The sequence below is a fragment of the Atribacterota bacterium genome, from assembly GCA_028703475.1.
GTDB lineage: Bacteria > Atribacterota > Phoenicimicrobiia > Phoenicimicrobiales > Stramentimicrobiaceae > JAQVMU01.
Window position 1 is genome coordinate 1 of the sequence record JAQVMU010000003.1, and the last position, 53,411, is coordinate 53,411.

A 53,411-nucleotide genomic window follows, 5' to 3' on the forward strand; every position below is an offset into this window, starting at 1 on the left:
AGATAGTGAATTACTATTAATTCAGTAATGAGTAAAATTGGTCTACCTGTCTGCCAGTCACCCGGTCTACCTGTCAAATACAAAAGAAAAAAATACGGAGAGTGGGTTGCAAGAAAAGAAATTAGTTTTCGGTGTACAGTTAATTCCGTATACCGTATACGGTATAACGTGAAAATGTGCAAGCAAGAGTTATAAAGTACAAGTTGCAAGATGAAAATTTCGTTTTCAGTTTACAGTTTGCGGTTTTTAGTCAAAATACAAGAATAAAAAAAGAAAGCTAAACTTGTACATAGTATAACGTATAACGTAAAGAAAATAAAAGCAAATTCACCACCCCCACCTTAATCCTCCCCCCTCAAGGGGGAGGAGACTGGGTTGGAAAATCCTTCCCTCAAGGGGGAGGAGACGAAGAGAGCTAAATCTTTTCCTCAAGGGGGAGGAGACGAAGAGAGCTAAATCCTACCCTCAGGGGGAGGAGACGAAGAGAGCTAAATCTTTCCTGAAGGGGGAGGTTTATATTTATTGGCTATATGTATAGGAAAAGATTTAAAAAATATGATTTAAAGAGTTGAGATTAGTGAATTATATGTTTATACTATAATTCAATTCATTATAATTACATTTTTAGTGTAGAATATATAGTAGTACTTATATTTTAAAATGAGGCAAAAAGAACATATGAAAATATTAATTGTTGGGGCTGGGCCGGTGGGCTGTTATGCTGCGCAGCTGTTAAAAGAAAGAGGATATAAGCCGATAGTATTAGAAGAGCATCCTAATGTAGGCAAGCCGGTGCAATGTGCCGGTATTGTTTCATCAAAACTTATTTCAACTATAACACCATATATATCTGAAGAAGCAATTCTCAGAAAAGTTGACGGATTCGTAATAAATACTCCCTGGACAGAGGAGTTTACTATTAATGTTCCACAAATTGCCTGTATTGTAAACAGGGAAAGATTTGACATAGATATTGGAAGAGGACTGGATATCCGTCTCGGGAGGCGGGTTACAAGAATAACCAGAGAAAATAAAGGTTATTGTGTTTACACAAATCAGAAGGAAGAGTTTGAAGCAGATGTATTGATTGGTGCAGATGGCCCTGATTCAATTGTACGCAAGTACCTGCTTAATATATATAATAGTAAAAGTAATAATAATGAATTTAGAATAATCTATTATTATGGTATGCAGTATCAGATAAAATTAAAGGAAACCTATTCAAAAATTACCAATGGTTTTATACAGGTCTATTTTGATAAGGATATTCCCTTTTTTCTCTGGGTGATACCTGAAAGTAGCAGGGTATTACGTGTAGGAGTTGTTGGTATAAAACCCGGGAATGCAAAAAAGTTATTAGATGATTATATTGATAATAAAAAGATAGAGGGAGAAATATCTGATGTAGTTGCCGGTAAGATAGCCATAGGGTATATACCTACCTATAGTGATAATATTGCCCTGGTGGGAGATGCAGCCTGTCAAATGAAACCATTAACAGGAGGAGGGCTTTCTTTTGGGATCAAATCTGCAAAAATTCTTGCTGATTGCATAGCGGAGCATAAGCTGGAAGAATATGACAGCATATGGAAAAGGAATGTAGGTAAAGAAATAAATTTTGGTTTAAAGGCAAGAGAAATATATGAACAACTGGATGAAGCACAGAAAAAGAAAGTTTTTTTGTTGTTTAAAAAAAATTCTGCTTTTATTGAGCAGGCAGCTGAATTTGACAACCATTCCAGGTTATTCAGCAAAGCCCTTAAAAACCCGCAGTTATTGTTGGATGCAGGTAAATTATTGGTATATTATCTGGAAAACATGCTAAAATGATATTAACAAGAAATAGGAGGGAAAAGTATGAAAGCAATAATATTATGTGCCGGAAAAGGAACAAGGTTAAGACCGCTTACCCATACCAGTGCTAAACATCTTATTCCTCTGGCGAATAAACCTGCCTTAGAGTACGGTATCGAAAAAATAATAGAGTGTGGAATAAATGAAATCGGTATTATTATTGGAGAAGAAACCGGGGATGATATCAGGAGAGAGATTGGTGATGGTGAAAATTGGGGAATTAATATCAGCTATATTTTACAGGAAGAGCCTTTAGGCTTAGCCCATGCGGTCAAGATAGCCCGTGATTTTCTGCAGGAAGAACCTTTTTTGATGTACCTGGGTGACAATTTACTAAAGGACGAAATATCTCAATATCGCAAAAAATTTGAAGAGGGCAAAAGGCAAGCTTTTGTACTTTTGACTCATGTGGAGAATCCTCAGTCTTTTGGTATTGTTGAATTGAAGGACAAAAAGATTGTGCGAATGGTGGAAAAACCGAAAAATCCTTCTTCAGATCTGGCGCTTATTGGAGTTTATTTCTTTGAAAAAACCATTCACGAGGCTATTGATAATATTAAGCCTTCTGCCAGGGGGGAACTGGAAATTACTGATGCTATCCAATGGCTTATTGATAATAATTATGATGTAGAGGCTGAAGTCATTGACGGCTGGTGGAAAGATACCGGCAAACCTGCTGATATTATTGAGGCAAACCGTCTCATATTGGAAGATATTCACCGGGATTTAGGAAATGCCAGCATTGATAGTAAATCAAAAGTATTAGGCAGGGTTAATTTAGGAAAAAATGTAGAAATTATTAATTCAACGATATTAGGCCCGGTGATGATTGGTGATAATGCACAGATAATAAATTCATATATTGGCCCTTTTACTTCATTGTCTAATGCTGTCAGGGTTGAAAATGGTGAAGTCGAATACAGTGTGATAATGGCAAATACTCATATTGAAAATGTAAATTGCCGTATGCAGAATTGCTTGATTGGAAAAGATGTACGTATTTATCGTTCACAAAAAATGCCTATTAATTATGAATTTATACTGGCAGATGACAGCCAGGTAAGGTTGATTTGATAAAACTATTATTTGTAGCAAAGAAAAATTGTACTCAATAATTAAAAAGAAATTCCTGTTTGAAAATAAAATCGAAATGCAGAATCGCCAGTAAGGGATTTTCCTGCTCCAATTGTCAGGGTAAGAGGTGTTCCCCGGGCTTGTTTAAATTTAAAATGCAACTCTGCACCGGCAGAAGCATGGATATTTTGATCAAATGGAATAAAATTTCCTTCCCATGAATTTCCGGCATCTAAAAATAGTGTGCCGGAGATTCTATCTAAAAAGACAGATGCCCAGTCAAATCCGATTTTTTTCTCGACTGACTTGATAGGGAAACGATATTCTGCACTAAAGGATAATAAGTTGTTCCCGCTAAATGCATTTGAGGGGAATCCCCGCAAGGGAAAGCTTCCTCTGTTAACTGAGCTGGGAGAAGTATTGTTAGCATTCCCGCCTAAATAGAAAAGCTCTTCTTTATTTAATTCTCCTGTTGCTGTACCGGCAACCAATCTTAATGCCAGTACCTGATTTTTACCTGAAAGGGGTAAATAATTTCTTCCATCAAATAATACTTTATGGAATGTATCATCACTCCCGATGAGATGATTTGCATGCTGATAACTTAAAGACAATGAATAGCCGGTTTCCGGGCTAATAGAGGACTGGTAAGTTTCTGTATCATTATAGTTATAGCTAAAGATGATAGAATTAATATTCTTGTAAACATTATTGTTATCATTATCGTCACCTGAATTTATACTGTATAAATCATTTTGAAATGCAAAAGAGATATTTTTATTGTAAAAGCGGCCATAATCCTGTTGTGAAGTATAGCCCTCCCGGTGAAAAGTTGTTTTTGCCTGAAATCTTGAAGTAGTTGATTCAGGGTCAAGGAAATTATTCAATCGATTATCTTCAAGCAAGGTTTCTCCCTGCCATGATAATGAATAAATGGGATTGTTATTGGCATAATCGATAAGACTGATATCATAGTAGACCGCTGGACTCATAAGACCTTTGGCTATGGTAAATGGCAAATTATAGAATTGCAGATAATCCTGGGCTATGCTTGAAAAACCCAGGTATAGGTCATTCCGGGTTAAGGTAAGATAGGGAGTCCAGTAGGTTGGCAGGATGCTGTCCCATGGGGAATAGGGTTTAGTTATATTTTGATACAGGGGACGGTTCTCTGTATCACGGTTTTCGCCCTGCAGTGTCTGATACAGAGAACCGTCCCCTGTATCAGTATGGTCAACCGGTTCCCAGAGCAGGTCTTCAGTTTTGGAAAGATGCAGTTCATAACCTGTGGGATGGTATTGTATGAAAGCCATATAATTATTGCAGGGAGATACTGCCGGCTCGAAAGCACCTGTTAGTACATTGGTCATTCTAAACAGTTCTTTATCTTCTATACTATAAGCATACAGGTTATATATTCCGGTCCTGTCTGAAGAAAAGTACAGGTGTTTTCCGTCTGCTGACCAGCTGGGGCTTATATCGGTATAATTATCAATGGCAATGGCATAGGAAGACTCTATCTGGTTATCTTTGTCTAATGCTAAAATATAAATATCCTGGTAACCGTTTTGCCATAAAGAAAGGGCAATATGGCTTCCGTCCGGTGACCAGACCGGATGCGATATCTGTGTGCCATCTTTAAAGTCGGTGAGGTAGATTAAATCAGAAAAAGATAATAAATCCCCCTCTTTATAATTATCAACAGGTATTGCAGTAGAACCAGTATTTAGATTTTTCATAAGGTCCTGGCTAACAGAGAAAAGAACAAGATTATTGGTTCCTGCATTATTGATAACCGCCACAACCTGGTTCCTGGATTTATCCGGATTCCAGCTTGGGTCTTTAATTCTCATTCCGTCTGATATTTTTAACTGCCTGCCTGTTTGCAGGCTGTATAGAAAAATATCGCTGTATTGATAATATTGTTCATATTGAGACAGTCTTGTATAAAGAAGAAATGAATTATCTGGAGACAGGCTATATGAAAACCCATGTCCGTTAACACGATTAATAATAATGTTTTCTTCTTTGCTATTTAGTGAATAACTGCGAATAGTTGGGTATAATTCTAAATTGTTTACTCTGTATAAAATAGAGGTAGAATTATTCCCAGTATTTGTTAGCCATATTGGATTATCAACCCAGTATTTGTGGTTTGTGATTTGGTCAGAAGCGGTAAGAGAACTATTTTGATATACTTCTTCAGCCTGTTTTTGATAATGGCTGAACTGTTCTTCCTGCCACTCCTGGTAAAGCTGTTCCTGGTCAATATTAAGGGTTTTTTTAATTGCCCAGTTCATACCCAGAAGAGGATATGCGCAAAAATATTCACTAATTTTAATTAAGTTTTCTTCACCAAACTTAGCAGCGATATAATGTACCAATGATTGACCGTAAACATAAGGTGCGGTACCTGCTGGCCAGGAAGTTAGGTAGGAACTTTGAAGCAGTTTAAGGTCAATAGGCTCACTTTTTAAAAAATCTGAACGGAGGTACATATCATACCTGGTATCCTGTAATCGGCCACCACTGCTGTTCTGGCTTTCATAATAAATTGCCATACCTTCGGTTGCCCACATGGGCTGCAAGGCATTTGGTGCAATAATTTGTCCTAAAAAAAAGCGAAGAAAGGAAGTTGTCTTAGCGGTCATTTCAAAATGTGCCAGATGAGTATATTCATGGGTTATTACTATCTTAAGCCAATTTTCAAATTTCGTATCAAAGCTTTTAAAATTGGGAGCAGTCAGGTTTATCCTTATTAACCGATGCGGTAAGACAGTAGCAAATCCATAGACAGAATCGCTAAAGTCTTCAAGTATAATTGCTATTTTCCGGTTTTTATGAAAAGGTTCACCAAAATTGGGAGTTATTTGCTCATAAGTCGCTTCGGCTATTTCCAGGACATTAGATGCTGTATTACTGTAGTCGAAATAATATTGGTTGAGTGGGCTTTCACCTGGGAAAATAACTAAAAAATGTGTACTTTCGGTAACCTGCCAATTCAGAGAAGGGTCATAAGTTTTTGATTGAACACAGGTGCTAAAAAGAAAAATTTGTATTAATATTAGTGTTATCAATATCAATGGATTGGATTTAATTAAAAAAATATTCTCTTTTAATTTAATCATTTCTTACTAATCAATTCTCCCTGAGTTATGTTATTATAATTATAACTATAACTTGTTTTGAAATTGCTTACAATAAAAACAAAGAAAAAAATATGATTGTCTTGGAAACTATAACAATATTAAGGTATAATAAAAAAATTCAGAATTGGTCCGGAGGTATACTTTGGCAATAAAAAAAGATAAAAATAAGAAAAATACAGCTGTGAAGAAAAAGAATAAATTATTTGATATTATGTTTTATAGTATAAGTGTTATAGTAATACTTGTTTTACTTTTTATTGGACTCAGACAAAGAGGCTGGTTGCCTTTATGGATTGATAAATTACCATCATCACAAGTTGCAGAGTTATCTGCAGAAACCAGGGAAAGAAGAGCCGGATTTGATATTATTAATGCCCATGAGCATGTCCAAAGTGAGGAGAATATCCCCATGTTAAAACAGGCAATGGAAGACTGCCAGGTTGAAAAAATGGTTATGCTGGGAACCTCTGACTTTACATTTTACCTTAATCCTGATTATGGGTTTACAGGCTATGACGAAAATAATGAAATTATCATAAAAATCAGTAATGAAAATCCTGATGAATTTGCAGCTCTGATAACCATGGATCCCAGGGATGATATGAAACTGGAAAAATTAAAAAGATATATTGATGCAGGGGCGGCAGGAGTAAAGTTATATAACGGACATGGCAGTTTTTATGATTTATTTTTTAAGATGCCATTAGATGAACCAGGAATGATGGAAGTATATGAATATTGTGAAAAAGAATCCATACCAATACTTCATCATATTAATAGCGGGAGATTTTTAGAAGAAATGGAACATGTTTGCCAGGAATATCCGGACCTGGTACAGATTGTTCCTCATTTTATGTTATCTTCCGGCAATTTAACAAGATTAACAAGATTGATGGATACTTATCCACAACTCTATACAGATATAAGCTTTGGCCACCCGGATTTTTTAGTAGCCGGATTTGGAAGGATATCCAATAACTATATTGCCTTTAGAGATTTTATAAAAAAATACCGGGAACGGATTACATATGGCACCGATTTGGTTGTTACGACCTATCAGGCAAAAACACGTGCTTACATAGATGATATACATCTCGCCTATATGGATTTGTTGGAAAAAGAAGAATTTTCATTACCAGGAAGTATTTACAAGATGATGTCTGCCGGTGAGAGGGAAAAGGTTGACCAGGAGAGAGTATTTAAGGGTTTGAATCTGGATGACGAAACGCTTCAGCTGATTTACCATGATAATGCACAAAAATTGTTTTTTCAATAGTATAATATGATACAGTTTTCGGTTTTCAGTAAAATACAAACAATAAAAAGATAAAGGATAATCAATAAATGCAGTCGGTTAGTCCTCCGGTCTGCCGGTCTACCAGTCATTACAAAAGATAAGAAAGAGCAAGATTAGGGGAATAAAAAGGCAGTATTCTTATTGCCGATATGGTATGTGTATTGTATATTAACCATATTTACTGATATTAAATAGCATAAAGCAGGCTTTGAAAAAGATGTGAATCGGTAATTTTTTTTGTATATAATCATATGAGTTTACTGGAATATTTTAGAAAGGGAACATATAAAGAGTGGATTATATATTAGTTGCAGGAATTGCATTTTTTGTGTCATATATTATAACACCCTATATTGCCCGGGTCGGGAAAAAACAAAACCTGGTTGATAACCCTGGCTATCGAAAGATCCATAGTGATTCAGTGCCGAACTTAGGTGGGATTGTTATCTTTTTTGGTTTCATTATAAGTGTATTGCTTGTTATTCCGATAGAGTTTAACACAAGAGGACTGTTAGCCGGTGGTGCTATTATTCTTTTGTTGGGAATAATTGATGATATTGTTGACTTAAGACCCCGTTATAAATTTATAATTCAGATGATACCTGCCTTATTAGTTATTATCTTTAATTATCAACTTTTCAATAATTTTATAATCCTGAAATTATCTGTTTTTGGCATTGCTGGTTATTTATTTTATCCCTTGATATTATTCTGGATTACAGGGGTTACTAACTCGATTAACCTGATTGACGGATTGGACGGATTAGCTTGCGGGGTGTCGGTTATATCCCTGGGAACCCTTTTTTTACTGGGTTTAAATATTAATGGTAATTTTGCGATATATAATCTTCTAACTGTTGCTTTATCAGGGAGCATGCTGGCTTTTTTATATTATAATTTTTTTCCGGCGAAGATGTTTTTAGGAGATTCAGGCAGCACTTTTGCCGGTTATATGATTGCATCAATAGGCTTATTATGGGTGGTCCTGTCAGGGGAAGCTTTGTTATTATTGGTGCCCCTGGTTATTTTGGTTCTTCCGATAGGGGACACACTATTTGCAATATTTAGAAGGTATAGAAATAAAAAACCTATTTTTCAGGCAGATCAGGGGCATTTACATCATCGATTGTTAAAAAAAGGAATTACTCATCGTAATGTAGTGCTGATATTATTAGGAGTTAATCTAATATGCTGCTTAATAGCTTTAGGTATTGCTTATTTTGTGATAAAATCCTGAGTAGTGAAAAATAATTATAATCAGACAACCATCTATAACATTTAATAAATATATAATTAATGAATGTTTACTCAACATTAAAAATATGTTAAAATTAACAAGTTAATAAGTAGCTGTATAATTGGAATTAGCTGCTTAAATTAATAATATAATAGTTAAAAATATGGAAAAGATAAACTACATTTAAATCAATTGTTTTCTTTACTGAAGGGAAATAGTTGATTTTTTATGATTTTTGTTTATAATCAGCATGATAAACATAATTTACAGATAGTAACTTCTGGAGGGATAATTGGCTGAATGGTTTGATGTTATAGTCAGAATATCAGGAATATGCCTTGCTGGAATATTAATGATATTCCTGGGCAAGTACGACCAAAAGAAAAAACTTTCTCCATGGCTAAAAGTTATCTTGCAGGGAATTATTTCCGTTATAGTTATCCTGGTGGGGGTAAGGATAGAATTTTTAAGGGATTCTTCCGGTAGTTACTTGTATCTTGCAAACTTATCCATTCCCTTAACTATAGCGTGGTTGCTGATTATTACAAATTCTGTAGGACAAACCAACGAATTAAGCAGCCTGACACCAATTATAGTTTTTATAGCTTCTGTAACCTTTTTGATTGTATCGGTCTTTCAGAGACAGGGTCTGATATTGGCAGAGATATTATCCGTACTGCTGGCAATATTTTCTTTGTTTGTTATTTATCTTAAGAAAAAACAACTTAATAATAGTATTGGTTTTTCAAAATATTATATGTTTTTTGGCTTTATGTTAGCCATTATTGCGATTGTGGGTGTGCTCAAAAGCACAGCTGCACTTACATTATTGACACCATTTTTAATTTTAGGGTTGCCGATAATTGACGCCTCTTATTCATTTTTTTCCGGGTATTTTAATGATAGTTATTTAGAGGCTATGAATGAAAGTAAAATAATACAGCAGCTTATAAGCCAGGGTTTCTCCCTGAGAGGATCTAAAGCCATAATAGTTTTTACAAGTGTTTATTTAAGTATAATCGCAATAGTTATATCAGTTTGGGAAAATGTTTATTTATTTACCGGAATGACTGCCCTCTGGTTTGTAGGATTTCATTGGCTAAAAACTCAAGTTGCAAATGGAAATAATATAATTACAGTTGATAATAAAAGGCAAAAAATAGAATTGTTTGATGTACCGATTGACCGCATAAATTGTAACCAGGCTATGGAAAGAATTGATAAATTTATTTCAGAAAAAAACCCTTCTTATGTAGTGACACCTGATACCCTGGCTGTTTTACGGGCACGGAAAGATAAAAAATATCTCAGCATTACAAAAAAAGCAAGCCTGGTAACTCCTGACGGGTCAGGATTATTATGGGCCACTGCAACGCTGGAAAATCCCCTGATAGAAAGGATTACCGGCATAGATTTAATAAATAGGATTTGTCAATCTTCTGTGGAGAAAGGATATCGGCTTTTTCTGTTAGGTGCAAAAGAGGATATAATAAATAAGGCTGTGGTTAATTTAGAGAAAAAATATCCCGGGATTAATATTGTCGGATTTCATCATGGATATTTTAAGCAAGAAGGATATACGGGCAACCAATATGAGAAAAATGAAAAAGATATAATAAGAGAGATAAAAGAGAAAAAACCTGACTTTTTGTTAGTGGGATTAGGAGTACCGAAACAGGAAATATGGATATCAAAATATAAAGATTTACTGAACGTTCCAGTGTGTATTGGCATCGGAGGAAGTTTTGATGTTTTATCTGGCAAAATACCCAGAGCTCCCTTATGGATGCAAAATCACGGTATGGAATGGATTTACAGATTAATAAAAGAACCGAAACGAATTAAAAGAGTGATTGCTTTACCCTATTTTATGTGGTTAATTATCTTAGGAAAAATTGAATTATATTTTAGAGTAAACGAGTAGATATATAGTTTCCATATTTTCTTATTCATTTAAAGACCTAATCTGCATTATTATTATAGAATAATAAATCATACCCGAAATTAGTTCAGTGACAATAATCCACCACTATATAGTCTGAAAAAAATAGAGCTTTACATAATTATCGGATTTTAATATTTAATTTGTGAGTAAATAATGTAATATAAAATATTTTAATATAAGGAATTGTAGATAATGATGTTATTGGTTAAGGCAGGCATAATACTTATAACTATGGCAATAGAACTGCTCTTTGCCAGTATTGTAGAAATAGATGTTATAAAACCGGATTTTATACTGATTGTAGTTATTTGCATATCGTTTATATCGGGAGCGGAAGAAGGCACTATCTTTGGTTTTGCAGGCGGTTTGCTGAAAGATATATTTTCAGTTCACTTGCTTGGTATTAATGCCCTGACTAAGACATTAATCGGATATGTTGCAGGTACTATAAGGGAAAAAATATTTTCACATCATATTATCTGGATAGCTGCAATATCTGCTTTTGTTTTTACAGTAATTAATAATGTAATGACATATTTTTTACTGAAATCCCTTTATTCCAACTATAATTTTGATGCCAATTTCAAAAATATTACAATAACTCAAGCTTTAATCAATGCCATTGTTTTGCCGTTATTTTTTATCGGGATAAATAAAATATTTTATTATTTTAGGCGAAAGAATAAGTAAACTATGTTTAAACAGGAAAATAATAAGGTAACAAAAGATCTTACTGTAAAAAGACTGGGAAGTCTTTTTACCTTTATAATATTTTGTTTTTCAATATTTTTTATAAACTTATGGTACTTACAAATTATAAAGGGGCAGGAATACCAGCAGAGGGCAATGAGTAATTGTATCCGTTCTCTGGTTGAAGAGGCACCCAGGGGCGAAATATATGACAAAGAAGGAGTACTATTGATAACAAATCGACCATCGGTTAATCTCTCTGTAATTCCGGCAGAAGTAGATGATTATCAACTATTATCAAGTGAGATAAGTACAATTATTCCTGTTGAAGAATCACTGATTGCTGAAAAATTTCAAAGGACAAAATATAATCCATTTCAATCCCAAACAATTAAAAGAGATCTCGACAAAGAGCAAATTGTTGCTATTGAAGAGCAAAAATATAAATTCAAAGGAACCATTCTGACAGTACAGCCTGAAAGAAAATATCTTTATGATAGTTTGGCATCTCATATATTGGGGTATGTTAACGAAATAAGTGTAGATGAGTTAAAGTCTACCGGGTATAGCCATCTTTCTGGAGGAGATATAGTTGGGAAAAGCGGAATCGAGAGATACTATGATTCTTACCTGAGAGGGGAAAAAGGTAACAAGGAAGTCGAAATAGATGCATTGGGAAGAGAAGTATTAACACTGGAAGAAATTGAGCCAATTGCCGGTAATGATATTTTTTTAACAATTGACAGTCATCTACAGGCATTTATTGAAAATATGATTATCGGAGAGAAGAGTGCAATTATAGTAAGTGAAGTACAAACCGGAAAAATATTAGCTATGGTCAGTCAGCCAGGTTATAATCCAAATATCTTTACTCAACAAATTTCTGTTGAACAATGGCAGGAAATATCCCAAAGTACCGAAAATATCTTATGTAATCGTAATATTCAAAGTATTTATCCTCCCGGGTCAATATTTAAATTAGTGACCGCAATTGCTGTTTTGGAAGAGGGGCTTGTTAATTTGAATGAAAAAATATATTGCCCAGGTTACTTTGAACTGGGAGACTCAAGATTTAAATGCTGGAGAGAAACAGGTCATGGAAACCAGACATTCCTGGAAGCGATCAGTAATTCCTGCAATGTCTTTTTTTATAATATGGGACAAAGACTTGGTATAGATAAATTAAGCCAATATGCGGCAATGCTGGGATTGGGAGAAAAAACAGGAATCGATTTACCCGGGGAATTAGAGGGCTTGCTGCCTTCTCAAGACTGGAAGAAAAGAACGCTAAACCAAATATGGTTTCCAGGGGATACGGTAAATCTTTCTATTGGCCAGGGTTATTTAGTGACCACTCCATTTCAAATACATACTATGCTTAGTATTATTGTGAATGACGGTATTAAATACAGACCTTATCATGTAGAAAAAATAATATCTCAATCAGGAGAATTAGTAGAACAATTTATGCCGGAAATAATGGGAAAAACTGATATATCTGCTGAAACTTTTCAAACAGTTAAAAAAGGTATGAAAATGGTTATTGAGAGTGGGACAGGTAAAAATGCTCAAGTTGAAAACATGGAAGTTGCAGGTAAAACAGGTACTGCCCAGAATTCTCATGGTGAAAATCATGCCTGGTTTGTTGGATATGCTCCTTATCAGGACCCGGAAATATGCATAACAGTATTTGTGGAGCACGGAGGAGATGGCAGCCAGGCCGCTGCTCCTCTTGCACGTGAGATTATTCAGGAATATTTTATAAACAAAAATGTTAAAACCCAGGATCAGGTAAATTAATTGTTAATAGTAAAGAGGTTTCAAGATAATAATGAATAAAACAGCTTCTTTCTCAGGATTTGGATGGGCTTCCTTAATGAGAGGCTTTCGCATAATTAAACATATTGATTATACTCTTCTCTTTATTGTCTTGCTTTTGTGTTCAATTGGTTTACTGGTTATATACAGCACAACTAATATTCAAATAACCGATATCGGTTCCCCGGTCTTTTTTCATAAACAGTTGTTGTACATTGCTGCAGGCCTGGTGATGTCAATTTTAATAGCAACCATTGATTACCACGAAGTGGAAAAAATATCTGCACCCTTATATATATTATCAATATTATTATTGATATATGTAATATTTTTTGGAAGGGTATCAGGTGGAGCTCAGCGCTGGATTGTAATTGCCGGTTTTGACTTTCAGCCAACAGAATTTGCAAAAATTACATTAATAATATTTTTAGCAGATTTTTTCAGCAGGCAGAAAGATAAATTGTCTTATCCCGTATATTTTATAGCACCTTTTATATTTACAGGTATCCCGATGCTTCTTATTTTTAAACAGCCTGATCTGGGTAGCTCAATGATATTTTTAGGTATATTATTATTTATGATATTTATAGCAGGAATCAGATGGAAGCATATTATTATAATGGCTTTGTTGTTTTTATCTTCATTTCCTATTATGTGGTCATTTTTAAAAGATTATCAAAAGAATAGAATAATTTTATTTATAAATCCCAACCTGGACCCATTGGGAGCCGGGTATAATGTGATACAATCAAAGGTGGCAATAGGGTCCGGTGGATTATTTGGACAGGGAATTTTTAGCGGGATTCAAAGCCAGTTAAAATTTTTACCTGCTCAACATACTGATTTTGTATTTTCTGTAGTTGGTGAAGAGATGGGGTTTGTTGGAGCGGTAATATTACTGGTATTATTTATATTTTTGATATGGAAGGGTATAAAGATTGCACAGGAGGCGGTTGATTTTTTGGGAACATTTTTAGCAGCTGGTGTGGTTGCATTCTTTTTTTTACACGTTTTAATAAATGTAGGTATGGCGATGGGTTTGATGCCTGCAACCGGGTTGCCGTTACCATTTATCAGCCATGGCGGAACCTTCATGATAAGTAATTTTATCGGGATAGGTATCTTGCTGAATGTTCATATAAGAAGTATTTATTCCTGATTAGAAATGTATTAAATTTATCTTAATTATTATAAAAGATAAGATATAGAAAGGATTATACGCTGAATAGGAAAAAAGAGAATATAGAGAATATACTTAAGAAAGAAATACTTGGAAATGTAGAAAAACCTGGTAGGTACATTGGTAAAGAGTATAATCAGATTGTTAAAAAAGATAATATTGGTACTGTAAAAGTAGCCCTGGCTTTTCCTGATTTATATGAGATAGGAATGAGCTATCTGGGTTTTAAAATTCTTTATGATATTATTAACAAACGTGAAGATGCCCTGGCAGAGAGGGTTTTTGCACCTGCTGAGGATATGGAAAAACAGATGTTAGAAAATAATATTCCATTATTTTCACAGGAATCTTACAGACCATTAAATGAATTTGACATTGTTGGATTCAGCTTACAGCATGAATTATGCTATACAAATGTATTACATATGTTGAATATTGGCAATATACAATTAAAAGCAGGTAAAAGAAGTGAAGATGAACCTCTTGTAATTGCCGGAGGCCCAGCCACTTTTAACCCTGAACCATTAACAGATTTTATTGATTTATTTGTTATAGGTGATGGGGAAGATATTATTAATGAGATTATTGCTGTATATAGTTCATGGTCAAAAAAAGGAAAGAAAAGCGGGAAAAAAGGACTTTTACAGGAATTGGGTAGCATACAGGGTATATATATTCCTTCCTTTTATACAGTTGATTATTATCCTGATGGAACTATTAAATCTTTTTCCTGCAGGAATAAGTATGCAAAAGAAAAAATAACCAAAAGAATAGTAGCCGACTTGAACTCTGCACCATTTCCAACATCTCCTATTGTGCCAAATATTGATATTGTTCATAACAGAATTACCCTTGAAGTGTTCCGTGGATGTACCAGGGGTTGCCGATTCTGCCAGGCTGGAATGATATACAGGCCGGTAAGGGAGCGTTCTGAAGAAAATCTTCTGAAGCTGGCTGAAGAGTCACTGAAAAATACAGGGTATGAAGAAATTTCTTTATCATCATTAAGTTCAAGTGATTATAGCAGGGTTTCCAGTTTAATTAAAGAGTTAGTTGACAGGTATGAAGAAAAAGGGGTAGGAGTTTCTCTTCCATCATTGAGAATAGACAGTTTTTCAGTACAGCTGGCAAGAGAGACTCAGCGTGTTAGAAAAACCGGACTTACCTTTGCTCCGGAGGTTGGAACTGACAGATTGAGTAATACGGTTAATAAAAATGTAACTGAAAATGATTTATACAATACTGTTCAATATGCTTTTAATGAAGGGTGGAGAAGGGTTAAGTTATATTTTATGATTGGATTACCTACTGAAACCCGGGATGATATTGACGGAATTATTCAAATGATTAAAAGAGTGGAAAAAATCGGCAGGAAAACCGTAGGTGCTCGATTTTCTCTAAATGTAAGCATAAATGCTTTTGTGCCAAAGGCTCATACGCCTTTTCAGTGGGTGGGACAGGAAAAAGAAGAAATACTGATAGAAAAATTTAATTATATTGGAAAAAAGATTCGTAGTAAAAATATTTCTTATAGTTTCCCTGATACTAAAGAAAGCCTGCTGGAGGCAGTTTTTGCCAGGGGTGACAGGCGGTTAAACAGGGTAATAGAAGAAGCTTATCAGGCAGGATGTAAATTTGATTCATGGCGGGAATTTTTTAACTTTGACAAATGGAAAGAGACATTTCAGAAAAATCACCTTGATATTTCTTTTTATGCTAACCGGGAAAGAAAAGAAGAAGAAATAATGCCCTGGGATATAATTGATTGCGGGGTATCCAAAGAGTACTTCTGGCTTGAATGGAAAAAGGCTATTGAAGGCAAAACAACCCGGGATTGTCGGACTGCTGATTGTCAAGGGTGCGGATTACAGAAGATTTGTAAAGAAATTTCGAAGAAATAAAGTAAAATAATGTTGTTAAATACGTTATAATATAAATAAAGAGAGCAAGTAAATGTCCTATTCGTATCGTTTAAAATATAAAAAGGACGGTCCGCTGAAGTTTATATCACATCTGGATTTAAATACACTATTCAGCAGGACTGTAAGAAGAAGCCAATTGCCTGTGGAGTTAACACAGGGTTTTAATCCCAGGTATAAAATATCTTTTGGCCCGGCTTTGCCATTAGGATTTGTCGGGTTGCAGGAAGTCCTTGATATAAATCTGTTAAATGAATTAGATAAAATTCAAATAAAGGAAAGCATTAATAAATTTGCCCCACAGGGTTTAGAGATTTTAGACATAGAAGCGGTTACAGAAAATAAAAACACATTGAGTCATATTTTAAGGTATGCTGTTTATCTTATCAAAATAGAATATAATTCAAACAATTACGACAATAAAGAAAGTGAATTAACAGAATTGGTCAACTCTAATATTCAATGTTTCGTAAGCCAGGAGAGTATTATTACTGAAAAAAGGACCAAAAAAGGACTAAGGGATGTAGACTTAAAACCTTATATTGAAGGTATGGAAACAATACCTGTTGATGAGAAAAATTGCTTATTAATTAAATTGATTATTGATATTCAATATAAAGGGAGTATTAATCCGTTAATAATCATAAATAAATTTTTCGGAATGTTCAATGAGAAAGAATTGTTTTCTATAAGAGAAGCAACCAGAGAACAGATTATGACTAAATAAGATATGATAAATTAATATAAATGATTTATAGGGATTATTTGTATTTAATATTTATTTTAAGTTTATAAAATTTTAAAATAGGAAGGTGATACATGAAATATGGAGATTAAAGGAAAACAAGTTATTATTGATAGTGGATTAAGTGAAGAGCGTGTCGCTATTTTAGAAAATAATAAATTAGTTGAGATACATATAGAAAGACTGGAAGATAGGAAAATTATTGGAAATATCTACAAAGGAAAAGTAAAAAATGTCTTGCCGGGAATTGAAGCTGCTTTTATTGATATCGGTATTGATAGAAATGCATTTTTACACCTGAATGACTTAGAGCAATCTGGTACTACTAATAACGATAAAAAAATTGATGTTAATGAACTAATTAAAGTAGGACAGGAGATAGACGTTCAGGTGGTAAAGGAAGCCATTGTACCGAAGGGTGCAAGAGTAACAACCGATATCAGTCTGCCGGGACGCTATCTGGTATTAATGCCGAACAATAAAGGAATTGCTGTTTCCAGAAGGATAGAGCAGGATGAAGAAAAAGATAGATTAAAAAAAATAGTACAGAAAATCAAACATAAGGATTTTGGTTTTATTGTAAGAACAGCGGGTATTGGTAAGAATGAAGAAGATTTTGCTCCTGATATGGACTTACTGGTACGACTCTGGACCAAAATACAAAAAAGAAGTAAGAAAGCAAAAGCTCCAATGCTTTTGCATGAGGATTTAAATCTGACATACAGGGTTATACGGGATCTGTTTACTGAAGATATTGATGAATTTGTGGTTAACACAAAAAAAGATTACCAAAAAATAGTCAGCTTTCTTGATACTCTGTCACTTCTTGATTTGAAACCGCGTGTTTCCTATTATAATGGTGATAAGCCAATCTTTGAAGAATATAATATAGAAAAAGAAATAAACCGGGCTTTAGAGAAAAAAGTATGGATAAAATGCGGGGGATATCTGGTCTTTGATGAAGTGGAAGCCCTGACTGTTATTGATGTAAATACCGGAAAGTATGTTGGCGGAAAAAAGATGAAAAACACTATATTGAAAACCAACATGCAAGCTGCTGAAGAGATAGCCAGGCAATTACGTCTTAGAGATATCGGGGGAATAATTATCATTGATTTTATTGATATGGATAACAAGGAAGATCAGGAAAAGGTCATGAAAAAGCTGGAGGATGCGCTTAAAAAAGATAAAACAAAGACTAATATAGTTCAAACATCTGAATTAGGGCTTGTGGAAATGACTCGCAAACGATCGAAGAGAGATTTGGATTCTTTATTAAGAACTTCCTGCCCGTATTGTTCCGGTAACGGAAGGGTGTTTTCTATTGAAACAGTAAGTAATCAGGTTATGCATAAACTGGAAGATCTAAGCATTCACTCCAAGGCAGAGGCAATTCTATTAGGGGTGCATCCAAAAGTTGAAGAAGAACTTGCTGGTAGCAAAATGATGTTAATAAAACAACTGGAAAAAGATTACCGGAAGTCAATTTATATTAAGCCATTAAGTGACTTGCATATTGAAAAAATCAAAGTAATTGCTGTTGGCAGGAAAAAAGAAGTTAAAAAAATTGTAAAGATTTTATAAGAGTAAATAGTGTTAAAATAATAACTGGTTATGGAAAAATAGATGATTAGCGCTATTAATATTTAGACACATATTTTAACAAATGCAAAAAAAGAAAAAATGATTTGACATGTATTATCATATATGATAAATTTTATAAGCCAACTAACGCACTGAATAGGCTGTAAAAGCTTTTATTATGGCTGCCTATTCAGGCGATTTTTTAAGCAGGAGGAAAATGCTAAATGCATGCAGTTATCGCAACGGGAGGAAAACAATACATAGTTGAAGAAGGTAATGTTATCAAGGTTGAAAAACTTGAAGCAAAAGAGGGCGATAAGATAAAGTTTGATCAGGTATTGATGTTAGAGAAAGACGGAGAATACCAGTTTGGTCGGCCATTATTAACTGATAGCTATGTTGAAGGTGTAGTGTTAAAACAGGGAAGGGCAAAAAAAATAGTAGTATTTAAATATAAACCAAAGAAAAAATACCAGAAAAAAGCAGGGCATCGACAGGCCTTTACCGAAGTTAAGATTGAAAAAATAAGCGACAGCAAATAGAATTACTAATTGAAAGTTACAGCTTTTAAAGAGAGGTGAGATTATATGGCTCATAAAAAAGGACAGGGTTCAGCTAAGAACGGTCGCGATAGTATATCGAAACGTTTAGGAGTAAAGAAATTTGGCGGTCAGCTGGTAAAAAGTGGTAATATTATTATCCGACAGAGAGGTACCCGGATTTTACCAGGTAAAAATGTAGGCCGTGGCAATGATGATACATTATTTGCATTAATTGACGGATATGTTGATTTTCAGAACAAAGGTAAAAATAGAAAACAGGTTTCTGTCAAGGCGTTGGAAGAATAGTTATATAATTAATTCAACAAAATATACCCTGGGTTTTGAAAAAGCTCAGGGTTTTTTGTTATAAATTAAAAATACACATATTACGAAATATAAAAAATATATAAAAGGATTATAATGTTTTCAGATAAGGTTATTATATTTGCAAATGCCGGTAACGGCGGTAACGGATCTGTAAGTTTCAGAAGAGAGCGCTTTGTTCCCAGAGGAGGTCCTGATGGAGGTGATGGCGGGAAAGGCGGAAATATAATTATTCAGGCTGACTATCACACAAGAACACTGATTCAGCTTTACCGAAGCCCCCATTGTAATGCAGAAGATGGAGGGAATGGCAGAGGGCAAAAAAAGAACGGTAAAGATGGACAGGATTTGCTGCTTAAGGTACCTGTGGGAACTGTTGTAGAAGACACTGAGAAAAATGAACTCCTTGCAGATCTCTCTAAGCCCGGAGAACAAATACTTGTGGCCAAAGGCGGTGCTGGCGGAAAAGGGAACTATCGTTTTAGAGGTTCACAGCGACAGGCTCCTATGTTTGCTCAAAGAGGGGAACCGGGAGAAAGAGTAAAATTAAGGCTTAACTTAAAACTAATTGCTGATGTTGGGCTTGTCGGATTTCCCAATGCAGGAAAGTCTACTCTTCTTTCACGGGTTTCTGCTGCAAAACCAAAAATTGCTGATTATCCTTTTACTACAATCGAACCCTGTTTGGGTGTTGTGCAGGTAGATGAAGAAAATTCTTTTGTAATTGCAGATATTCCGGGTTTGATTGAAGGAGCTCATCAGGGTGTTGGAATGGGCACGCGATTTTTAAAACATATCGAAAGAACAAAGGTATTAATACATCTTATCGACGGCTCTCTGATAGTATTTCACAATAATGATAAGTTGTTTCAGAATTATCTTATTATAGAAAATGAACTAAAACAATATGCCGATATTTTACAGAAAAAGGAAAAAATTGTTGTAATAAATAAATATGATTTACCGGAAGTAAAAGAAAAGGAAGAATTTATAAGAAAGCAATTTTCAAAAGAAAATGTTCCGGTGATGTTCATATCAGCAATCAGCGGTGAAGGTGTAGATGGACTTATTTATGAGTTGCAGAAACTAATATCTATTGCTGAAAAAAAGGAGAGCAGAAAAATATTTACCAAAAAGGAAGAGCTGGCTCATTATCGATATGAGCCGGATTTTGTCGTTACAAAAGAAGGTGACACATTTATTGTTAAAGGGAATACAATAGTTAAGATGGTGAATAGGTATGATCTGCAAAATCCCCAGGCATTAGAATACTTTCAAAAAATATTAAAAAAAACCGGGGTTGAAAAAGCCCTGAAAAATAAAGGAATAAAGGACGGGGATAAGGTAAAAATTGGAGATACAGATTTTTACTTTTATTCATAGATACTGTATAATATTATGTTAAATAAAATAAATCTTGCTGGTATAATAATAAGCATATAGAAATAATTATGTAAAGGATAAAAATGATTTACTGGTTTAAGCTATTTAAAAAATATTATAAGGTTAACCAATTCCAAAGCCAATTATTAACCTGGTTTATTGCTATTGGTTTAATAATATTCACAGCAGTACCAGAGATAATTGCATCTCCAGCACCAGATATAGCAATCTATTATTTCAACAATCAAACCGGAGATGAAGGTTTGCAGTGGTTAGAAGAAGATTTGGCTGTTACAATAAGTCAATCTTTATCAAAAATTGATCAGGTAAATCTTATGCCATTGTCTGAAATAAATACAATAGCTGATCAAGGGCAATACCAAAATATGGTTCAAAAGAAAGACTCGATATCATTTGGTCATTTAGCCAATCTTTTGAAGGTTGATTTGATATTTTCCGGGAACTATTTCCAGGATGCTGAAGGTCAGATTGATTTGGATTTATTAATGTATGCTTCTTCCACCGGTCATTTGGTTGAATTTCGCAGAATTTCAGCTCCCCTGGACGATTTATACAATTTAAAAGAAAGAATAATCAGAAATATATTACAGGAATCCGATATTGATCCAAACAGAGTTCCCTTGGAGGCTATCATAGAAGCTGAAATTGTTGAAATAGAGACTGATGTAGCTGAAGAAATGCCTCCTGATATGCCTGTTGTCGAAGAACCCCGCAGGGACCTTGCTCAAATTGCATCACTTTTTCTGGATGACCAATCAGCTTCAGAGTATTATAAAAAAGCTTTAGAATTAAAGGAAAAGGCTATTTTAGAATATGGAGGTGCTGATTATCCCAGCAAACCATTGTGGAATGAGGCAATTCAAAATGCAACAAAAGCTGTTGAGTTAGACCCTGATTTTGCCGATGGTTATTATCTGTTATATGAAATTTTTCGAAAAACAAAGTGGATTGCCCGGGAAATAGAAAGTCTTGAACTATATGTGGATACTGTACAGAGAACCGGTAAGCAGGTTAATAATATTGAATTTTCTATATTGCTTACCAGGCTTGCTCATTTGAAGTACAATGCCGGTGACCCTTCATCTGCTGTCTACTATTTAGAGAAGGCAATATCATATAATCAAAACGATATTGATGCCCGGTCATATTTAATGAGGATTTATTATGACACCGGACAGGGGACAAAGGCATTGCAGCAGGCAGAGGCGATTAAAAGAATTCAGCCGGAAAGCATTGAACTGGATTGGTTTGCAAGTAGAACGCAAAGAATATCAATATTTGGCCAGCAAGCCTTCGAGAGTTATGAAAGAGGGTATAATTCTTATATTGTAAAAAATTACAGTGAGGCCATAAATTATTTAGAACAGGCAATCAGTATGGCTCCTGCATTTAAGGATGCCCATTATTATTTAGGTTTAAGCTATTATCACTATGGAAATTTAGATGGAGCAATTCGCCATTGGGAGGAAGCAGTCAGGTTAGACCCGTTTGACAATCATGCCAGGATTTATTTAAATAAAGCGCTTGAAGAAAAAGAATACGGGAGAGATGCTGTCTGGAGATTTAATGAGGGTTATGAGCACTATATAGCCGGCGAATATGAGGACGCTTTAGCCGTATTCAAATCATCCACTCAGTTGAATCCTAATTTTGAAAAGGCGAGAACGTTTTTAATGCGCACATATTTCCATTTAGACCGCATGGATGAATATGCGGAAGAGAGAAGAAGAATTGGTGAAAACATTGAATATACCGGAGGAATGGAGAGAGAGTTTTACCAGTTAGGATATGATTTTTACTCAATAGGTGATTATAATGTAGCATTGGAAAAATTAAGAGAATCATTAGAGATAAATCCTGATTATTTAGAGGCAAGATTTTTAATTGCTGAAACCCTTTACCAGCTAAAAGATTATCATGAAGCAAATATTCATTATAAATATATAATTGATAATTACCCCAATAGTGAGTATTATGAAAATTCTTTATTGGGAAGCGGATGGTGTTTATATTTACTTGAAGAATATCCCCAATCTGAAGAACATCTTAAGCTGTTAATAGATAATTTTCCAAAAAGCCCTTTATATGAAGAGGGGATTTATAAATTAGGAAGAGTCTATTTTGTTCAGGAGAAATACCCCCTTGCAATTCAATTATATGAGGGATTATTAGACTCAGAATCATCCGAATATGATTTGGTAGATATAAAATATATCCTGGGTCAATCATATTTCTGGTTAGAAGACTATGAACAGTCAAAAAAATATCTGCTGGATATCATAGAGAATAATCCAGGTTTTAAACAGATAGACGAGACAAAATATTATTATAGTTTTACATTATTCAGGGAAGAAAGATATCACGAAGCTATGGGTGTTTTAGAAAAGTTGCTGGAGAAGAAAAACAGTCCAGTAGAAAATGAGGCAGCATATCTTTTAGGAAGGACATTGCTTGAGCAAAGAGAATATGATAGAGTTATTGAAATTAATAGTTCTTTGATAGAAAAGGATGCAGTAGAAGAATATATATTGGAAAGAGCGTTATTTGATTTAGGTTTATCATATTCCCGAAAAGATGATGATGAAAATGCAGTGCCCTATTTCCAGCGTGTTATTAAAGAATTTCCACTGGGAGAGCTTGCAGGCTTAAGTAAAATTGAGCTCGCTCAAAGTCTTTATCACCTTGGAAAATACCAGGATTCAATTGATGTACTGGAAGATACAAACACAAAAGAAGCTATGGAAATTAAACTTGATTCTGCAACAAGACTGGGTGATGAGGAATTATTGCTTTCACTGTATAAGGAGGCTGAAGAGATATATCCTGATGGTGATTTATCTGTAGATGGATTTTATGCTCTGGCAAAAACACAATTTGAAAGTAATAAGTACCAGGAGGCAATTGAAACCTTTATTATGATTGAAGGCATGGATATTACTGAACAGATGAGAATGGAAATAAATTACTGGAAAGGATTGAGTTTTTACAGGCTGGCGGATTATAATCAGGCTAAAGATAATTTTCAGAAAGTTGATTATCTGGAAGAAAGCGAAATTTCTGCAAGATCTCTATATATGTTAGCTGAAACCTGTTATCAGCAGGCAGACTTTAAGTCAGCAATTACTTATTATAAAGATTTTTTACAACACTATGGTACCCATTCATTAACAGAGCATGTTCAATATAGTATTGCCTGGAGTTACTTAAATGATAAAGATTATCAGAATGCATTGTTATCATTCCAGGAGCTCATACAGCAATACCCTGATAGTTCATTTATAGAGGAAAGTGTTTTTCTTACTGGAAAGATAAACTATTTAATATCTGATAATAATAACTCTATGACAAAATTAACAGGTTTTATTGATAAATATCCGGATAGTGAATATCTGGAAGAGGCTATTTATATTATTGCTCAGATTGTACTGGAAGACCAACAGTGGATTGATAGCATATTATACTTTGAAAGGCTAATAAATAATTACCCCGATAGCCGATATATGCCCGGTTCCCTTTATGGGCTTTGTTTGAGCTATTATAAAAAAGAAGAATATAACAAGGCTGTTTCTGCAGGTGAAAGGTATTTAAATTCCTACCCGGGTGGCACTTTTAAATGTGATATATTGTATATCTCTGCTATCAGCCAGCAGGAATTAGGAAACATGGATGAGGCATATAATTATTACACACAGATTGTAAATGATTGTCCTGACAGCAGCTATTCAGATAGTGCACAAGAACAATTAGATTATCTTAATGACTTATTGTAAAAGCTTTATCAAAAAAGCATAACATATTAATTGTCAAGGCAAAAAAGTTAAGATTTAAAAAGAAATTAAAAAATTATTTATAGATATTAGAGGAGGCAACTATTTAATGTTTGAACTATTTAATAAGGGCGGTTTCTTAATGTACCCGATATTTTTCAGTTCTTTGCTGGCTATTGCTATTTTTTTTGAAAGAATGTTTTACCTGAAGAGTATTAAAACATCAACAAGAAAATTTGGCAAAAGAATCAGTGATTTAATCAGAAAGGGAAACATTAATTTTGCAATATCCGCCTGCAGAAAGAATATTACACCTATCTCCCAGATAATCCTGGCAGCACTATTAAAATATGGCAGTTCGAGGGATGAGATAAAGGAGACTATTGAAGACACTGCCAGACATGAAATTACAATATTGGAAAGAAATTTACCTATATTGTCTACTGTCGGCAATATTGCTCCTTTGTTGGGCTTATTAGGAACTGTTTTTGGTATGATTAAAGCTTTTCAGGTTGTGTCAGTCGTTGGAGTGGGTAATCCGGAAGCTTTAGCAGGTGGAATTTCTGAGGCATTACTGACTACTGCATTTGGTCTTTCAGTGGCTATTCCTACGATTGTTGCTTATAATTACCTTGCACACCGTGTGGACAGACAGGTTAAAGAAATGGAATCCACATCTATAGAAATACTGGAATTATTATCTAATAATAAAGAAGAAAAAGAGGAAGGTGTGAAATTAGATGAAATTTTATCACATCAGTAAAAAAACTATTGGTTTTGATATTACACCCTTAATTGATGTGGTTTTCTTATTACTTATTTTCTTTATGCTGACTACTACATTTATAAATGTTGAAAGCGGTGTAAAAGTAGACCTTCCAAGCGGGGATTTTGCCGAGGTGAGTGAGAAGCAAAATCTTGTTGTTTCCATTACTGAAAATAATGTTCTATATCTAAATAACAGGTTAATTGATCCTAATAATTTATCAGAGTACATAAGAGAGGAAATTGGCAATAATGTAGATACATTGGTTGTATTGGAGGCAGATCAGAATATTACTCATGGAAAAGTGGTTAGGGTAATGGATTTAATAAAAAAAGGCGGAGCTGAAAAAATAGCCATTGCAACCAAGCCAATTGAAGAAAATTGATAATTCTTTTGAAAAATTGTTAGAAAACAGGGTGATTAATTGAAAAATACTATTGGATATAGAGCAAAAAGAAGAAAAGTAAAGCAAAAAAGTTTTTTAGGCCGTTCTTTTTTGATTTCTGTGATTATAAATATATTGTTTATATTTGCCTTCAGCAATTTAATTACCTTTGACATTTTTGATTTACCACCTGAGGAAGAGATCATTGAAGTAACCATGATGGAGTTGCCTGCTGCCAGGACGCCTGTATCACCAAGACCGGAAATAATCAGGGAAGAGCCGCTTGCAGAAATGGATGTGAAGCCGAAAGTAGATCCCATGATGCCTGAACCGGCTCAAATACAGGAAGTAGAGACACTGCACGAGATAGAAGAGCAGGTTGAAATTGAAGAGAGTACCCCAAAGGTCGAAGTAAAGGTTCCGGAAATTGAAATTCCTGCTGAGGAAGACATTGCGCCAATAAAGGAAGAAATTGCATTGAGGCAGGATGTACAGATGGCAGCAAGGGAGATTGACCCATCTTTAACCAGCAGAAGAGAAATTGAAGGCCAAATGCTGGAAGAGGGTAGTTATGAAATGCAGGCAAATTTAGGCACGGAAGGTCGTGAGCGTATTGAGTCAACATATGGTTCAGTAGTAACTCCCGGAAGAATAACCAGTTTACCTGATGCAATTGAAAAAGAATCACCTTTTGGCAATAGACCATTAGCGGTTATGATTGATAATGCAAGTTTTGCCCGCCCACAAAGTGGTTTGGACAAGGCAGATATTGTTTATGAAGTGCTGGCTGAAGGCGGAATCACCAGATTTTTAGCCATATATGCAACCAAAGAAGCTGACAAAGTAGGTCCTGTACGGAGTGCCAGACCTTATTTTATAACCAAAACATTAGAACATAATGCTATTTATGTTCATGCCGGGGAGAGCCCGGATGCGGCAAGGTTTATTCGGGAAGAGAGAATTGACGATATTAATGAATTAGTCCATTTTCAGCCATTCTGGAGAAGTCAGGATCGCAATGCGCCGCATAATCTTTATGCCTCTACTGAACAGCTTAGAGATGAGACAAGAAGATTGGGCTATATTGAAATGGTCAACAAGGGAGACTACCAGTTTGAGATTGACAGAGAAGAGGTTCTTACAGGCAGAGATGCTCAGAAAATTGATATTAGATACCATAATGACTATATAGTAAGCTATCAATATATATCGGATGGGCAAAGATATGTCCGCTATATTAATGGCCAGCTCCATATTGATGCGGAAACCGGGAGACCTATTGATGTAAAAAATATCATCATTCAGCATAGTGAGAAAAAGGTAATAGATGAAGAGGGAAGGTTATCTATTGATTTTATTGGAGAAGGCAGCGGGCTGATAATATTTAACGGAAAGTCTGAAGAGATTACCTGGAAAAAAGAGAGCCTTCAATCTAAAACGCTTTTTTATAATAAAGAAGGCAATAGATTAGCCATACAGCCAGGAAATGTATGGATACAGGTAATTCATCCTGATACCCAGATAAGCTATTAAAATATTATATAGTTATAAATTATTATCTTTTTAAGATATTTTGTAACATAGAGTTAATTAAAGTATGCAATTAGAATCTTATATTTGCTCAGTTGCTGATAAGGCTTGGTAATTATATATGAAACAACAACAGGAACTAATTGAATATTTTTTAGATTACCTCTCTCTGGAGAGGGGTTTGGCCTATAATACAATTATTTCTTATAGATATGATTTATCAAAATTTCTCGAGTTTGTAGTTAAGAAACAAAATACATCCTTAAAAGCCGTCAACCGGGAGGATATTACTGCTTATTATAAATATTTATCACAGTTAAAACTTGGCATTAACTCAGTATTCAGAAATTTAGTAGCATTAAAGATGTTTTATCGCTTTCTGTTTACTGAAGAATTGATTAAAAAAGATTTGACACATTTCATCGAATTTCCCCGAATAGAAAAAAAATTACCACAGGTGCTTAGTCTAAAAGAATTGGACAGATTGTTGGCTGAAAAGAATTTTAAAGGAATTTTGGGAAAAAGAGACCAGGCAATATTAGAGCTTCTATATGCAACAGGTATGAGAGTATCTGAACTTATTAGTTTAAGAAGAAATGATATTAACCTGGATCATCTTCTGTTAAAGTGCACAGGAAAGGGAAACAAAGAAAGATGGGTTCCTTTTACTGATAGAGTACACAATATTTTATCCGATTATATAAATACAATAAGACCTCGCCTGGTAAAAGAACTGGATACCAATATATTATTTTTAAATAGTAATGGGAAACCTATTTCACGGCAAGGTGTCTTTTTTATAATAAAAAATTATGTAGAAAAATCCGGATTAAAAATTAAAGTAACACCACATACTTTCAGACATACGTTGGCAACCCATTTGATTGAAAATGGAGCAGATTTAAGATCTGTTCAAGAAATGTTAGGCCATTCAGATATTTCTACAACACAAATCTATACTCATGTTAGTAGAAAATGGATTAGCGAAGAGTATTACAAGGCTTTTCCAAGAGTGTAAAAATATTTTTCTCCCACAAAGGATACTTATTAATAAATTCCCTCTCCCCCAGGAGGGAGAGGGTTAGGGTGAGGGGGAGGAAGTAAAAAAAATTGTATAACATATACCGTGAAATACGAAGAAAAGACTTTAGGATATGAGATAAAAGGTGCAAAATAATAAAACAAAAACCAAAGACTAAAAAACTTTTATGTTGGAGGGAAATAATGGAAAATATATTAGCCAGGATTGAAAGCAGCATTAAATCAATACAAGATTATAGTAAAGTAAGACCGGAAATTGCAATTATTTTGGGTACCGGATTAGGTAAGCTGGCTGAGGAAATCGAAGAAAAAACGATTATACCTTACAATAAAATAAATAACTTTCCTGTTTCTACGGTTCATGGGCATAGCGGGAATTTGGTATTAGGTAAATTAGAAGGGAAGAATATAATAGCAATGCAGGGCAGATTCCATTATTATGAAGGATACAGCATGCAGGAAATAACTTTTCCTGTCAGGGTTATGAAGAAAATGGGTGCTGGTATCATTATTATTTCAAATGCAGCAGGAGGAATGAACCGCTTTTTTAAAAGGGGAGACTTAATGCTTATCAATGATCACATAAATCTAATGGGAGACAATCCATTGATAGGTCCAAATGATGATAGTTTAGGACCTCGTTTTCCTGATATGTCACGGGCATATGATTCAGGTTTAATTAAACTTGCAGAAGAAGCTGCTATTGAGGAAAAAATATCAATTCAGAAAGGAATTTATGCCGGCTTGACTGGACCAATGCTTGAAACACCTGCTGAATACCGGTTTTTAATTAAAATTGGGGCTGATGCTGTAGGAATGTCTACTGTTCCTGAAGTTATAGTTGCAAATCATATGGGGATGAGGGTTTTGGGAATATCCTGTATTACTGATTTAGCAATTGATGGTGTTGTAGAGGAAGTCCAGTTTGAAGAGATATTGAACGCAGCTGCAAAATCTGAACCAAAAATGACCAGGATTGTGAGAAAGGTAATCAGGAATATTGTTAATTAATCTTTTAAAAATCACCTTGCTTTCAACATTACCGGTGTTAGAATTACGTGGATCTATACCTATTGCAATATCTTATTATCATTTGCCGGTTTTAGAAAGTTATATTTTTGCGGTTTTTGGAAACTTAATACCCGCAGTATTTTTGCTTCTTTACCTGAAACCGTTTTCAGATTTTTTAAGAAAATGTCCTATATTTGATATATTTTTTTCATGGTTATTCAAAAGAACCAGAAGGCATGAAAAAAAATATGAGAAGTATGGAGCGCTGTTTTTATTATTTTTTGTTGCTATACCTTTGCCTGTAACTGGTGCATGGACTGGTTCAGTTGCTGCTTTTTTATTTGGAATACGTTTTTGGTATGCCTTCCCGATGATAGCGGGAGGTGTTATGATTGCCGGAATTATTGTTACTTTTGCTAATCTGGGAATTATTAATTTATTTTTATGAGAGAAAAATACAGAGGTTACTGATATTTAATAATTATTAATTGAAAAAATAATTATTCAGGAAATAAATGGTGTTATGAGATGATAAAGACAATAGAGTGGAGAGAAGATAAAGTATTCATGATTGACCAGAGAAAACTCCCCGATGATTTGGAGATAATAAGTTGTTCAAATCATTATGAGGTGGCTGATGCTATAAAGGATATGGCAATTAGAGGTGCTCCTGCAATTGGAGCTGCAGCTGCATATGGAATGGCTCTCGCTGCTAAAAATTATGAAACTGATGATATTTCAAAGTTTATCAACTATTTAGAAAAAGCAAGGGATTTGCTGGCTGCAACCAGGCCTACAGCAGTTAATCTATTTTGGGCTTTGGGAAAAATATGGGAATTGACTATAAATAGTGATATTACGGTGAAAGAATTACGTGATAAAATCATATCAAAGGCCAAAGAAATTGCCGAAACAGATATTCAAACCAATTATAAAATTGGAGAGAATGGAGTACAGTTATTCGATGACGGAGATATTATATTGACCCATTGTAATGCTGGTTCTCTGGCAACAGTATTTTATGGAACCGCTCTGGGAGTAATCAGATCAGTATACAGGCAGAAAAGGAATATTAAAGTCTTTGTTGATGAAACCAGACCCGTGTTACAGGGAGCAAGATTAACGGCATGGGAATTATTGGAAGAGAAAATACCCGCAACTCTTATTTGTGATTCTGTTGCTGGTTTTTTAATGTCCCGGGGGGAAATAAGCAAAGTGATAGTTGGGGCTGATCGAATCGGAGCCAATGGTGATGTTGCAAATAAGATTGGCACATACAGCATTTCTGTGTTGGCGAAGGAGCACAACATACCTTTTTATGTTGCGGCACCTTTTACGACTATTGATTTTGAAATTAACAATGGAAATGAAATTAAAATCGAAGAACGTAGAGAATCCGAAGTAACAACAATAATGGGAAGGCGAATTGCTCCGATTGGTATTGATGTATACAATCCTGCTTTTGATGTTACACCAAATAAAAATATATCTGCAATAATTACAGAAAAGGGAATTGTAAAACCCCCTTTTTTTAATAATCTAAAAAGATTAATAAAATTAAATAAATGCAAAAAAAATTGAGGTGGAAAAATGCAAAATCCGGATAAATTTTATATTGCCGGTGGTAAACAGCTTAATGGAACTGTTGTTATTGACGGTGCAAAAAATTCTGCTTTATCAATCATGGCTGCTTCTCTTCTGTCAAGAGAGGTAAGTATCTTAGAAAATGTTCCTAGACTAAAGGATGTTTACAGCATGATTGAGGTAATTAAGATTCTGGGAGTAAAAGTAGAATGGATTGATGATAATACACTCTCGATAGACCCGGATGATTTTAATAATTATGAAGCACCATATGAACTGGTAAAAACTATGAGAGCTTCCTTTTTGGTAATGGGGCCACTGTTAGCCAGGTTGAAAAAGGCAAAAATATCTTTGCCAGGCGGATGTGCCATTGGTGCCAGACCCGTTGATTTTCATTTAAAAGGATTTCGAGCCATGGGAGCTGATATTGTTACAGAGAAAGGATATATCAGGGCTGAGGTAAACAAATTAACCGGTGATGATATCTATTTAGATTTCCCAAGCCTGGGGGCTACCGAGAATATAATGATGGCAGCTTCTTTAGCAGAGGGCACTACGACAATAGAGAATGCCGCTAAAGATCCTGAAGTAATTGAGCTGGGTAATTTTTTAAATGAAATGGGAGCAAAAATAGATGGATTAGGGAATGATATAATAATTGTCGAAGGTGTTAAAAAATTGAGGGGTGTAAAATATAAAATTATTCCGGATAGAATAGAAGGTGGAACTTACATGGTTGCTGCTGCTATTACCGGAGGTAATGTGGAAATTAAGAATGTTAATCCTTACTATTTAAAATCATGTACGGTGAAATTAGAAGAGGCAGGATTAGATGTTCAAGTAAAAAAGGATAGCATTTTTGTTTCCTGTCCGGATGGAATTAAATCAGTTGACATTAAAACTATGCCTTTTCCTGGTTTTCCTACAGATATGCAGGCACAGTTTATGGCTTTAATGACTATTGCTAATGGAACAAGTGTTATCACAGAGAATGTTTTTGAAAGCCGGTTTGCTCATGCAGGTGATTTAAGAAGAATGGGGGCTGATATTAAGATTGAAGGAAGAAACAGTATTGTAAAAGGTGTTAAAAAACTTAGCGCTGCCCCGGTAATGGCTTCTGACTTAAGAGGTGGGGCTGCATTGGTACTTGCAGCATTAGTTGCAGAAGGAATAACTGAGATAAGCAGGATATATCATATCGATAGAGGATATGTTAAATTAGAAGAAAAGTTAAAGGCACTGGGTGCTAATATAAAAAGGGACTAAGAAATTGCCATTAAAATTTAACTTGTATGATACAATATTAAATAATTTGTATTTTATTTTAAAAATCAATAATTTTAAGAATAAGTTATTAGCGTTTTTGGGGAGGTAGCTTAAAATATGCTTGGAATAGATAAAAGTTTAGGAATAGATTTAGGAACTGTAAGTGTATTAATATTCCAAAAAGGTGCAGGTATAGTATTACAGGAACCATCTGTTGTTTCCATTTATAAAGATACGGGAAAAGTATTCGCAGTTGGAAAAGAAGCCAAAGAAATGTTAGGAAAAACTCCTGGAAATATTGTTGCCATTGAACCGATGAAGGCAGGAGTTATAGCTGATTATGATGTAACAGAAAAAATGCTTACCTATTTTATCAAGAAAGTGTCATCAAATTCAAGACTATTCAGGCCACAGGTAGTTATCTGTGTTCCTGCCGGGGGGACAGAAGTTGAAAAAAGAGCGGCCCTGGAGGCTGCGGTTGCGGCGGGAGCAAAAAAAGCATACCTGGTTGAGGAATCAATTGCAGCTGCTATCGGCGCAGGTCTTGATATCAGTGAACCTTATGGTAATATGGTCGTTGATGTGGGGGGAGGTACTACTGATATCGCAGTTATTTCCCTTGGAGGAATTGTCGAGAGCGAATCTCTAAGAGTTGCTGGAAATACTTTTGATGAGAATATTGTGAAATATATTAAGAGCAAGTACAATCTTATGATTGGCGAAAAAACTGCCGAAAATCTGAAGGTCGAGATAGGTTCCGCTATGGAGCAGGAACAGGAGACGTATGCAGAGATAAGAGGAAGAGACCTGGTGTCGGGACTGCCAAAAAGTATTGAAGTGGGGTCTTCAGAGGTATTGGAGGCTATATCCAAAACTTTGGAATCAATATTAGATGGAATTAAGCTGGTTTTAGAAAGAACTCCTCCAGAATTAGCTGCTGATATTGCTGACAAAGGCATGGTGCTAACTGGTGGAGGAGCACTTTTAAGAAATTTTGATGTTTTGTTAACAAAGGTAAATAAGATTCCTGCTTATGTCGCTGAAAATCCAATTTCATGTGTAGCATTAGGAGCCGGTAAAGTGCTGGATAAGATTCACCTGTTAAAACAGGGTTTAATCAGTAGTACACAACGGTAAAAAATAAAGTAATGGGGAGTATATAAAATTTTATTTTTTGTATGTTAAAAAAAGTGATTAGTGATAAGAAAAACAAATTTAAAAAAATAATTACACTGATTTTATTATTGAATATCTTATTTTTTTTCCAGTTGGCCATTAATGCCCAGGTACAGGGAGGCTTTATTCATATAAATGAGATATCGCCTGGAATCAAAGGTATTGGGAAAACTGTATTTTCCGGAACAGAAATTGAAGAATTTGATATCCAGGTAATTGATATAATTTCCGGAACCGGGATTGATGACAGTTATATTTTAGTTAAATTAAATGGTGAAAAAATAGAAGAGAATGGCGGCATCTCTGCAGGAATGAGCGGTACTCCGGTTTATTTTGATGGAAAGTTAGCTGGAGCAATTTCCCATGCATGGGAAATGAGTGAGCATAATTTATGCCTTGTAACACCAATAAATAGAATGCTTAAATTATTCGATTACAATAAACAGGATACTGATAATGAATTACTCTACAAACAAACAATGCAACCAGTGCCTGTATCCTTAGATAGTGATTTAAAAAATAGAATAGTCAAAAATATATCAAAAAAAGAAGAAATTACCAGTATTTTTGAATTAGCTGATAATAGTGGAAGTGTTCTTAATTTTGAATATATCAATACTCCAATATTCATAAGTGGTTTTAGCGGACGTTCAATAGAAATAATTCAAAACAGTCTTGGTAATGCAGAAGGCTCTGTTGTTAAAAATATATCAGGAACAAGCAATATTGGCATCGAGCTGGAAATGAACTCAGAATTGAATACCCTTGAACCTGGTTCAGCTGTCGGAGTGCAGCTATCTACAGGTGATGCGAGTGTTCTTACTATAGGAACATCTACATATTGTACAGATAATTTAGTTTTAGCATTTGGTCACCCTTTTTTGCATCAGGGTAATGTTTCATATTTATTTTCTGCTGTTTATATTTACCACAGTTTTCCCAGTATATTAATGCCTTTTAAAATGGGAACCCCTTATAAGTTATTAGGTGAAGTAGTGCAAGACAGAAATGCAGGTATCCTGGCAAGGTTAAATCATTTTCCAAAGGTAGTATCCTGTAAAATCAATATTTATGACTTAGATAAAGCAAAAAATATCCAGAGTGGTACAAAAATTGTTCCACAGAATAGTATTATACAAAGTGTGACTAATGCGCTACTTGTGCAAACAATAGACCATGCTATTGATAGAATTGGATTGGGAACGGCAAATGTTCACATTGAATTGAAACCTTCTTACGGAGAAGATACGTTTTTATATGATAATATGTTTTTCAGTAAAGAGGACATTGCTGTGCAATGTGGTCGCGATTTTGAGGAAATATTTGATTTAATGATTAATAATTATGGTGAACAGATTGATTTAAATGAAATAAAACTTGATGTCACTGTATCTGAAGATAATAAAAATGCAATAATAAAGGAGATTGAGACTGACAAAGAAGAGTATTATCCCGGTGATATTATAATTGCAAAGGCTGTTATTCAACCATTCAGGCAACCTGTAGAAGAAAAAGTATTCAGTATAGAAATACCGGAAGATATTACAGTAGGGGAAGTAATTTTGCTGGTTAACGGGGGTTCATCCATAGAGCCGCTTAATAAAGAAGTCCTCTCATATAATGAAGAGAAATATTTAATAGATGGTTGGGATGAAATAAAAAAGTTTTATCAGGAAAAAGTTAAGAATAATCAAATTGTAGCTGAATTAGTTGGGGTAAATGTTTTTGAAAGCACTTCTCCTGATGGAATAGAAAATATAGAAGGCAATGATGATATTAAAAAGGTTATAGACACCAATTTTGTTATAGAAGGAAGACATGAAATGTATTTAAGTATCAAAGAAAATAAGAGCAAGGATAGGAATAATGAGTAATATTGCGATTATCGCTGCTGCTGGAAATGGAGAAAGACTTGATTCCTGTGACAGTAAGATGTTGGTAAATATAGCAGGAAAACCGCTACTTGTACATACTTTAAATGTATTTGAGAAATCTGAAAAAATAGATGAAATTGTATTGGTTGTTCATAAGAAAGATTTAAAAAAAATAGAGAAGGAAGTAATAGAAAAAAATAAATATCAGAAATTAAGTAAAATTGTATTAGGTGGATTTACCAGGCAAGAATCCGTATATAAAGGATTACAAGCTATAAAAGAAAATAACGGGCGAGTATGTATTCATGATGGTGCCAGGCCTTTAATTGAAGAATGGATGATAGAGAGAACTATAGAGGAAGTTGATACCCATGAAGGGGCAATTATGGCTGTACCGGTTATTGAAACAATAAAAAAAGTTATAATAGAGGAAATGCTGGTTAAGGAGACAGTTAACCGGGAAGAATACTGGATAGTTCAGACACCCCAGGCTTTTAATATAAAATATGCCAAAAACATTTATAAAAGGGCTATAGAGGAAGAATTGTCAGTCACAGATGATGCATCAATTGCAGAACATTATGGTGGAAAAGTAAAAATTATCCCGGGTTCTAGAGAAAATATAAAGATTACTACATCCATTGATATTTTATTAGCAGAAATATTAATAAAAAAGAGATTAAATAATATATAAAATGATTAGACTGAAAAGTTATGCTAAGATAAATCTGTATCTTGATATAAAAGAAAAAATGGAAAATGGTTACCATTGTATTGAAACATTATTCCAAACGATTAATATCTATGATGAGATTATAATAAGAAAAATAAATAAGCCAATTTATCAGATTAAATGTGATAATCCTATAGTGCCTGTTGGAAGAGAGAGCATAGTCTATCAAGCAGTAGATTGCTTAATGAGAGATAAAGATTATGGAGTTGAAATAAGGATAAGAAAAAATATTCCTGTTGCAGCAGGATTAGGGGGAGGCTCTTCAAATGTTGCATCAATTTTAGCAGGAATATGCAAATTATTCCAATTAGATGTGAAACCCACCAGGTTAATTAACATTGCACTCAGTTTAGGAATGGATATTCCTTTTTTTTTAAAAAGGGGTACTGTTTATGCTACCGGAAGAGGAGAATTGCTGTATCCTATTTTAACAGCAGGAAACCCACTTCATGTCTTATTGGTTAACCCGGGAATTAAGGTCTCGACAAAATGGGCTTATGATGAATTCGATAAGGAAATAAAAGGCAATTTTAAAGAAACAAAGATAACTTTTAACCATTATATGAATAATTATATAAATAAAAGAAAACCTCTTTATCTTAATGAATTTGGAAAACATATATATAACAGATTTGACTCTATTATTAGCAGAAAATTTCCGGTTATCAGTGAAATAAAAGAGAAGATAATTGAGCTGGGTGCAGTATCTACAACAATGTCCGGGAGCGGACCAACTGTATTCGGGATTATGGAAAATAGTCGCCAGGCAAAGTTGGCATGCAGAGAATTGAAGAACAAATACCCATATGTCTGCACCGCTAAGACTGTTAAAGCTAAAAATATATTTTTAAAAAATAGTTTTTAAAATGGAAAAAGGTAATAAATGAGAGTAGGATTTGGATATGATATCCATCGGTTAAAAACAGGAAATAAACTAATATTAGGCGGAGTGGAAATAGAACACATAAAAGGTTTGGAAGGCCACTCTGATGCAGATGTACTAATACACTCTGTTGCGGATGCTTTATTAGGTGCAGCTGGTTTGGAAGATATTGGTGTACATTTTCCTGATAGTGATAATTCTTTAAAAGGTATTTCCAGTTTAAAAATATTAAAAAAGGTACAGGAAATGCTGGATTTAAAAAAGTATGCAATCGTGAATATTGATGTGGCTGTTGTAATGGAAAAACCAAAACTATCTCCTTATTATAAAAGAATAAAAGAAAATATTTCAAAAGTGTTAAGATTGCCTGAAGATAAAATAAATATTAAAGCCTCAACCAATGAGGGACTGGGATTTATTGGAAAAGAAGAAGGAATTGCAGCTTTTTGTGTAACTTCATTGAAAAAAAAAGATAAAATCTTCAAATAATCATTTATTTTATTGTATAATAAATTATGTTTTTGTGTTTGAATATTGTTTAAAAAACAGGTTTTAATAAAAAGTTTTTGATAATATTTTAAATTTTAACATTAAAAAAAATATTAAATAAAAAATATAAAAAATATCCAAATATCGGAAGGAGTTTACAGATGGAAAATAAAGACCAGGAAGTTAAGGAAAATAACCTTGAAAGTAATGATGAAAATCAAAAATTATATCCACACCAATTACCATTATCAACATTGTTTGCCTGGTTTATCAGCATATTAAATGGCAAGTCATGGGAATACCTGGGCTTAATGATGAATCCGGAAACAAAAGAAGTAAACCAGGATTTGGACAAAGCCAAAATTACTATTGACAGTATTGAATTTTTGTTAAGTAAGATAAAAAATGAGCTTGGAAAAGATGAAAAAATACAGTTAGAAGATCTATTAGCAAACCTTCAGATGAATTATGTTGAAAAAAGAAGAGAAGAAAAAGAAAAAGTAGAAAAGAAGGTTAATGAAAAATAGTATTAAGCCGGATGGTGTAATCATAAATATCCAGGAAGAGGTGAATAGATGATTCCAGCAATTAATAAAGAGAAATCGTTTAGAGTAATATTTATTATTTTTTTCATAGTATTTTTAGGGATAACTGCAAGTATGCATGCTACAGCACAGGATGCCCAAACTTTTTATGAGAATGGCTATCAATTTTTTTCTAAGGGAAACTACAAAGAAGCAGAGGAAAGTTACCAAAAAGCTATTGACCTGGATTCAAATTTCGAAGATGCTCATTATTGGCTGGGCAAAGTCTACCGTCAAACCGGACAATATGATAATGCTATTACTCAATGGATAGAAGTTCTAAGAATTAATCCTCGAAATCCTTATGCCTTCAGGTACTTGAACGAAAGCTACCGCAGTACTTCACGTGTCCAGGGTACTAATGGAATCGATTATTTCAATATGGGAATAGAAATGCTTGATATTGATAATGAAATATTCCTTAATGAGTCTTCTTACAGCACCCAGGCGTTATTACAGACTGTTCCTTATTTTAAAAGAGCAATAGAATTAAAGAATGATTTGACAGCTGCTCATTATTGGCTGGGAGAAGTTTATTATGCTTTGTCAAAAAGGGTTAGCTGGCAATATACATCTATGGCAATGAGCAGTTTTGAGAATGCCATTAAAACTGAAGAGGAAAAAAATCAGAATACTTTCCAGAAACCTTCTGAATACTGGCACTCCTACCAGGAACTATTAACAATATTTCAGTCATTGGGCTTAAACGAAAGAAAAGAGAATTTACTGAAGCAGTTAACCGAAAAAAAGAAAATGCCTTATAAGGAAATATTAGTAGAAGGTGGATACCCGGATTTAGAATATCCTGACCAGATTGAAATATTCAGTGATGGTGAAGAGGTGACTGAATTATGGATATTTGTTCAAGAGGGGATAAAACTCAGGGTTGTTGACAAAAAAATAGTTGGAGAGGAAATTAATAATAATATATCGAATATGCCAGAAGATGCGATTATGAATGCAGAAAATATGACCGAGGGAGAAATCATGGATGAAGATCAACAATAGAGAAAAGAGTGAGCCTGAAAAGATTCACAACAATGTCAGGATTGGTATTATGGGAGGAGTTTTTGATCCCATTCATATCGGTCATTTATTTACAGCAGAAGAGGCAAGAAATAACTTATCATTGGATAAAGTGATATTTGTTCCCTGTCTAAATCCGACGCATAAAAGAAATGACAGAGTAACAACAATTAAACATAGATTACAAATGACTTATCTGGCTATCAAAGATAATCCGTATTTTGAAGTTTCAAAGATTGAGATAAATCGTCCGGGTCCATCATATACAATTGACACTATCAAAGAATTCCGTAAAATTTATGGCTGGGATGCTGAGATATTTTTTATTACCGGGGCAGATGCTTTTTTGGAAATTGAAAGCTGGTATAAAAAAGAGGAGTTGTTTACAATGTGCCAATTTGTTGCAGCTACCAGGCCTGGTTATGATTTAGATAAATTAAATCCAAATTTTAAAAGAGTTTTAAAAATAATGGAGATACCTTTACTGGCAATATCATCCACTGATATAAGATTTAGAATTAAGAATAAATTAAGCATTAAATATATTGTATTAGAAGAAATCCGAAAATATATTTATGATAACAAATTATACTCAAAGGAAAGACAAGCAAGTGTTGGAAATAAAAACAGGTAAAATAGAGAAATATAATTTTTACAAAATTGAGGAATGGATAAAAAAAAGGTTAAGTGAAGAACGTTATATTCATTCTCACAAAGTCAGTTTAGTTGCAGAAAAAATAGCAGGTCATTACAGTGTTTCTACTGAAAAAGCTAAATTCTTAGGATTAGTACATGACTGTGCAAAGGACTATACTTATAATGAATTAGGAGATTTAATTGGGAAATATAATATAAATCTATCAGATGTTGAAAAGGATATTCCCGCTTTATGGCATGGATATGTTGCTGCAGCTATAATTAAAGAAAGTTTTTTTATTAACGATGAAGAGATGTTGGATGCTATAAGATATCATAGCACTGCCTATCGGGGGTTTGGTATTTTAGGAAAAATAATATACATTGCTGACAAGATTGAACCAGATAGAGAGATAAAAAAGGTTGAGGAAATAAGAGAATTAGTTTGGAAAGATATTGATTCAGCATTATTAGTCTTATTGAATCAGGAAATCAAAAGCCTTATTGATAGAAATTTACTTATTCACCCGGAAACATTGTTTGCCAGGAATAAAGCAATAATAGAACAAAAAGTAAAAAGGAATAAGATAGCAAATGAGTAGAGTGGAAAGAAAACAAAAATCAAAGAAAAAAGGAAATAAAAAATTTCTTCAAATATTAGCTTTTGTTGCATTGCTAATAATCTGCTTTGTGACTTTATATTTATTTAACATATTTCCATTTAGTTCTGATACATTTGCTCATGATAGAGTAAATATTTTAGCCGTTGGAACAGACTGTGCCGAAAACATTGGAAGGGCGGATACAATATTCGTATTAAGCTTTTCACCTAAAACTAAAGACACTTTATTATTTTCTATTCCCAGAGATACCAGGGTAATGATACCTGATCGGGGGATGGATAAAATAAATCATGCTTTTGCTTTTGGCGGAATCGAGCTTCTTGAAGAAACAATTGAACAATTCATAGGATTGACAATTCATTATTATGGAGTAATTGATTTTGAAGGATTTCAATACCTGATTGACGCCCTGGGAGGTATTGATATAAATGTGGAAAAGGATATGTATTATGTTGATTATGCCGGTTCACTGAAAATAAATTTACACAGTGGACAGCAGACTTTAGACGGAGAAAAGGCACTTGAATATGTAAGATTTAGATTTGATGAATTAGGAGATCTGGGTCGAATACAAAGGCAACAGAATTTAATCAATGCTGTTGTTGATAAGGTTATGAATTTTGAAAGCATGGTAAAATTACCAAATATTATTAACAATTTAACAGAATATATTGATACCAATATGAATACAAATGAAATAATATCTTTGGCAAGAATTATGAAGGATATTGACCGTAATGAAGTATGGGTTGAAACGATTCAGGGTGAACCCAGATATATCGATAGAGTAAGTTACCTGGTAGTTGATTCCCAGGAGGTTAAAAAGCGTGTACAATATTTAATAGATAATAAGCAAAGAGGACTTCGGGTAGAAGTCTTAAACGGGAATCAGGTTCCGGGCATAGCCCATTATGTAGCAAAAAAAATGGGTGAATTTGGATACGATGTAGTAAATATTGATAATGCAGATAACTTTGATTATCAAAAAACAGTTTTAATTATTTATTCAAAAAAGATTGAAATAGATAATCGAATTAAGCAATTTTTTGATGATATTGAAATAATCAGAAAAGAAGAACCTGATAGCGATTTAGACATGACTGTAATAATAGGAAAAAACGTGGTATACTAAGCGAAATTTGAAATAAATCAAAAAATAAAAGGAGTTGTATATTTGAATAATACCAAAGATATTGTGCGATTTTTTGCTGAAACATTGGAAGAGAAAAAAGCGGAAGACGTAATTATTTTAGATATTAGAAAGATATCATTCATTGCTGATTATTTTATTATTTGCACTGCACAATCTCCTGCCCATTTGAAAACACTTTCCAATACTATTTTAAAAGAATTGAAGGAAAAAGAAATCAATCGAAATTTGAAATTTGAAGGCAATCCCCAAACAGGATGGATATTACTTGATTGTGGTGATATAGTAATCCATCTTTTTTCTAAGGAAAAAAGAGAGTATTATCATTTAGAGTATATCTGGCAAGAAGCCGAAAAGGTTTCTCTTTAATTATATATTTTGTGTTAAATGTAAGATCATCATAAATATTTATAATTAAAATATTATATTTTTTTAAAAGGGGGCAAATAAATAATGGGTGATACAAGAAGAAATTCCGGTCAATGGCTTTTTGGACTGATTATACTTATAATTGGTATTATATTTTTACTGGAAAATCTATTTGGAATTGAGGTATGGGAAAATGTTTGGTTGTTTTGGCCGATTGTCTTTCTGTTTTGGGGTTTGGTGGAAATGTTTCAGAAAAAATCAATATTTTTTGGTGTCATTTTAATTGCAATAGGATTAGTATTCCTCGCAAAAAATTTCGAGCTTTATCAATTACCTGAATCAGTTTGGAAATATTGGCCTGTTATTATAATAGCAATAGGCATAGACCAGATATTCAGAAAAAATTATACTGGAACACCAACTATGGGAAATACTAAAGCTAAAAAAGGAAGGAAAGACGTGATTACTACCGATGATGAAATAATATAAAACAGGTAATCATGACTATGTAATATGATTGGAACAATTATAAATAGCATTGCTATTGTTGTAGGATGCATTATAGGTATATTTTTAAAAGGACGATTCCCGCAGAGGATTGGATATATTCTTTTTCAGGGTATTGGATTAACTACTCTGATGATAGGAATACAAATGGCGGTAAAGGGAAATAATGTATTGATAATTATTTTATCAATGGTTATCGGTGGAATAATTGGAGAGATTATTGACATTGAAAAAAGATTAGACCAGACGGGAAACCATATAAAAAAAATATTTAAGAAACAAGAGGGGAATGAAAAATTTACAGAAGGATTTATTGCAGCTAGCTTACTTTATTGTGTTGGATCTATGGCAGTCATGGGTGCTATAGAGGAAGGAATCAACGGAAATCCGGATATTTTGTTAGCAAAGGCTGCATTGGATGGTATTTCATCTATTATATACACATCTTCTTTAGGTATTGGTGTTATTTTTTCAGTAATTCCTGTTTTTTTATATCAAGGTGTAATTACAAAGCTTGCAAACCTGGCTCAGAATATAATTAATTTAGAGATAATTAATGAAATGACTGCGGTTGGTGGAATACTCATTATTGGCCTTGCTTTAGGAATATTGGAAATTAAAAAAATAAAAGTTGCAAATTTATTACCATCATTATTGATAGTCATAGTTCTTACAGCTATAAAAATTTAGAATATTATTCTAGACGGAAATGTAGAATGAAATCTTTAAAGGAGATTTGCAGATGGAATATAGAAAGTCAATATTATTTTTAAGGGACATGAAAGCCGAAAAATTACACAACAAAAAAGTGCTGGTAAGAGTTGATTTTAATGTTCCTATCGATAAAGATTTACAGGTTACTGATGATACTAGAATAAGAGCTGCTGCTGATACAATCAAGTTTCTTTTAGCTTCAAATTGCATAGTAATACTAATGAGTCATTTAGGTAGACCCAAGGGAAAAATAGTTGATAAATTAAGGCTGGATTCTGTCGCAAAAAAAACTGGAGAAATATTAAAGACAAAAGTATTAAAATTAGATGATTGTATAGGTAAGGAAGTAAAAGAAACTATTTCAAAATCAAAGCCAGGTGATATTGTATTATTAGAAAATTTACGCTTTCATCAAGAAGAGGAAAAAAATGAAACTGGTTTTGCAAGAGAGTTAGCTTCACTGGCCGATATTTATGTTAATGATGCTTTTGGAACGGCACACAGGGCTCATGCTTCTACAGAAGGAATTACTGAATACCTGCCATCATTTGCAGGTTTTCTTATGGAAAAAGAGATTAAGTCCCTTGAAAAATTGACAACATATCCTGATAGACCATTTGTGTCAATAATTGGCGGTGCCAAGGTTTCCGGCAAGATTGAGATACTGGAGAGACTATTTGAAATATGTGATGTACTGTTGATTGGAGGCGGAATGGCATATACCTTTTTAGCAGCCCAGGGTAATGAAATAGGAAAATCAATCTTAGAAATTGATCATGTTGAATTTGCAAAAAACCTGATAGATAGAGCAAAAAAGATAGATAAAGAAATAATCTTGCCCCTGGATACAGTTGTAGCGGATGAATTTAAGGAAAATGCTAATAGTTATAATGTTTCTGTTAATAATATTGAAAAAGACATGATGGGGATGGATATTGGGGAAAAAACAGTTGCATTGTTTAAGCAAAAGATAAATAATGCAAAAACTATTTTTTGGAATGGGCCGCTGGGAGTATTTGAGATGGTAAAATTTTCCAATGGCACTTATCAGATTGCTGAACAAATTGCCAGTTTAGGTGATGATGTATTCTCGGTCATAGGTGGAGGAGATTCTATAGCTGCAATTAATAAAATAGGATTAGCCAGAGGTATTTCGCATATATCCACCGGAGGAGGGGCTTCACTGGAATTTTTGGCAGGGAAAATATTGCCTGGATTGGAAGCATTAAAAAGACAGAAAAACCAGCAGATTGAGTAGATCTGCTAAAATTATTATTTAAAATAATAAAATGTCAGATCAATAAAAAAAGCAATTAGCAGGATAAACATACATGTGTTTATCCTTTTTTTATTTTAGTAATTTCACAATTATCTTTATGATAAGTATAAGTTGATAATTCTCTTATAATCTGCAATACTATTGACAAAAAAATAAGGCATTGTATAATAATTATACCCTGGGGGGGTATAGTAATATTATGCCACAAGAAGAAAGAATTGATGAAATCGGTAGAATAAAAATATTAAAGCGCTTAAAGAGAATAGAAGGACAAATAAGAGGGATTCAAGGAATGATTCTTGATAATAGATCCTGTGAAGAAATCCTCATGCAGGTTGCAGCAGTTAAATCTGCCCTACAAATGATAAATAAATTAATATTGGAAGAAAAAATAAATTCATGTTTTAACTACTCTGAAGAAATATATCTTCCCCAAAGTGCTCTTGATGAAATAATTAAACTTATAAACAGGTTTATGAGATAAATTGACACAAATTTATTCTATGTCCTATAATTAATTGGATAAAATAGACACCTTGAAAGAGGGTGATAGAATGCTATGCCAGATGTGTAAAAAAAATAAGGCAACTGTAAAAATTGTCAAGGTTGCAGGGTTGAGCAAAACAGAGCTAAATGTTTGTAATGAATGTGCTAATTATCTGTTGGGAAATACAATCACTACAATTTCCTTTACACAAAATAGTTTAAATGAAATATTGTTTAATTTACTGAATACATTTTCAAAATATAGCAATGAAGACAGTAATGTTACTTCAGAATCTGAGGTGAAATGCTCGAACTGCGGTATGACTTATGCTGAATTTGTAAAATCAGGAAAACTTGGATGCAGCAATTGCTATAGTGTGTTTAGAAAATATATCAAGCCACTTTTAAATCGGTTACATGGAAATTATCAGCATTCCGGAAAGATACCGGATTCGTTACAATTGCGTTTGGATATAATAAAAAAGATTGAAAAAATAAAGGATGAACTGAAAGAGGCAGTGTCAAGAGAAGAATATGAAAAAGCAGCAAAATTAAGAGATACCATAATAGATGAAGAAAAAAAAGCGGGAATAAGAGACAACGAGTAGTAAAGATGGATGTAAACATAAGAAAATTAAGAGATTCAACAGCATACTGGATGAAAAAAGACGGTCCTTTGAGCCATATTATAATAAGCTCGAGAATAAGATTGGCCAGAAACATAAAGAATATTCCATTTCCATTTCGAGCAACTGATGAGCAATTGCTGACCGTAATAGAAAAAGTCGAAAAAATATTAAAGGAAAATAAGGAATTTTATGGTTTCCAAATAATAAAATTAGATAATTTGTCACCGGTTGAAATTGAATTTTTGGTGGAAAAAAGGTTAATCAGCTTTGCCCTGGCAAGATTTAGTAAACCTTATCGTGGGATATTATATAATACCGATGAGACGATGAGCATTATGATTAATGAAGAAGATCACTTTAGATTACAGAGTATGCTGCCGGGATTCCAGCTTAAAAAGGTCTGGGAAATCATAAATTATTATGATGATAAGATTGAAAAGGAAATAAAGTATGCATTTAATGAGAAAGAGGGATTTCTCACCTGTTGCCCTACAAATGCCGGCACAGGTTTAAGGGCATCTGTGATGCTTCATTTGCCGGGATTGATAATTTCTAACAAGATAAGTGAATCAATAAATACAATAATTAAACAAGGATATGCTGTAAGAGGTTTCTATGGTGAAGGAACTGAATTTCAAGGAAATTTATTTCAGATATCAAATCAGGTCACATTAGGTTTAAGCGAAGAAGATATTATAAACAGGTTAGAGATTAGTATCAAGCAGCTAATTGAAAAAGAACAGAAAGCAAGAGAAAAGTTGATAATTCAGGCTAAGCACAAGATAGAGGATCAGGTTATGCGGTCATATGGTATTTTAACAAATGCAAAAATTATTACGACCGCTGAAGCACTAAATTTGCTTTCATATGTCAGATTTGGAATCGAAATGGGTATAATAGCAAGAATAGGCTATGATGTTATAAATCGACTTATGTTAATAGTGCAGCCCGGGTATCTGCAATTAATCAAAGGGCAAAATATGAAAAAAATGCAAAGAGATACAGTAAGAGCAGAATTAATTAAGGAAATATTAGATTAGTATTTACTAAATAAGTATCATGAAATAATATAAACAGACTTTTGTAAATTTGCTTGTAACACTTATAATAATTAAGGGAAGGGTTAAAACATGTTTAAAAGATATACAGAAAAAGTAAGAAAAGTAATTATGATGGCACAGGAAGAAGCTGTAAATCTTAATCATAATTATATTGGAACCGAGCATATATTGGTAGGTCTTGTAAAAGAGAATGAGGGGCTTGCCGGTAAAGTATTAAGAGAACTTGGGGTAGAACCTGAAAAGGTTATTGAAGCAATTGAAAAGATAGTGGGAAAAGGAGAATACCAGGAAGTTAGTGAGATTACATTTACACCGAGAGCAAAAAAAGTATTAGAGTTAGCTTCACAAGAAGCAAGCCAGTTAGGGCAGAATTACATTGGCACCGAACATATTCTTTTAGGTCTAATTAAAGAGGGAAGCGGAGTTGCTACTAGAATTCTAAATGATATGGGAATCGACCTGGAAAATGTTTACTCACAAGTTATGAAGGTGTTAATGGAAAACGGGCAATCAGAGCCAACAGTGGCTAATAGTATTACTCGTAAGGATAGTAAGGTTCCCACTCTGGATGAGTTTGGAAGAGATTTAACAGAATTAGCCAAAGAAGACAAGTTGGATCCGGTAGTTGGAAGGAGCAATGAGATACAAAGGGTTATACAGATATTGAGCCGTAGAAAGAAAAACAATCCTTGTTTGATTGGAGAAGCCGGAGTAGGGAAAACTGCAATTGTAGAGGGTTTAGCTCAGAAGATTGCAAATAATGATGTTCCCGAAATATTGAAAGACAAGAGGATTATCAGCTTGGACCTTGCTTTAATTGTAGCCGGAACAAAATATAGGGGTGAATTTGAAAAAAGATTAAAGAAAATTGTAAAAGAAGTGCAGAATTCAAATGATGTTATTCTGTTTATCGATGAATTCCATACATTGGTTGGTGCGGGAGCAGCAGAAGGAGCCATTGATGCCTCAAATATTTTGAAGCCTGCCCTGGCAAGAGGTGAAATCCAAGCTATTGGTGCCACTACAACTGATGAGTATAGAAAATATATTGAGAAAGATAAAGCATTAGAAAGACGTTTTCAACCAATTAATGTACCTGAACCCACAACCGATGAAGCAGTTCAAATTTTAGCTGGATTAAGGGATAAATATGAAGCCCATCACAAGCTTACTATTACTGATGAGGCATTGGAATCTGCAGTAAAACTTGCCGCAAGGTATGTTTCAGGACGGTTTTTACCGGATAAGGCTATTGATGTTATAGATGAAGCCTCATCAAAAGTTAAACTAAAAAATACTGTCTATCCTCCTGATGTAAAAGAGGTAGAGGATGAGTTGCTTAAAATAAGAAAAGAGAAAGAAGCCTCTGTTAAACTTCAGGAATATGAGAAAGCAGCAAAATTAAGGGATAAAGAGCGTAAATGCCTGGAACGTTACAGTGAAATAAAAAAAGAGTGGGAAACAGGCAGGACAAAAGATAAAATTGAAGTAACTGTTGAAGATGTTGCAGAGGTTGTTTCCAGTTGGAGCGGTGTACCGGTCTATTCTTTAAAAGAAGAAGAGGCCAAAAAGCTTATACGGATGGAAGACGAATTGCATAAAAGGATTGTTGGACAAGATGAAGCCATTAATGCTATTTCAAGGGCAGTCAGGCGTGCCCGTGCAGGTATGAAAGATCCAAAAAGGCCAATCGGGTCATTTATTTTCTTAGGTCCGACCGGAGTTGGAAAAACTGAATTGGCAAGAAGTCTTGCAGAATTCCTTTTTGGAGACGAAAATGCTATGATAAGTCTGGATATGTCTGAATATATGGAAAAATTTGCCGTTTCACGTTTGGTGGGCGCACCTCCCGGATATGTTGGTTATGATGAAGGTGGGCAGTTAACTGAAAAGGTTAGAAGAAGACCTTATTCGGTAATATTGCTTGATGAAATAGAAAAGGCACATCCCGACGTATTTAATATACTTTTGCAGATATTTGAAGATGGCAGGTTAACCGATGCACAGGGAAGGGTAGTTGATTTTAAGAATACTGTAATCATAATGACCTCCAATGTGGGAGCTACTTTAATTAAAAAAGGAACATCTTTAGGATTTAGAAGTGTCACAGAACCTGTCCAAATGTCTTATAAAGATATAAAGGAAAGTGTAATGGGTGAACTTAATAAGACTTTCAGACCGGAATTTCTAAACCGCATAGACGAAGTTATCGTATTTAAGGGACTCACTCAGAATGATATCAAAAAAATATCAGAAATATTATTGAAAGAAGTCGGAGAATTATTGGAAGAGCAAAAAATAACTTTCAATGTTAGAAAGAGTGCAAAAGACATTTTGGCAAAAGAAGGATATGATCCTAATTTTGGTGCAAGACCATTAAGAAGAACAATTGAGAGATTAATTGAAAATCCCATATCTGAAATGATACTTTCTGGAGAGTTTAAAGAAAATGACCAGATTATTATAAAGGGTAAGAAGGGGAAGATTACATTTGAAAAAGATAAGAAAAAGCATCCCGAGATTCTAAAAAGAAATAACAAATAAATAATGATGGTAATCAACATATTAGAATAATGAATATTATGATAAAGGTATGGCAACAAAGATTACAATGAAAAACAATAGCAAAGAATATTTCAGATGTACGACTTGCAGTTATGAAACCCCACAATGGTTAGGACGCTGTCCGAGTTGCGGGGAGTGGAATACTTTTATCCGGCAGGAAAGAAATGGTAAAGGTAAGACTAATTTAAAGAATAAAAAAGAAAATCGAGCTCAACTTATAAATGATTTTGTAATAGATAAAGAAAATCAGCGCTATCAATCAGGGATTAGGGAGCTTGACCGGGTATTAGGAGGGGGATTGGTTTCAGGTTCTTTAATTCTCGTTGGAGGAGAACCTGGAATTGGAAAATCAACCCTTGTTCTTCAAGCAGCTGATCAGCTTTCAAAAAATATCGGGTGCACGCTTTATGTGACTGCAGAAGAATCAATAAGACAGATACATATAAGGGCAAAGAGATTATCAGTAAATGCTGAAAAATTATACTTACTCTCAGAGACGGACCTGGATCAAATAATTGAACAGATATTGTACATAAAACCAAAGGTGGCTATTATTGATTCTATACAAATTATTAATGATAATTCTATACCATCAGCTCCTGGCAGTATAAATCAGGTAAAAAACTGTACCTCCCGACTGATGGAAATAGCAAAAAAGAATAACATTGCCCTGATTATTATAGGTCATGTAACAAAAGGTGGTATTATTGCCGGACCAAAAATACTTGAGCATATGGTGGATACAGTATTATATCTTGAAGGGGAAAGGTTTCATTCATTTAGATTATTGAGAGGAATAAAAAACCGGTTTGGGACTACAAATGAGCTTGGAATATTTCAGATGCAAAATGAAGGACTGAAAGAAGTACTTAATCCCTCAAAAATGCTGTTATCATCGAGGAGTGAACCAATTCCCGGAACTGTCACGACTGTTACATTTGAGGGGAGCCGTCCATTGGCAATTGAAATTGAAGCCCTGGTAAGTAATTCATTTTTAACAAATCCAAGGCGTATAACTACCGGTGTTGATTATAATAGAGTATCCTTAATTATTGCAGTATTAGAAAATAAGTTAGGATTGAACTTTCAGTATAAAGATATCTATGTAAATGCTGCAGGTGGCATCAAGGTAAGTGAGCCTGCAATTGATTTGGGAATTGGCTTAGCAATAATCAGCAGTAGCAAAGGCTTTGCTGTTGATATGGATACCGTAGTTTTTGGTGAGCTGGGACTAACAGGAGAGTTGAGAGCAGTTGGTATGTGTGAAAGAAGGGTCAAAGAGGCACAAAAAATAGGCTATAAAAAAATAATCATGCCTTCAGAAAATGCCCGGCAATCAGGTCATTTATATAAAGGGATGGATATAAAAGGTATTTCTAATGTACATGAAATATTAAATTTTATTAAAAAATAATATCAGAATGTTCATGAAGTAAAAGTGCATTAAAATAATCATATTATATTTTTTTCTTATTTTGACACTGTTTTTTTCCGATGATATAATTTAGTTGCTTTTAGTGTAATGTAAACAGTTTTTTTTAATAAAAGTTAGAACTAATTCAGATGTTATTTTAAAGGTGGTGAATGCCACGCCAAAAGCTTAATATTTTTAAAAAGAATCTTATAAAATTGAATATAGGAGGTATTATTATTTTGTCAGGGCTTGTCAAAAAAATAATTTGCATTATTTTTGTTCTAATTGGGGGGATAATAGGTTATGAAATAATTCCTGACATTGAAGCCATATCATCTATCGATATACTTAGTGGCAACAGTTGGATGTTATTTTTATTTTCATTTATTATAGGAACATTATTTGGATTTATAATATTTATACTAAGTTATAATAAGTTAGGGGTTTTAGGAAAACGTTTCTTAGCCTTTTTTTTAAAAATACCTACCCAGAATATTCTCTCCGGAGTTATTGGCTTAATTGTTGGACTTATCATTGCTAACCTGTTAGCCTACTCTTTGTCTTTTATACCTTTTATCGGAAGGTACTTACCTATAGTATTAAATGTATCACTGGGGCTACTGGGCATGATAGTTGGGCTTCACAAGAGAGAAGAAGGTGTTAGTTTTTATAGAAAAAGTATTGAAAGATTTAAAAAGAGGGATAAGCTACCTCAATACCAACCTAAGATATTAGATACTAGTGTTATAATTGATGGAAGAATAGCAGATATATGTGAAACAGATTTTTTGGAAGGAGAATTAATAATTCCCAGATTCGTACTGAGTGAGTTGCAAGCTATAGCAGATTCATCAGATCCTTTAAAAAGAAATAGAGGACGACGAGGTCTTGATGTACTCAATAAGATTAATAAGATACATGCAGATAAAATAAAAATAATAAGTCAGGATTATAATGACTTAAAGAGTGTTGATACTAAATTAATAAGACTGGCAAAAGAAATGGATGCAAAGGTATTGACAAATGATTATAACTTAAATAAATTAGCACAATTAGAAAGTGTTTCTGTTCTAAATATTAATGATCTCTCTAATGCTTTAAAATCTGTTATACTGCCAGGAGAAGAATTAATTACACAAATTATTAAAGAAGGAAAAGAATCTGGCCAGGGTGTAGCTTATTTAGATGATGGTACGATGATTGTAATAGAAAACGGTGTAAAAAATATTGGCGATAAGGTAAGGGTTACAGTAACCAGTATTTTGCAGACTCCTGCAGGTAGGATGATATTTGGAAGAGTAAAAGAAAGAATAGCAAAGAAAAATTCCGATTCAAACTATAGCAGGAAAAACTATTATAATTAAAAATATTAATTGGGATAGATAAAGTAATAAAAAAATAATAAAATTAATATAATAAATTATAGTGAGGGAAGTTAATTGGTTTTAAAAATTTATAATACATTAAGTGGTACCAAGGAAGAATTTATTCCCTTAAGAAAAGGCCATGTTGGAATTTATGTTTGTGGACCGACTGTTTATGATTTTTTTCATATAGGGAATGCAAGACCGTTTTTAATCTTTGAAGTTTTAAGAAGATATCTGAAGTTTAAAAAGTATAATGTTAAATATGTATCAAATTTTACTGACATTGATGATAAGGTAATAAAAAAAGCAAATGAATTGGGAATGAAATTTTCAGAGGTTGCTGAAAAATATATTCAGGAATATTTTCAGGATGCTGACTGTTTGAATATTGGAAGAGCAGACATATATCCCCGGGCAACTGAACACATCAGCGATATAATAGATTTTGTAAAGAAGTTAGAGGAAAAAGGATTTGCTTACTCTGTTGATGGTGATGTTTTTTTTGATGTTAATCGATTTGAGGAATATGGTAAATTATCAAAACAGAATTTAGAGGAAATCAGGGCAGGAGAAAGGATTCAAGTTGATGACAGAAAAAGAAATCCCTATGATTTTGTTTTGTGGAAAAAAGCAAAAGAAAATGAACCATCCTGGGACAGCCCATGGGGAAAGGGTAGACCCGGATGGCATATTGAGTGCTCGGTAATGTCTACTAAATATCTTGGAGAAAGTTTTGACATACATGCAGGTGGGGCTGATTTAATATTCCCTCATCATGAGAATGAAATTGCTCAAAGCGAAGCTCTCAGTGGGAAAATATTTGCTAAATACTGGTTGCATAATGGTTACCTGAAAATTGATAATAAAAAAATGTCAAAATCATTAGGTAATATTTTAAAGATCAGGGAACTATGCGAAAAGTATGATGGCTCTGTTATAAGGCACTTCTTGCTTTCAGCTCATTACAGAAGTCCTTTAAATTTTTCTGAGGAACAAGTAGAACAGTCAAAGAATAGCATGGATACATTGATTAATATTATCTATAATTTAGAATTTTTTAAAAAGCAGGGAAGACTTACCAAAGAGATGAGGCCTGAAGATAAGGAATTATTGGATAAGAAAGTAGAAATGGAAAGCAAGTTTGTAGAAGCAATGGATGATGATTTGAATACGCCTGTGGCGTTAAGTACGCTCTTCTTATTGGCGAAGAGTGTTAATATCTATTTAAATGATAATGAGCTGAAGAACGAAGAAATTATGAATGAAATATTAGGATTTTATAAAAAATATGGAAGTGATATTTTAGGATTAAAGTTTTCTTCTAAAAAAGAAACTAACACAATACTGGAAGACAAAGAAGTAGATAAAATGATTAGCGATAGAGAGTTAGCAAGAAAAAATAAAGAGTGGCAAAAAGCTGACAAGATTAGGGAACAACTTAAGTCAATGGGCATTATATTAGAGGATACAGCTGAAGGAATACGCTGGAAAAAAGGTTGATGTTGTTTAAAAAATTGTTCCATAATTATATAATGTTATATTAAATTATTAAATATTGTAATAAAAAAAATAATAATTGTTAATATATTAAATATTTAATATAAATTATAATAATTTAAAATTATCGGGAGATAGTGTATTGGAAACATATGAAGATCAGTCTATTGTAGCTTATAAGAAATATGATGATTGCCAGCTGGTAAATATGGCAAACACTGGTGACCAGATTGCTGA

At 33.8% G+C, this 53,411-nt stretch carries 45 protein-coding genes; 44 read left to right on the top strand and 1 reads right to left on the bottom strand.

Going from position 1 to position 53,411, the window contains the following annotated elements; genetic code table 11:
* Nucleotides 1-678 precede the first annotated feature (678 nt).
* A complete protein-coding gene (locus tag PHQ99_00885; GenBank protein ID MDD4288138.1) occupies nucleotides 679-1,830 on the top strand; it encodes an NAD(P)/FAD-dependent oxidoreductase in 1,152 nt (383 codons plus the stop codon).
* 27 nt (nucleotides 1,831-1,857) lie between these two features.
* Entirely contained in the window at nucleotides 1,858-2,928 is a 1,071-nt protein-coding gene (locus PHQ99_00890; protein MDD4288139.1) for a glucose-1-phosphate thymidylyltransferase, read from the top strand.
* A gap of 41 nt (nucleotides 2,929-2,969) precedes the next feature.
* Here the strand turns inward: PHQ99_00890 and PHQ99_00895 are convergent, their stop codons facing one another.
* A complete protein-coding gene (locus PHQ99_00895; protein ID MDD4288140.1) occupies nucleotides 2,970-6,056 on the bottom strand; it encodes a hypothetical protein in 3,087 nt (1,028 codons plus the stop codon).
* 163 nt (nucleotides 6,057-6,219) lie between these two features.
* Between PHQ99_00895 and PHQ99_00900 the strand changes: the two genes are divergently transcribed.
* The 42 genes from PHQ99_00900 (at nucleotide 6,220) to cysS (ending at nucleotide 53,177) form a co-directional block, all read left to right on the top strand.
* Complete coding sequence (locus tag PHQ99_00900) at nucleotides 6,220-7,353, top strand: amidohydrolase family protein (GenBank protein ID MDD4288141.1); 1,134 nt, start codon at nucleotides 6,220-6,222, stop codon at nucleotides 7,351-7,353.
* Nucleotides 7,354-7,666: 313 nt separating this feature from the next.
* Nucleotides 7,667-8,611 carry an MraY family glycosyltransferase gene (locus PHQ99_00905; protein MDD4288142.1) on the top strand — a complete coding sequence of 315 codons (945 nt, stop codon included), beginning with the start codon at nucleotides 7,667-7,669 and terminating at the stop codon, nucleotides 8,609-8,611.
* 292 nt (nucleotides 8,612-8,903) lie between these two features.
* Nucleotides 8,904-10,535, top strand: a complete 1,632-nt coding sequence (locus tag PHQ99_00910; protein MDD4288143.1) for a WecB/TagA/CpsF family glycosyltransferase — start codon at nucleotides 8,904-8,906, stop codon at nucleotides 10,533-10,535.
* Nucleotides 10,536-10,748: 213 nt separating this feature from the next.
* Nucleotides 10,749-11,246, top strand: a complete 498-nt coding sequence (mreD, locus tag PHQ99_00915; protein MDD4288144.1) for a rod shape-determining protein MreD — start codon at nucleotides 10,749-10,751, stop codon at nucleotides 11,244-11,246.
* 3 nt (nucleotides 11,247-11,249) lie between these two features.
* Nucleotides 11,250-13,046: a penicillin-binding protein 2 gene (gene mrdA / locus PHQ99_00920; protein MDD4288145.1), complete on the top strand. Its 1,797-nt coding sequence runs from the start codon at nucleotides 11,250-11,252 to the stop codon at nucleotides 13,044-13,046.
* Nucleotides 13,047-13,077: 31 nt separating this feature from the next.
* Nucleotides 13,078-14,223, top strand: coding sequence for a rod shape-determining protein RodA (gene rodA, locus PHQ99_00925; protein MDD4288146.1), 1,146 nt, complete (start codon nucleotides 13,078-13,080; stop codon nucleotides 14,221-14,223).
* A gap of 62 nt (nucleotides 14,224-14,285) precedes the next feature.
* Nucleotides 14,286-16,145, top strand: coding sequence for a TIGR03960 family B12-binding radical SAM protein (locus PHQ99_00930; GenBank protein ID MDD4288147.1), 1,860 nt, complete (start codon nucleotides 14,286-14,288; stop codon nucleotides 16,143-16,145).
* 52 nt (nucleotides 16,146-16,197) lie between these two features.
* Nucleotides 16,198-16,890 (top strand): TIGR03936 family radical SAM-associated protein, encoded by a 693-nt coding sequence (locus tag PHQ99_00935; GenBank protein ID MDD4288148.1) that lies wholly within the window; start codon nucleotides 16,198-16,200, stop codon nucleotides 16,888-16,890.
* Between the two features lie 99 nt (nucleotides 16,891-16,989).
* Nucleotides 16,990-18,492, top strand: coding sequence for an Rne/Rng family ribonuclease (locus PHQ99_00940; GenBank protein MDD4288149.1), 1,503 nt, complete (start codon nucleotides 16,990-16,992; stop codon nucleotides 18,490-18,492).
* 224 nt (nucleotides 18,493-18,716) lie between these two features.
* Nucleotides 18,717-19,034 (top strand): 50S ribosomal protein L21, encoded by a 318-nt coding sequence (rplU, locus tag PHQ99_00945; GenBank protein MDD4288150.1) that lies wholly within the window; start codon nucleotides 18,717-18,719, stop codon nucleotides 19,032-19,034.
* A 45-nt stretch (nucleotides 19,035-19,079) separates the two neighbouring features.
* Nucleotides 19,080-19,340: a 50S ribosomal protein L27 gene (rpmA, locus tag PHQ99_00950; GenBank protein MDD4288151.1), complete on the top strand. Its 261-nt coding sequence runs from the start codon at nucleotides 19,080-19,082 to the stop codon at nucleotides 19,338-19,340.
* 114 nt (nucleotides 19,341-19,454) lie between these two features.
* Nucleotides 19,455-20,741, top strand: coding sequence for a GTPase ObgE (gene obgE / locus PHQ99_00955; GenBank protein ID MDD4288152.1), 1,287 nt, complete (start codon nucleotides 19,455-19,457; stop codon nucleotides 20,739-20,741).
* Between the two features lie 83 nt (nucleotides 20,742-20,824).
* Nucleotides 20,825-24,532 carry a tetratricopeptide repeat protein gene (locus PHQ99_00960; protein MDD4288153.1) on the top strand — a complete coding sequence of 1,236 codons (3,708 nt, stop codon included), beginning with the start codon at nucleotides 20,825-20,827 and terminating at the stop codon, nucleotides 24,530-24,532.
* Nucleotides 24,533-24,638: 106 nt separating this feature from the next.
* Complete coding sequence (locus PHQ99_00965; protein MDD4288154.1) at nucleotides 24,639-25,292, top strand: MotA/TolQ/ExbB proton channel family protein; 654 nt, start codon at nucleotides 24,639-24,641, stop codon at nucleotides 25,290-25,292.
* Nucleotides 25,270-25,680 carry a biopolymer transporter ExbD gene (locus PHQ99_00970; GenBank protein ID MDD4288155.1) on the top strand — a complete coding sequence of 137 codons (411 nt, stop codon included), beginning with the start codon at nucleotides 25,270-25,272 and terminating at the stop codon, nucleotides 25,678-25,680. Before PHQ99_00965 ends, PHQ99_00970 begins: the two co-directional genes overlap by 23 nt.
* A gap of 39 nt (nucleotides 25,681-25,719) precedes the next feature.
* Complete coding sequence (locus tag PHQ99_00975) at nucleotides 25,720-27,213, top strand: DUF3048 domain-containing protein (GenBank protein ID MDD4288156.1); 1,494 nt, start codon at nucleotides 25,720-25,722, stop codon at nucleotides 27,211-27,213.
* 118 nt (nucleotides 27,214-27,331) lie between these two features.
* Nucleotides 27,332-28,228 carry a site-specific tyrosine recombinase XerD gene (gene xerD, locus PHQ99_00980; protein MDD4288157.1) on the top strand — a complete coding sequence of 299 codons (897 nt, stop codon included), beginning with the start codon at nucleotides 27,332-27,334 and terminating at the stop codon, nucleotides 28,226-28,228.
* 206 nt (nucleotides 28,229-28,434) lie between these two features.
* Entirely contained in the window at nucleotides 28,435-29,262 is an 828-nt protein-coding gene (locus tag PHQ99_00985) for a purine-nucleoside phosphorylase (GenBank protein ID MDD4288158.1), read from the top strand.
* On the top strand, nucleotides 29,252-29,710 hold the full coding sequence (locus tag PHQ99_00990) for a small multi-drug export protein (GenBank protein MDD4288159.1): 459 nt from the start codon (nucleotides 29,252-29,254) through the stop codon (nucleotides 29,708-29,710). The genes PHQ99_00985 and PHQ99_00990 overlap by 11 nt, the downstream gene beginning before the upstream one ends.
* A gap of 80 nt (nucleotides 29,711-29,790) precedes the next feature.
* Nucleotides 29,791-30,843: an S-methyl-5-thioribose-1-phosphate isomerase gene (gene mtnA, locus PHQ99_00995; GenBank protein ID MDD4288160.1), complete on the top strand. Its 1,053-nt coding sequence runs from the start codon at nucleotides 29,791-29,793 to the stop codon at nucleotides 30,841-30,843.
* 9 nt (nucleotides 30,844-30,852) lie between these two features.
* Entirely contained in the window at nucleotides 30,853-32,112 is a 1,260-nt protein-coding gene (gene murA / locus PHQ99_01000) for a UDP-N-acetylglucosamine 1-carboxyvinyltransferase (protein ID MDD4288161.1), read from the top strand.
* A 117-nt stretch (nucleotides 32,113-32,229) separates the two neighbouring features.
* The gene (locus PHQ99_01005) at nucleotides 32,230-33,249 is read left to right on the top strand and encodes a rod shape-determining protein (GenBank protein MDD4288162.1); all 1,020 of its coding nucleotides are present in this window, start codon (nucleotides 32,230-32,232) and stop codon (nucleotides 33,247-33,249) included.
* 41 nt (nucleotides 33,250-33,290) lie between these two features.
* Nucleotides 33,291-35,162 (top strand): SpoIVB peptidase S55 domain-containing protein, encoded by a 1,872-nt coding sequence (locus PHQ99_01010; GenBank protein MDD4288163.1) that lies wholly within the window; start codon nucleotides 33,291-33,293, stop codon nucleotides 35,160-35,162.
* Entirely contained in the window at nucleotides 35,155-35,856 is a 702-nt protein-coding gene (ispD, locus tag PHQ99_01015) for a 2-C-methyl-D-erythritol 4-phosphate cytidylyltransferase (protein ID MDD4288164.1), read from the top strand. The genes PHQ99_01010 and ispD overlap by 8 nt, the downstream gene beginning before the upstream one ends.
* 1 nt (nucleotide 35,857) lies before the next feature.
* Nucleotides 35,858-36,760 (top strand): 4-(cytidine 5'-diphospho)-2-C-methyl-D-erythritol kinase, encoded by a 903-nt coding sequence (gene ispE, locus PHQ99_01020; protein MDD4288165.1) that lies wholly within the window; start codon nucleotides 35,858-35,860, stop codon nucleotides 36,758-36,760.
* A gap of 18 nt (nucleotides 36,761-36,778) precedes the next feature.
* Nucleotides 36,779-37,267, top strand: coding sequence for a 2-C-methyl-D-erythritol 2,4-cyclodiphosphate synthase (gene ispF, locus PHQ99_01025; protein MDD4288166.1), 489 nt, complete (start codon nucleotides 36,779-36,781; stop codon nucleotides 37,265-37,267).
* A 161-nt stretch (nucleotides 37,268-37,428) separates the two neighbouring features.
* Entirely contained in the window at nucleotides 37,429-37,794 is a 366-nt protein-coding gene (locus PHQ99_01030) for a DUF1844 domain-containing protein (protein MDD4288167.1), read from the top strand.
* A gap of 48 nt (nucleotides 37,795-37,842) precedes the next feature.
* A complete protein-coding gene (locus PHQ99_01035; protein MDD4288168.1) occupies nucleotides 37,843-38,859 on the top strand; it encodes a tetratricopeptide repeat protein in 1,017 nt (338 codons plus the stop codon).
* Between the two features lie 22 nt (nucleotides 38,860-38,881).
* Complete coding sequence (gene nadD, locus PHQ99_01040; GenBank protein ID MDD4288169.1) at nucleotides 38,882-39,511, top strand: nicotinate-nucleotide adenylyltransferase; 630 nt, start codon at nucleotides 38,882-38,884, stop codon at nucleotides 39,509-39,511.
* A complete protein-coding gene (yqeK, locus tag PHQ99_01045) occupies nucleotides 39,489-40,115 on the top strand; it encodes a bis(5'-nucleosyl)-tetraphosphatase (symmetrical) YqeK (protein ID MDD4288170.1) in 627 nt (208 codons plus the stop codon). Before nadD ends, yqeK begins: the two co-directional genes overlap by 23 nt.
* The gene (locus PHQ99_01050; protein ID MDD4288171.1) at nucleotides 40,108-41,268 is read left to right on the top strand and encodes an LCP family protein; all 1,161 of its coding nucleotides are present in this window, start codon (nucleotides 40,108-40,110) and stop codon (nucleotides 41,266-41,268) included. The genes yqeK and PHQ99_01050 overlap by 8 nt, the downstream gene beginning before the upstream one ends.
* A gap of 42 nt (nucleotides 41,269-41,310) precedes the next feature.
* Nucleotides 41,311-41,655: a ribosome silencing factor gene (gene rsfS, locus PHQ99_01055; GenBank protein MDD4288172.1), complete on the top strand. Its 345-nt coding sequence runs from the start codon at nucleotides 41,311-41,313 to the stop codon at nucleotides 41,653-41,655.
* Nucleotides 41,656-41,739: 84 nt separating this feature from the next.
* Nucleotides 41,740-42,144: a DUF5668 domain-containing protein gene (locus PHQ99_01060; protein ID MDD4288173.1), complete on the top strand. Its 405-nt coding sequence runs from the start codon at nucleotides 41,740-41,742 to the stop codon at nucleotides 42,142-42,144.
* A 24-nt stretch (nucleotides 42,145-42,168) separates the two neighbouring features.
* Entirely contained in the window at nucleotides 42,169-42,852 is a 684-nt protein-coding gene (locus tag PHQ99_01065; protein ID MDD4288174.1) for a DUF554 domain-containing protein, read from the top strand.
* A 52-nt stretch (nucleotides 42,853-42,904) separates the two neighbouring features.
* The gene (locus PHQ99_01070) at nucleotides 42,905-44,134 is read left to right on the top strand and encodes a phosphoglycerate kinase (protein ID MDD4288175.1); all 1,230 of its coding nucleotides are present in this window, start codon (nucleotides 42,905-42,907) and stop codon (nucleotides 44,132-44,134) included.
* A 220-nt stretch (nucleotides 44,135-44,354) separates the two neighbouring features.
* The gene (locus PHQ99_01075; protein MDD4288176.1) at nucleotides 44,355-44,639 is read left to right on the top strand and encodes a metal-sensitive transcriptional regulator; all 285 of its coding nucleotides are present in this window, start codon (nucleotides 44,355-44,357) and stop codon (nucleotides 44,637-44,639) included.
* 70 nt (nucleotides 44,640-44,709) lie between these two features.
* Nucleotides 44,710-45,249, top strand: a complete 540-nt coding sequence (locus PHQ99_01080; protein ID MDD4288177.1) for a UvrB/UvrC motif-containing protein — start codon at nucleotides 44,710-44,712, stop codon at nucleotides 45,247-45,249.
* A 5-nt stretch (nucleotides 45,250-45,254) separates the two neighbouring features.
* Nucleotides 45,255-46,310 carry a protein arginine kinase gene (locus PHQ99_01085; GenBank protein MDD4288178.1) on the top strand — a complete coding sequence of 352 codons (1,056 nt, stop codon included), beginning with the start codon at nucleotides 45,255-45,257 and terminating at the stop codon, nucleotides 46,308-46,310.
* 90 nt (nucleotides 46,311-46,400) lie between these two features.
* Nucleotides 46,401-48,875 (top strand): ATP-dependent Clp protease ATP-binding subunit, encoded by a 2,475-nt coding sequence (locus tag PHQ99_01090; GenBank protein MDD4288179.1) that lies wholly within the window; start codon nucleotides 46,401-46,403, stop codon nucleotides 48,873-48,875.
* Nucleotides 48,876-48,924: 49 nt separating this feature from the next.
* The gene (gene radA / locus PHQ99_01095) at nucleotides 48,925-50,310 is read left to right on the top strand and encodes a DNA repair protein RadA (protein MDD4288180.1); all 1,386 of its coding nucleotides are present in this window, start codon (nucleotides 48,925-48,927) and stop codon (nucleotides 50,308-50,310) included.
* Between the two features lie 239 nt (nucleotides 50,311-50,549).
* Nucleotides 50,550-51,674 carry a TRAM domain-containing protein gene (locus PHQ99_01100; protein MDD4288181.1) on the top strand — a complete coding sequence of 375 codons (1,125 nt, stop codon included), beginning with the start codon at nucleotides 50,550-50,552 and terminating at the stop codon, nucleotides 51,672-51,674.
* Between the two features lie 75 nt (nucleotides 51,675-51,749).
* Nucleotides 51,750-53,177 carry a cysteine--tRNA ligase gene (gene cysS, locus PHQ99_01105; GenBank protein MDD4288182.1) on the top strand — a complete coding sequence of 476 codons (1,428 nt, stop codon included), beginning with the start codon at nucleotides 51,750-51,752 and terminating at the stop codon, nucleotides 53,175-53,177.
* Nucleotides 53,178-53,411 lie beyond the last annotated feature (234 nt).

Excerpts from the sequence above, each read along its gene's own strand:
- PHQ99_00885 (MDD4288138.1), top strand. The coding sequence starts at position 679 with ATGAAAATATTAATTGTTGGGGCTGGGCCGGTGGGCTGTTATGCTGCG.
- PHQ99_00890 (MDD4288139.1), top strand. The coding sequence starts at position 1,858 with ATGAAAGCAATAATATTATGTGCCGGAAAAGGAACAAGGTTAAGACCG.
- PHQ99_00895 (MDD4288140.1), bottom strand. The coding sequence starts at position 6,056 with ATGATTAAATTAAAAGAGAATATTTTTTTAATTAAATCCAATCCATTG.
- mreD (MDD4288144.1), top strand. The coding sequence starts at position 10,749 with ATGATGTTATTGGTTAAGGCAGGCATAATACTTATAACTATGGCAATA.
- mrdA (MDD4288145.1), top strand. The coding sequence starts at position 11,250 with ATGTTTAAACAGGAAAATAATAAGGTAACAAAAGATCTTACTGTAAAA.
- rodA (MDD4288146.1), top strand. The coding sequence starts at position 13,078 with ATGAATAAAACAGCTTCTTTCTCAGGATTTGGATGGGCTTCCTTAATG.
- PHQ99_00935 (MDD4288148.1), top strand. The coding sequence starts at position 16,198 with ATGTCCTATTCGTATCGTTTAAAATATAAAAAGGACGGTCCGCTGAAG.
- PHQ99_00940 (MDD4288149.1), top strand. The coding sequence starts at position 16,990 with ATGGAGATTAAAGGAAAACAAGTTATTATTGATAGTGGATTAAGTGAA.
- rplU (MDD4288150.1), top strand. The coding sequence starts at position 18,717 with ATGCATGCAGTTATCGCAACGGGAGGAAAACAATACATAGTTGAAGAA.
- rpmA (MDD4288151.1), top strand. The coding sequence starts at position 19,080 with ATGGCTCATAAAAAAGGACAGGGTTCAGCTAAGAACGGTCGCGATAGT.
- obgE (MDD4288152.1), top strand. The coding sequence starts at position 19,455 with ATGTTTTCAGATAAGGTTATTATATTTGCAAATGCCGGTAACGGCGGT.
- PHQ99_00960 (MDD4288153.1), top strand. The coding sequence starts at position 20,825 with ATGATTTACTGGTTTAAGCTATTTAAAAAATATTATAAGGTTAACCAA.
- PHQ99_00965 (MDD4288154.1), top strand. The coding sequence starts at position 24,639 with ATGTTTGAACTATTTAATAAGGGCGGTTTCTTAATGTACCCGATATTT.
- PHQ99_00970 (MDD4288155.1), top strand. The coding sequence starts at position 25,270 with ATGAAATTTTATCACATCAGTAAAAAAACTATTGGTTTTGATATTACA.
- xerD (MDD4288157.1), top strand. The coding sequence starts at position 27,332 with ATGAAACAACAACAGGAACTAATTGAATATTTTTTAGATTACCTCTCT.
- PHQ99_00985 (MDD4288158.1), top strand. The coding sequence starts at position 28,435 with ATGGAAAATATATTAGCCAGGATTGAAAGCAGCATTAAATCAATACAA.
- mtnA (MDD4288160.1), top strand. The coding sequence starts at position 29,791 with ATGATAAAGACAATAGAGTGGAGAGAAGATAAAGTATTCATGATTGAC.
- murA (MDD4288161.1), top strand. The coding sequence starts at position 30,853 with ATGCAAAATCCGGATAAATTTTATATTGCCGGTGGTAAACAGCTTAAT.
- PHQ99_01005 (MDD4288162.1), top strand. The coding sequence starts at position 32,230 with ATGCTTGGAATAGATAAAAGTTTAGGAATAGATTTAGGAACTGTAAGT.
- PHQ99_01010 (MDD4288163.1), top strand. The coding sequence starts at position 33,291 with ATGTTAAAAAAAGTGATTAGTGATAAGAAAAACAAATTTAAAAAAATA.
- ispD (MDD4288164.1), top strand. The coding sequence starts at position 35,155 with ATGAGTAATATTGCGATTATCGCTGCTGCTGGAAATGGAGAAAGACTT.
- ispE (MDD4288165.1), top strand. The coding sequence starts at position 35,858 with ATGATTAGACTGAAAAGTTATGCTAAGATAAATCTGTATCTTGATATA.
- ispF (MDD4288166.1), top strand. The coding sequence starts at position 36,779 with ATGAGAGTAGGATTTGGATATGATATCCATCGGTTAAAAACAGGAAAT.
- PHQ99_01030 (MDD4288167.1), top strand. The coding sequence starts at position 37,429 with ATGGAAAATAAAGACCAGGAAGTTAAGGAAAATAACCTTGAAAGTAAT.
- PHQ99_01035 (MDD4288168.1), top strand. The coding sequence starts at position 37,843 with ATGATTCCAGCAATTAATAAAGAGAAATCGTTTAGAGTAATATTTATT.
- PHQ99_01050 (MDD4288171.1), top strand. The coding sequence starts at position 40,108 with ATGAGTAGAGTGGAAAGAAAACAAAAATCAAAGAAAAAAGGAAATAAA.
- PHQ99_01060 (MDD4288173.1), top strand. The coding sequence starts at position 41,740 with ATGGGTGATACAAGAAGAAATTCCGGTCAATGGCTTTTTGGACTGATT.
- PHQ99_01065 (MDD4288174.1), top strand. The coding sequence starts at position 42,169 with ATGATTGGAACAATTATAAATAGCATTGCTATTGTTGTAGGATGCATT.
- PHQ99_01070 (MDD4288175.1), top strand. The coding sequence starts at position 42,905 with ATGGAATATAGAAAGTCAATATTATTTTTAAGGGACATGAAAGCCGAA.
- PHQ99_01075 (MDD4288176.1), top strand. The coding sequence starts at position 44,355 with ATGCCACAAGAAGAAAGAATTGATGAAATCGGTAGAATAAAAATATTA.
- PHQ99_01080 (MDD4288177.1), top strand. The coding sequence starts at position 44,710 with ATGCTATGCCAGATGTGTAAAAAAAATAAGGCAACTGTAAAAATTGTC.
- PHQ99_01085 (MDD4288178.1), top strand. The coding sequence starts at position 45,255 with ATGGATGTAAACATAAGAAAATTAAGAGATTCAACAGCATACTGGATG.
- PHQ99_01090 (MDD4288179.1), top strand. The coding sequence starts at position 46,401 with ATGTTTAAAAGATATACAGAAAAAGTAAGAAAAGTAATTATGATGGCA.
- radA (MDD4288180.1), top strand. The coding sequence starts at position 48,925 with ATGGCAACAAAGATTACAATGAAAAACAATAGCAAAGAATATTTCAGA.